The organism is Pseudoduganella sp. LjRoot289 (genome assembly GCF_964252925.1).
In the GTDB taxonomy this organism is placed as follows: Bacteria; Pseudomonadota; Gammaproteobacteria; order Burkholderiales; family Burkholderiaceae_D; genus Rugamonas.
This window is the reverse complement of sequence record NZ_CAXUPN020000002.1, coordinates 171431-229101: the sequence shown is the minus strand read 5'-3', so window position 1 is coordinate 229101 and position 57671 is coordinate 171431. Positions and strand designations below refer to the sequence as shown.

The window sequence follows — 57671 nt, the reverse complement described above, 5'->3', positions numbered from 1 at the left end:
AGGCCGTTCGAAGTGCCGGCCCACAGGCGGCCGCGCTTGTCCTGGAAGATCGCCGCCACGCGGTCGTGCGGCAGGCTGCGCGGGTCGTTGCGGCGGTGCGCATACTTGACCGCCTGGTAGCCGTCGTAGCGGTACAGGCCGTTGCTATAGGTGCCGATCCAGACGAAGCCCTGGCGGTCCTGCAGCAGCGACAGCATCGACGGTTCGTCGTTGTCCAGCGGCCCCAGCTTCTTGAAGCGCAGCGAGGGCGGGGCGGCCTGGGCCAGGCTGGCGGCCAGCAACAGCGTTGCCAACACCCACAGACAGCCGGTGCGCAACAGGGCGGGGAGGCGGGAAAGAGAGGAAAGTGGGCTTGACATCATTGCCATTATACATTTCATTGCTGTAATAGAATTGGCCGATGTACCTTGTTTCCGTGTACAGTAGCGGAAATTTAGGGTATCGTGTAGGCCGCTGAATTTGTATCCATATCCGCGCGGGCGACCCCCGCCCTGCTGTCCTCCCGCCTCCCCTCGTGCCTGTCAGACATCGCCTCGGAGCGTAGAGTGCCTGAAGCAGCTAACATGCCGGATGGGTTTGCCCACGCCGCCGTTTGCGGAAATCTTTGCTGTAGTGCTGTTTACTGAAAAACTTATGTCCGACATCGAGAACACTCCCCTGCCAGAAGCCGAACCGGCGCCAGCCGTTGCTCCAGAGGCCGAGCAAGTCCGCTTTGCCGACTTCGGGCTGTCGCCCGACATTTTGCGCGCCTTGACCGCGCAAGGCTACGTCCACCCGACGCCTATCCAGGCCCAGGCCATCCCCGTGGTGCTGCAAGGGCGCGACGTGATGGGCGCGGCCCAGACCGGCACCGGCAAGACCGCCGGTTTTTCGCTGCCCATCATCCAGCTGCTGCTGGCGCACGCCAACAGCTCCATGTCGCCGGCGCGCCACCCGGTGCGCGCGCTGATCCTGACGCCGACCCGCGAACTGGCGGTGCAGGTGGCCGAGAACGTGGCCGCCTACTGCAAATTCACCCCGCTGCGCTCCTGCGTGGTGTTCGGCGGCATGGACATGAAGGGCCAGACCGTGGCCCTGAAGGCCGGCGTCGAGATCGTCATCGCCACCCCGGGCCGCCTGCTGGACCACATCGAGCAGAAGAACATTTCGCTCGGCCAGGTGCAGATGCTGGTCATGGACGAGGCCGACCGCATGCTCGACATGGGCTTCCTGCCCGACCTGCAGCGCATCATCAACCTGCTGCCCAAGCAGCGCCAGAACCTGATGTTCTCGGCCACCTTCTCGGGCGAGATCAAGAAGCTGGCCAACAGCTTCCTGAAGGACCCGCAGCTGATCGAAGTGGCGCGCAGCAACGCCACCGCCGAGCGCGTCACGCAGGTGGTGTACAAGGTCAGCGAAGAGCACAAGCGCGACGTGGTCGCCCACATCCTGCGCCAGCGCGAGCTCAAGCAGGTGATCGTGTTCTCCAACACCAAGATCGGCGCCTCGCGCCTGTCGCGCAGCCTGGAACAGGAAGGCATGAAAGCGACCGCCATCCACGGCGACAAGACGCAGCAGGAACGCATGGCCGCGCTCGAATCGTTCAAGAAGGGCGAGATCGACGTGCTGGTGGCAACCGACGTGGCCGCGCGCGGCCTCGACATTTCGGACCTGCCCTGCGTCATCAACTACGACCTGCCGTACAACGCGGAAGACTATGTGCACCGCATCGGCCGCACCGGCCGCGCCGGCGCCTCGGGCGACGCCATCTCGATCTACACCGAGAAGGATGAGCGCCTGCTGGTCGACATCGAAAAGCTGATCAAGCAGACCATCAAGCGCGGCGAGCTGGAAGGCTTCGCGCCCTCCGCCGCGCGCGGCGAACGCGACGACCGGCACGGCGAACGCCGTCACGGCAGCCGCCGTCCGGAAGGCGAGGCGCGCAGCGCCGGCGCCGACTCCAGCCGCAGCAGCGCCGACACCGTCCGCAGCAGCACCGGTCCCGGCACCGGCTACGCCGGCGCCCGTCCCGAGCGCAGCCGTTCCGGTTCCGGCCCGCTGCCGCGCCGCGAGAAGGTCGACCCCTGGTTCCTCAAGCCCTACGAACCCGCCAAGAGCACGGCGCCGGCCCCTGCGCCGCTGCCTTCGTCCAGCAAGCCGAAACAGAAAGTGGCAGCCTTGCTGGGTGGTTTGCGCAAGCTGTGAGCGCCTTGACGGCCGGCATACTGCAGCACCAGCGCATCGCCATCCTGCTGCCTTGCTATAACGAGGCGCTGACGGTGGCGGCCATCGTGCGCGACTTCAACACCTGCCTGCCGGGCGCGCCGGTGTACGTGTTCGACAACAACTCGAGCGACGACACCGTGGCCATCGCCAGGGCCGCCGGCGCCGTCGTGCGCAGCGTGGCCCAGCAAGGCAAGGGCAACGTGATCCGCCGCATGTTCGCCGACATCGAAGCCGACATCTACATCATGGTTGACGGCGACGACACCTACGACGCCAGCGTGGCGCCGCAGCTGGCCGCGCGCCTGGTGGCCGAGGGGCTGGACATGCTGGTCGGCACCCGCGTCACCGAGGAGCGGGAAGCCTACCGCTTCGGCCACCGTTTCGGCAACAAGCTGCTGACCGGCTGCGTGGCCGCCGTGTTCGGCAACGCCTTCACCGACATGCTGTCCGGCTACCGCGTGTTCTCGCGCCGTTACGCCAAGTCCTTCGCCGCGCACGCGGCCGGCTTCGAAACCGAGACCGAGCTGACCGTGCACGCGCTGGAACTGCGCATGCCGGTGGCCGAGGTGGAGACCGTCTATAAATCCCGTCCCGAAGGCTCGGTCAGCAAGCTGAGCACCTACCGCGACGGCACCCGCATCCTGTGGATGATCGTCAAGCTGTTCAAGAACGAAAAGCCGCTGCAGTTCTTCGGCGCCGCCGCCTTCGCCAGCGCGCTGCTGTCGGTGGTGCTGGCGCTGCCGCTGTTCGAGACCTATATGCGCACCGGCCTGGTGCCGCGCCTGCCGACGGCCGTGCTGTGCGTGGGATTGGGCTTGCTGGGCGTGCTGCTGCTGTCCTGCGGCCTGGTGCTCGACACGGTCACCAAGGGCCGCATCGAGCAGAAGCGCTTCGCCTACCTTCAGGTGCCGGCGCCGGCGCCGCGCAGCGCGCCGTAACCGGCCGGCGGCGTCATGCGCGCCGCCAGCCGCACCGAGCGGCGGTCCACCTGGCGCTGGAACACGGCGGCGGCAGCGAAGGTCGCCGCCCCGCCCAGCAGCAGCGCCGCGGCGCAAGCGAGGCCGTAGGAGACCGGCGCCAGCCCCGCGAACACCAGGCAGCCCACCGTCAGCAGCAGCGGGAAGTGCAGCAGATAGACGCTGAACGAGACCTTGCCCAGCCATAAGGCCAGCCCCCCTTCGAAGCCGCGCCGCAGCGGTGCGCACATCAGCACCCCGACAAAGATCAGCGCCGCGCCGAGCTGGCTCTGCCAGTGGAAGTCGCTGGCCGCCTGCATCAGCGTGAGCGGGCGCAGCGCGGCCAGCAGCAGGCTGGCGGCCTTGACGTCCTTGGCCACGCAGATGGCCAGGCCCAGCGCGGCCAGCGCGCCGCCCAGCCAGGCCAGGGTCCGGCCCCGGCCTTGGCCCTGGACCGCCGGCGCCAGCAGCGGCGCGCGCAGCTGGTACAGCAGGAAGCCCAGCATGAACAGCTGGTAGTGGCTGGTGCCGGCCGCCAGCGCCAGGGCGCCGAAGGGCAGCCAGAAGGCGCGGCCCGGCAGGCTGCGGCGCAGCAGCGCCAGGCCCAGCACCAGCAGCGAACCCCAGAACTCCACGTGCAGCGTCCACATCGGCGCGTTCAGCGCCTGGTCTATGGCCGCCGGCGCCAGCAGCGCCGGCCAGCCGGACCAGCCCTCGAACAGCGAGGAACCCACATAGCCGGTCAGCATGGAATTGAGCAGCACGTCGCGCGCGACGGCGGCCGCGCCCAGCGGATTGTGGCCCAGCGCCGCCAGCCAGCCGGACTGGGCCGTACCCTGCGCGGCCTGGTGTGCGTCCGGCAGCAACAGCAGCAGCGCCACGGCCAGCAGGCCGGCGGCCGCCACCGGCAGGAACAGGCGCAAGGTGCGCTTGGCCAGCAGGCGGGCCGCGCCGGCGGACGCGTACTGGAACGAGGGCGCCAGCACGAAGCCGCTCATGACGAAGAACAGGTAGACCGAGGAATAGCCGTCGAACAGCGCGAACAGCGGCGAGCGGCTCAGCGCGGCCTCGGCCTCGAAATGCGCGCTGCCGGGCACGCGCGCGAGCACGGGCAGGAAGGCGGCGCAATAGTGCAGCAGCAGCACCTGGCAGGCCGCGACGCCGCGCAAGCCCTCGATGAAGGGGAAGCGCTGCGCGGAGGCAGGGGCGAGTGTCGATTGCATGGGCGTCTCAGGGTTCGATGGAAAGATGCTGCAGGCCGATGCCGATCAGGCGCTCGTCGTTGCCGCCGCCCTGCGAGCGCGGCGTCACCGGTTGCGGCGGCGCCAGCTCGATCAGCCCGAGCGGCGTGCCGGCCGGGTCGATGCGCAGGCGGTAGGTCTGCGCGCCCGGCTGCAGCGGCACGCTGAGCTGCTGCGCGCCGGCGCGCACGGCCAGCGGCTGGCCGGCGTTGGGGCCGTAGGGCGCCACCGTCAGCACCAGCGTGAAAGGCTGGCGCAGCGGCTCGGCCAGTTCGATCTGCACCGCGGGGTGCAGCCTGGCGTCGGACCAGCGGCCCCACGGCTCGGGGCCGGACACGCCGCGCACGTCGGCCACGAAGTCCGGCCACGCGGCCTGCGCAAAGTGGATGCCTGCTGCCAGAACCTCGGGGGTGTTGAGCGTGCCGGCGGCGTTGCCGTAGGCTGTCTGCAGCAGCTGCCGCGCGCTCATGCCGGCCAGCTTGGCCGGCGCGTTGGCCGGCGGCGGCAGCCGGAAGAACACGATGCGGCCGTCGGCCCGGCTCAGCGCGGGCGGCGCGCCGGTCGCGGCGGAAAGGCTGGCCACGATGGCCGCGCCGTTGTCGGCATAGCCGCCGCGGTCGACGTAGACGCCGCTGTAGCCGAGCCGGCCGAGCACGGGCAGCTGGCGTTCGATGGGCAGCCTGGACAGGGTGCGGAACAGGGTGTCGCCCTCGCGCCCGCGCATGCCGGCGTAGCTCCAGCGCAGCGCGCGCGAGTGCAGGAAGCCCTTCACCTGGTCGTAAGCCGACATCTTCAACAGCGGCTCGGCCTCGGGGAAGCGCATATAGGGCAGCTGGTAGACGGCGGCGCCGGCTGGCAGCGCCGCTTCGATGGCGCCGATGAAGGCCCGGTCCTGGCTCACTTCCTGCGCCAGCGCGGCGCGGAAGGGCCGCGAGGTGTAGCCGCTCTGGTCCCACAAGCCGAACACGATGAGCGCGCCGCACAGGGCGCCGGCAGGCGGCAGCCAGCGCCGGCCGGCGCGCCCCTGCATCCAGCCCTGCAGCATCAGCATCAGGCCCAGCAGGGAAGCGAAGGCGATGTAGACGCTGATGCGGTTCCAGCCCCGGACCCAGTCCGAGACCAGGATGGTGAACAGGGAGCCGAAGCCGCCGATGATGCCGAACAGGAACAGCACCGTCGTGATCAGCGCGAGCAGCTTGAGGCGGGCCTCGTGGCGCCGTCCCGCCATCGCCGACAGGGTCACGCCCATCAGGGCCAGGAAGCCGGCGGCGCCCACGGCGCCCAGCGAGGCCGTGTTGTTCTCGTTGACCAGGGGCATGCTGTCGCGGTAGCGCTCGTGCATGGCGCGCAGGGTGGTGCTGCGGTGGCCGTCGCGCGGCAGCAGCAGTTGTATGGGCTTGAAGCCGAAGATTTCACCGTTGGCGATGGGACGGCTGCTTACCTCGGGATTGGGTGCATGGTCCAGCTTGTAGGCCAGGTTGGGCGCCACATTGAGCAGCACGCCCAGCGCCACGCAGCCGGACGCGAGCGCGGCCGCCCCGGCGGGGCGCCAGTCGCCGCGCAGGGCGCCGGCCAGGGCCACCGTGCCGAACAGCAGCACGCCGAACAGGGCGAAATAGACGCCGAAGCTGCTGATCGCGACCAGGCCGGCGCCGGCCAGCAGCCTGGCGCGCGGCTGGCTGAACAGCTTGCCTTCGAACAGGCGGCCGTCCGCCATGCGCAGCGCGCAGTGGAAGAACAGCGGCACCACGAAGTACCAGGTGTAGAACAGGTGCGCGATGCGCTCGAAATGGAAGGGCAGGAAGGCGAACAGCACGGCGCCGGCCAGCGCGTAGGGGCGCTCCAGGCTGGCCGCGCGCAGCACCACGAAGGCGCTGGCGAAGCTCGCGCCGAAGCCGGCCAGGAAGTACAGATTGTAGATGGCTTGCCAGTCGCCGTTGAACAGGCCGATCAGCTTGAACACCAGCAGGTTGCCGGCGTCCGAACCGGGGTAGTCGTGGAAGTCGGAGCCGAAGGGGAAGCCGCTGCGGCCGTTGCTCAGCACCCAGCCCTCGGTCACGCGCTTGATCTGCCAGGCGTGGCCCAGGCCGTCGCCGGTGTACCAGTAGGGCGTGCCCAGGTCGGGGATCAGGCCGTGCGGCCAGCCGCTGGTGAGCACGCTGGCCAGCAGGACGCAGAACAGCGCGCCCGGCAGCCACCAGCGCCACTCGCGGCGCGCCACGGCGCCCAGTGGAAGCTGGCCTTGCGATTGGCCTTGAAGCTGGCCTTGCAGCCGGTCTTGCGGCAGGTCTGCAAGCCCGCCTTTATTTTGCTGCGCTGTCATTGTTGGCATTGCTGTCCTGCAGTTCGATGGCGAATTTGACCAGGCCTATGCCCAGCTTGCGTTCGTCGGCGCCCGCGTTGAGTTCGCGCGGCGACACCGGCTGCGGCGGCACCAGCACGATGCTGCGCGCGCTGTCCTGGCCCAGGTCGACCGGCAGGCGGTAGCTTTGCGCGCCCGGCAGCAAGGTCACGCTGTGCTGCTGCTTGCCTATCCTGACGATCATGGCTTTGCCGGTGTTCGGGCCGAAGGGCTGCACGGTCAGCACCAGCGTGAAGCGCTTGGTGAGCGGTTCGATGAAGTCCAGTTCCACCCAAGGGTGCTGGCCCGCGTCCGACCAGCGGCCCCACGGTTCCACGCCCGACAGGCCGCGCACGCCGGCCACGAAGGGCGGCAGGATCTCGTGCGAGAACTCGGCGCCCGCGGCCAGCGAGCGCGCGTCCAGCTGGCCGCCGTACGCCGCGCGCACGATGTCGCGCGCGCTCTTGCCTTCCAGCGCCAGCGGCGCCGGGCCCGGCGGCAGCTTGAAGAACACCACTTGGCCGTCGGCCCGGGTCGCCACCGGCGCGCCGGCCAGCGCGGTCAGGCCGGCCACCAGGGCGTTGCCGTTGTCGGCGTAGCCGCCGCGGTCCAGGTACACGCCGCTAAAGCCCAGCTTGCGGATGATGTCCACCTGGCGCTCCACCGGCTGCGTCGCCAGGCTGCGGAAGAACAGGTCGCCTTCGCGTCCCTTCATGCCCGCATAGCTCCACTTCAAGTCCTTCGAATGCAGATAGCCTTTCATCAGGTCGTAGATGTCGACCTTGTGCTGCGGCGCCGTTTCCGGGAAGGCCATGTAGGGCAGCTGGTAGACCGCCGCGCCGCGCGGCAGCGCCGCTTCGATGGCGCCGACGAAGGCTTTCTCCTGCTTGATCTGCTCGGTGATCTGCGTCTGGCATGGCAGGCAGGCGCCGTTACCGCCCTGGTCCCACAGGCCGAACGCGCCCAGTAGCGCGCCGCCGGCCAGCGTGGCCGCCGCGTAGCGCGCACGCGCCACGCGCGCCAGCCCGCCCTGCAGCAGCAGCACCAGGCCCATCAGCGCACCGAAGCCGATGAACACGCTGATCCGGTTCCAGCCCCGGATCGAGGTCGAGATGGTCAGCGAGAACAGCGTGCCCAGGCCGCCTATCGTGCCGAACAGGAACAGCACCAGCACCGCCATGGCCACCAGCTGCAGGGTGCGCGCGTGGCGCCGTCCGGCCAGCGCCGACAGCGCGACGGCCAGCATGCCGAGGAAGCCGGCGCCGCCGGCCAGGCCCAGCGCGGCCGTGAAGTTCTCGTTCACCAGCGGCATCTTGGTGTGGTATTCCTCGGCCAGATGGTTCAGCTTGGCGTTGCGGTGGCCGTAGCGCGGCATCAGCATCTGGGTCAGCTTCAGGCCGAAGGTTTCGCTGTCGGCGGCCGGGCGCACCGCGACCTCGGGGTTGGGGCCGTGCAGCTGCTTGTAGACCAGGTGCGGGGCGACGTTGAGCAGCACGCCCAGCACCACCACGCAGCACGCGGCTGCGGCCGATTTGAAGGCGCGGCCGTCGCCCAGGCATGCGCCGGCGAAGGCCACGGTGCCCAGCACCAGCACGCCGAAGGCGGCGTAGTAGACGCCGAAGCTGGCCATGGCGACCAGGCCGGCGGCGGTCAGCAGCTTGGCCGGCAGCTTGCCGGTCCACAGCTGGCCGTCTGCGCTGCGCAGCGCGCAGTGGAAGAACAGCGGCGCCACGAAGTACCAGGTGTAGAACAGGTGGCCCATGCGGAACATGTGGAAGGGCAGGTAGGCGAACAGCACGGCGGCGGCGGCCGCCAGCGGGCGCTCAACGCGCGCCGCGCGCAGCACCAGGAAGGCGCTGACGAAGCTGGCCGCGTAACCGCCCAGGAAGTACAGGTTGAAGATGGCCTGCCACTCGCTGTTGAAGAAGCTGATCAGCTTGAACACCAGCAGGCTGCCGACGTCGGCGCCCGGGTAGTCGTGGAAGTCCGAGCCGAAGGGGAAGCCGCTGTGCGGGTTGGTCAGCACCCAGCCTTCGGCCACGCGCTTGATCAGCCAGGAGTGGCTCAGCACGTCGCCGGAGTAGCCGTAGGGGGCGGACAGCTGGGGGATCAGGCCCTGCGGCCAGCCGCTGACGAACAGGCTGGCCAGTAGGAAGCAGAACAGCGCGCCCGGTACCCACCAGCGCCATTCGGCGCGGGCGACCGCGCCCAGCGATTGCGGCGCCAGGGCTGGCGCGCCGGCGAATTCATGGTCGATTTTCATTTCATTTCCGTAGTTGTAATATTGGCCGGGCCGGGCGCGGCGCGCCGCGCCGCCCAGGCCAGCACCAGTTTGCTGATCGCGTAGCTGAGCGGCACCATGCACACGGCCACCGCCAGCGGCGCCAGCTTGTGCGGCACGCGCAGCCATTCGACCAGCAGGCCGAGCAGGGCGGCCGAGATAAGGTATTGCACCGCGTACACCACCGGGAAGGCCAGGAAGCCGGCCCAGGACAGCGGCACGCGGAATACCACCACCGCGTTGAACCAGTAGGAGAACACCACGCCGGCCGCGTAGGCCAGCAGATAGGCCAGCTGGTAGGGCAGGGCCAGCGCCAGCAGCAGGTAAAGCCCGTAGCTGAAGCCGGTGTTGATGGCGCCGCCGGCGCCAAAGCGCGCCCAGCGCGCCAGGACTGCCCGCCGGCCCACTCAGGCGCCCTGTTTCGGCTTGGCGCCCACCACGGCCGAGAACTGGTCGTAGTCGCGGATGTAGTCGGCCGCTTCGTAGTAGTCGGAGGTGAACACCAGCAGCACGGCGTCGTGCGAGTACTTGTACTGGATGCCCCAGGTCAGCGGCGGCAGGTAGATGCCCTGGTCGGGCGATTCGAGCAGCACTTCGCAGCGCGACTCGTTGTCGTCGACCACCACCGCGCAGCTGCCCTTGACGCAGATCAGGAACTGGTGGCATTTGTGGTGGGCGTGCTCGCCGCGCGTCTTCTCGGTGGGCACGTTGTAGACCAGGAAATAGCGCTTGGGCTCGAACGGGATTTCGCGCACGAATTCGCCCACCGACAGGTCGCCGCGCGGATCCTTGACGGCCTTGAAACGGTGCAGGGTCACGCCGCCCACACCCAGCGGCACGGTGGCCTGGACGGCCGGGAAGTCGGCTTGGCGGTGCCAGTGCGCGCGCTCGGCCTGGGCCAGGTGCTCGACGTAGCCGGTGATGCGGGCCGGCGAGCCGGACACGATAGCGTAGGGCGGCACGTCGTGGTTCACCACGGTGCCCGCCTCGACCACTGCGCCCAGGCCGACCTTGACGCCGGCGCAGATGGTGGCGCCGGCGCCGACCTTGCTCTGGCTGCCGAACACGGTATGGCCGCTGGCGTCGTCGGGCTGCTCCAGCGTCACGCCGGCGGCCAGGCGCGCGCCCGCCTCCAGGCGCACGCCCGACCAGACCTGGGTGAAGCCGGCCACGGCGCTGCCGGCGGCCAGTTCGGCGCCGGCGTACACCACCACGTAGTCGCCCAGCACGGCGCCGGCGTCGACCTGGGCGCCGTCGTGCACCACGGCGGAGGGGGAGGAGGAGGGAGAGCGCTGCATGTTAACCTCGGCTATAGGTGGAGAAGATGTGGCTGCTGCGCCCGACCCGGTAGCCGTGGTGGGCCCAGACCTTGAGCACGGCGCGGTTGGTGGCCTGCGTGGTCATGAAGGCAGTGCCGACGCCGGCCGCCTGGAAGCGGGCGCTCAGCGCGCCGATCAGCTTGACGTACCAGCCGCGGCGCGCCGGCGTCACCGCCGACAGCACCATGCGGCCCAGCTTCTGTCCGCCCAGCGCGGCCGGCGCGTTCACGTAGTTGCCGGTCAGGAAGGCGTCGGCCGGACCGTCGGCCGGCACGATCACCTCGTCGGCGTAGCCCTTCACGGAATTCTCGACGAAGACCGACAGGAAGTCGTCGGCCTGCTCGGCGCTGAAGAAGTCGTCGGCGTGGAAGCGGTCGTAATGGTTGACGGCCTGGGCGGCGGCCACGCGCAGCTCGGGGATGTCGTCCTGGGTGGCGCTGCGCACGGCGGCCGTGCCGCTGGCGTCGAAGCGCTGCAGGTCGTCGCGGAAGCAGGTCAGCCGAGTTTCGATCAGGCGGTAGCCGGCGCCGCTCATGCCGGCGATGGCGGCCGTGTCTTCGGACGGCACTTCGGCGAACAGGTAGAAGGCCGGCGCCAAGGTGGCCAGGTGGGCGCGCAGGCCGGCGAAGGCCGATTGCAGCGCCGCGAACGGCGTGCCGGCCGGCGCCGCCGTGTAGTCGATGCGGAAGGTGGCGGTGCCGAAGAAGTCGGTATCCCACGGCAGCGCGCGGTAGACGATCTGCACGCCGCCCTCGCCCTCGTAGGCCTGCGCCTTGCCTGCGGCGACGTCGGCCGCCAGCTCAGCTAGCCATTCCGGCGCCAGCAGTTCGGGCGTGCGGCTCAGGAAGCTGACCGGGGAATAGAAGCCGGTCTTGTCGGTGATGCTCAGGGTCATGGTCGGGCTCAAGCTGGTGCTCCGGATACGTGGGCCGGCCGCGCCGGGGCGGCTTGCGGCAGGCGGTGGTCGGGGATGTGGGTCAGGTGGGCGGCCACCACGGCCAGCGGGCGCTGCTTGCTGTTCTCGTAGCCGCGCCAGGCGTAAGTGCCCACCAGGCCCAGGCCGAGCAGGTTCAGGGTGCCGAACAGCAGCACCACCAGCATGGTGGCGGCGTAGCCGGGCACGGCGATGGCGCCGCTCAGGCGCGCGGCGGCCACCAGCAGGCCCAGGCCGATCGACAGCAGCGTGCCCACCGTGCCCATGCGGATCAGCATGCGGATCGGATAGTCGGTGAAGGCGAAGATGCTGTCCATCATGTAGTCGAGCTTCTTGCTGAAGGTCCAGGCCGACTTGCCCTCCTGGCGCACTTGGCGGTCGTAGGCGACCAGCTTGCGGCGGTAGCCCAGCCAGAAGATCAGCGCGATCAGCGAGGAGCGCGACTCTTCCAGCTGCAGCAGCTGGTCGCGGAACTGGCGGTTGCAGCCGAACACGTCCACGCCGCCCTCCGGCATGTCGTGCACCACCAGGCGGCGGTACAAGCCCCAGAACAGGCCCGAAGCCAGGCGCGAGCGCAGCGGGTCCTGGCGCGTGGTGCGGGTGCCGATGGCCACGTCGCACTCGTCGCGCTCGAGCGCGTTGAAAAACTCCACCACCAGCTCGGGCGGCTCCTGCAGGTCGGCCGCCATGACGGCGAAATACTCGCCGCGCGCCGCCTGCAGGCCGCTGCGGATGGCCGGGAAGGAGCCGAAGTTGCGCGAGTGCGCCAGCAGCTGGGCCGCGAAGGGCTGCGCCGGCAGCGCGTCGCGCAGCATGGCGTAGGACTGGTCGGGGCTGCCGTCGACGACGAACACCGCCTCCAGGCGGCCGTCCAGCGCCAGGTTCATGCCTTGCACGGCCGCCAGCAGGCGCGGAATCGATTCCTCGTTCTTGTAGACCGGAATGACGACCGAAAACTTCATGCCTGCCATCCGTTCACCGCGGCGATCACGGTGTCCACTTCGGCGTCCGTCATTTCCGGGTAGCACGGCAGCGTCAGGATTTCACGCGCCAGCGTCTCGGTGTTGGCCAGGCGCACGTCGGCGTAGCGCGCCGCCAGCACCGGCTGCGCGTAGTCGGGGATAGGGTAGTGCACGTCGGAGCCGATGGCGTTGGCCTTCAGGTGTTCGCGCAGCGCGTCGCGGTTCGGGCTGCGCACCACGTACAGGTGGGCCACCGAGGCGGCGCCGGCGTCGGCCGGGGTGCTGACCTGGGCGTGCGTGATGCCGGCGCGGTAGCGCGCGGCGATCTCGCGGCGGCGCGCATTGGCCGCGTCCAGCAGCGGCAGGAATTCGCTCAGGATGGCCGCCTGCAGCTCGTCCAGGCGGCTGTTGCGCGCGGCCGGCAGCTCCACCTTGTATTTCGCGGTCCAGCCGTACTGGCGCAGCATGCCCACAGTGGCCGCCACGTCGGCGCGCTTGGTGGCGACGGCGCCGCCGTCGCCCAGCGCGCCCAGGTTCTTGGTCGGGTAGAAGCTGAAGGTGGACGCATCGCCGAAGGTGCCGACGCGCTGGCCGTCCACCATGGCGCCGTGCGCCTGGGCGCAGTCTTCCAGCAGGGGCACGCCGCGCGCCGCGCACAGCGCCGCGATGGCCTTGATTTCCGGCAGCGCCAGGCCGTACAGGTGGGTCACCACCACCGCCTTGACGCCCGCGTCCAGCGCGCGCGTCACTTCGGCCAGGGTGGCGCAGCGGGTGTCGAGGTCGACGTCCATGAAGAAGGGCTCGGCGCCGGCCGCCAGCATGGCCAGCGTGGTGTACATGCCGGCGTTGGCCACGGTGGCCACGCGCTCGCCCGGCTGCACGCCCAGGGCCTTGAGCGCCAGTTCGAGCGCGTCGGTGCCGTTGGCCAGGCTGACGCAGTGCGCCGTGCCCAGCCAGGCCGCGAAGGCTTGCTCGAACTGCTTCACTTCCGGACCCAGCACCAGCCAGCCGCTGGCGATGACGCGGTCCACGGCCGCCTTGATCTGGGTCTGGTGCTGGGTCAAACGGGTCGAAAGGTTGTTGATCTGTAACATATTGGGTATCCGATTCATGTCTGGTTGCGTGCGGAAAGGCGCCGGCGCTGCGGCGGCCATCTTAACATTCCGTTTGTTCTATTGCTAATATTGGGCTGGCCTGCAGGGCGGCCGGGGCTGCCTCGGGCGCGGCCAGCGCGCTATACCAGCGCTGGCCGATGACGGCGTCGAGCAGCTGCTGCGCGCTCTGCTCCCAGTTCAGCCAGGGCATGCCGGCCGAGGCCGGCGCCGTGCCGGCGCGCAGCAGTTCCAGCCATTGCCGCAGGGCGGTGGCCAGCTGGGCCGGCTTGTCCGCCTCGAAGTAATGCGCGTGCGTGCCGCACACCTCGCGGAACACCGGGATCTCGCGCGCCAGGATGGGAATGCCGTGCTGGGCCGCCTCGATCAGCGGCAGGCCGAAGCCCTCGCCCTCGGACGCGGCCAGCAGGCCGCTGCAGCTCTGGTACAGCTTGAGCAGCATCTCGTCGGACACGCCGGCCAGCCAGAACAGGCGCTGCTCGCGTTCCGGGTGGGCGCGCAGGCGCTTGGCCACCTTCTCCACCATCCAGCCCTCCTTGCCGACGATGACGAGGTTGGCGTCCACGCCCTGTTCCCACAGGCGGTCGAAGGCCTCGAGCGCCTGGCCATGGCCCTTGCGCGGCTCCACCGTGCCCACCATCAGCACGCTGGGGCGGGCCGCCACGGCGGCGAACACGGTCTCGGCGTTGTCCGGCAGGCCGAAGCTCGGCTTGCTGGCGTCGATGTCGGCGCCGAGGTGGAAATAGCCCATCTTGAGCGGCGACTGGCGCAGGTTCTCGCGGCCGTTCTTCCACTCCGTCAGCTCGTCGGCCACGGCGCGCGAAATGCACACCACGCCGTCCGAGGAGTGGGTGATGGCCTCCAGGTACTCGCCGAAGTATTCCTTCGTGCCGAAGGGGAACCAGTGCGGATGCTGCATCGGCAGCACGTCGTAGATGACGAAATAGACTTGCGTGCCGCGCTCGCGCATCTGCTGCAGCAGGTCGCGGTTTTGCGCCGTGCCGTTGGTAAACAGGTCCAGGCCGAGGAAGATGTCGCCGTGGCGCGCCTCGATGGGAGCGTCCTCCAGCTGCAGGTGCTCGCCCGCGCCCACCATGTCCAGCGTGTAGCGGCGCGCGTAGCGGTAGGGGCGGTTGCCGCCGCAGCCGTACACCGGCTCGACGCGGTAGCCCGGCGGCGGGTTGACGATGAGCGCGTGCAGGATGCTGCGCACCACGCGCTGGATGCCGGTGCGCAGATCGCTGTCGACCAGGGCCGAGATGTCGACGAACAACTGGCGCGGCGACGACGGCGGCTGGTTGAAGGCGATCGCGTGCGCGGCCTGCAGCAGGTCGTCCTTGCCCGGCAGCACGTCGGTGGCGATGGCGCCCAGCGCGCCCGGCAGCTTGCGGTAGTGGTTGCGCGGATGGTGCTGCGCGAAATGTTCGATGGCCGCGCGGTACAGCGGGCCGGCGTGGCGCGGCGTGTGGTGGGCGCGGGTGTGGGCGGCGGCCGCGCGGCCCAGGCTGGCGCGCAGGCCGGCGTCGCCGTACAAGCGCGCCAGCGCCTCGCCCAGTTCGGCCACGGTGAACTGGTCCGGCAGCTTGAGCAGCACCTCGTCCGGCAGGTCGACCGCCGCGCCGTGCGCGTTGATGACGGTGGGCGCGCCGTACAGCAGGCAGTCCAGGATGGCGGCCGAGGTTTCGCCGCGCGTCATGTTGCGCAGCTGCACCGCGATGTCGGCCGCCGCCGCGTAGCTGGCGTACAGCTCGGGCGTGACGAAGCCGGTGATGGTGATGCGCTCGGCCAGGCCGCTGGCGGCGATCTTGGCGTCCACCGCCTTGCCGTATTCAAAGGTGTTGTTCTCGCCCACGAAGACCAGGCGGCAGCGCGGGTCGCGCGCCAGCGGCGAGGCCAGGAAGGCATCGATCAGTTCGTCGTTGAGCTTGGTCGCGCCCATCATGCCGAAGGTGCAGACGATGAAGTCCTCGTCGGCCAGGTCCAGGCGCGCGCGGGCGGCGGCGCGGCTGTATTCGGTGGCGGTGTCGCCGGCCGGCACGCGCGGCAGCGGCAGCACGCGCCAGCCGTCGGCGGCGCCCGGCCCGTACCAGCGCTCGGCCAGCGCGCCAGCGTACGGCGAGTGCACGATGACACCGGCGGCGTGGTCCAGCACGGCCTTGCTGGCCGGGAAGGCCCAGATGGTGTCGTTGCGGTTGCTCTGTTCCTGCTGCAGCAGCGCGCCGTAGCCGTGCGACTGGTACAGCGCCTGGTAGAACGCGCCCGCGCGGTAGCCGCCGCGCTCGATCTGGTCCACCACGCCGGACAGGAAGAAGTCGTGCAGCACCACCACGCCCGGATGGCGCTGCAGCAGCTCGAACATGTAGCGGTGCATGTGGTTGTTGCCGAAGTGGTAGACGATGCGGTCGAACTCGTGCGCGTGGCGCTCGAACCAGGCCACGTCGCGCAGCGGGAACTCGCCCTGCAGCAAGCCCGGTTCGATGGCGGTCTGCTCGGCCACGATGTCGATCTCGTACCACTGGGCCAGCTCGTTGACCACGCTCACGCTGTAGTCGGCGATGCCGGATTTCTCCGGCGGCAGCGGCGACAGGTAAGCCAGGCGTGGGCGGGCCGCGCCGGCGGCCGGGGCGGTGCTCGCAGCCGCTTTCAGGTCCGTGTTCAGGTCCGCTTCCAGCGTGGCCGGCAGTGCGGCTTCGAATCGGCGCCACAGCGCGCGGGCAGCCGCCTCGGGGGCTTGCAGCGCGTCGGCCGGCAGCGCGCCGCCGATGGCCGGCGGGGTGGCGTCGTCGTCGGCTTCGGTGCCGGGTGCGTACACCAGCTCGGCGCCCAGCGCCTGCAGGAAATTGGTACGGATCAGCGCGGCGGCGGCGGTCTGCCAGCCTTTGCGCGGGCTGGCGTCGTCCACGGCCGGCAGGCTGTAGCTGCGGATGCGCTCCGGCGGCACGCTGCCGCCCAGTGCGTGGCGCAGCTTTTCCTGGCCGGGGGCCTGGGCGTGCAGCGCCAGCCAGAGTTCATGCGGGCCGGCGCTGGCGGCCAGCGCCTTGACCAAGGCGATGGTGGCGGCGCAATTGCCGCGGCTGCCATGCTGGCAGGCTTGGAGATCGATGACGATGCGCATGGGTTCAGTCGTTGGAGTGGCGGATGGCCTGGCCGAGATCGGCCAGCACGGCGCGTACCGAGAGCGGCAGCCCGGCCAGTTCGGCCGACATGGCGGCCGTTGCAGGCTCGGCCGGTGCGGCCGGCACGGCCGCGTGCGGATCGGCGCCCGGCATGGGCTGCATAGGCGGCATGGCCGGGGCCGGCGGCGCCGGTGGCGGCGCGGGCGGGCGCAGGGTGACCAGCACGCGCTCGGCCAGGCGCGGGAAGCGCCACACCAGCGGCAGCAGCAGGCGGCGCATGCGTTCGCTTTGCTTCATGCGGTCGACCAGGCTGCGCAGCGCCGGACGCACCGCGCGTTTCAGGCGTCCGCCCTGCACCTGCAGCACGCCAGCCGGCATGCCCAGGCGCCAGCGCCAGCTGCGCTCCATGGCCTGCGCGTGCAATTGCAACTGGTGCAGTTGCGCGTTCAGCTGGAGCGCCACGGCATACTGCGCCGCGTACTGCTGCGCCGCCTGTTCGGCGGCCTGCTCCAGCAGACCGCGCAGGCGCAGGATTTCCTGGCCGGCGTGGTGCGAGGCGGTTTCAAAATGGTCGGCGCGCGCGCTGGCGTCGGCGCCCGCTTGCTGGGCGGCTTGCAGGCGCTGGTCCATCGCCTGCAGCGCCGCCGCGTGGCTGCGGCTTGCTTCGGCAGCCGCTTCGAGCGCCTGCACCGAGGCGGCGATGGCGGCTTCCGCGCGCTGGTTGGCCTGGTCGCGCTGCGCCGCGTTGTCGCTGGCGCGCAGCATGGCTGCTTCGGCCGCGTTGCTGGCGGCGGCGGCGGCGGCACTGGCCTGGGCGGCCGCGTTGTTGGCGACGGCCACCGACTCCATCGCCGCGTTGACGCTGGCGATGGCGGTGTCGGCGCGCCACACAGCCTCGTCGGCGCGGGCGATCGATTGCTCGGCCTGCTGGTTGGCGCGCGCCGTCTGTTCCTGGGCGTGATGCAGCTCGGCGTGCGCGGCCGCGCTCAGCGCGTGCTGCTCGGCCGCCTCGGCCTGGGCTTGCTGGGCCATCAGGCCCAGCTCTTCCTGGCGCTTCCAGGCCTTGTCCAGGTGGTGGCTGATGAAGCCGTCGAACACATTGGCCTGGATGTTGAGCACGTCGAGCAGCTCGGCATGCTCGTCGGCGACGTAGTAGCGGTTCAGGCCGTCGAAATAGGCGTAGCGGTAGCCGGCCCCGGTCACCATGTGTTCCCAGGTTTCGTGGTTGGTCACGCGGCTGTTGGGCATGGTGGCCTCGATCGCCAGCACCCACGGGCGCCAGCGCTGGAAGTCCATGCCGCGCAGCACTTCGCCCTCAAAGCCTTCGACGTCGATCTTCAGGAAGTGGATCTCGCCGCGCACGTGTTCGGCGCAGATGTCGCTCAGCGTGCGCAGCGGCACTTTCACTTCCTGCACCGCCACGCCCTCGGCGCGGTGGGCTTCGGCCACGGTGCTGTCGGTGGAGGCCCAGCCGTTGATGTCGGGCGTGTCGAACAGCGTGATTTCGCCGGCCTCGGCGCCTACCGCCACCGCCAGGTTGATGTCGCGCGGGCGCGCGGCGGCAAACTGGGCCTGGTAGGACGGCATCGGCTCGATATTGATGCCCCACCAGCCTGCGTCGTAGAAGGCCTTGGTGACCGAATGCAGCTCGGGGTCGTTGGCGCCGGCGTCGATGTAGAAGCCGTTCTTGATGTGGCCGAGCGCGCGCCACAGCAGCACGTCCTCGAAGTTCTGGGCGTAGGTGAGAAAAGTCATGGGCGGTCGATTTCGATGTGGGGGTCCAGCCACGCGCTGCCCTCGAAGTGCGGGCGGCGCATGTTGACCACGGTAAACACGAGCGCCAGGTCGCGCCATTCGTAGTTGTTGACCAAGTGGGTGCCGGTGCTGACGATGGCGGTGGCGATCGAATAAGTGCCCGGCCCCAGGTTCATCGGGAAGCGGAAACGGTAGACCAGCTCCTCGCCGGCCTGCACGTGCTCCTGCGGGGCATCCTTCAGGTGGGTGTTGGTGCCGTACATGGTCTGGCCCAGCCTGTCCTTGATCATATAGCCGAGCACCATGCGCGGAATGGCCGCGTTGGCCTGGACCTTGATCTGCAGCATGCACTGGGCGCCGACATCGACCACCTCGGCCTGCACGCCGCTCTCGTCGAACAGCACGATCTCGCTGACGCTGGCCTCGCCGGTGCCGGAGATGGTCTGCACCTTGCCGTTGTCGAGCTGCTCGACCCGCACGCTGGCGTTTTCACGCTCGGCGATCAAGGCGTTGTAATAGTCCATGATCTCTTCGGGCGGGCCCTGGCGCGCCAGTCGGCCGCCGTCCAGCAGGATGGCGCGGTCGCACACGGACTGGATGGCCTGCTTGTCGTGCGAGACGATCAGCAGCGTGGTGCCCTGGGTGCGGAACTGGCTGATGCGGGCAAAGCTCTTGTGCTGGAAATAGGTGTCGCCGACCGACAGCGCCTCGTCGACGATGAGGATGTCGGGCCGGCGCGCGGTGGCCACGCTGAAGGCCACGCGCATCTGCATGCCGCTCGAATAGACGCGCACCGGCTGGTCCATATAGTCGCCGATCTCGGCGAAGGCTTCGATTTCCGGCATCAGCTGCGTGATGTCGTCCACGCTCATGCCCAGCAGTTGGCCGGCCATGTAGACGTTCTGGCGGCCGGTGAAATCGGGATGGAAGCCCATGCCCAACTCCAGCAGGGCGGCCACGCTGCCCTCCATGTGCACCGCGCCCGTGGTGGGCTGGGTGGTGCCGGTGATCAGTTTGAGCAGCGTGCTCTTGCCGGCGCCGTTGATGCCGATCAGGCCGACCGCTTCGCCCGGCGCGACATGGAAATTAATGTCCTGCAGTATCCATTTCAGGCCATGGCGCGGCCCCAGGAAGGGCGTCAGCCATTCGCGCAGGCGGGAAGAACGGTTCGGATACTGCTTGTAGGCCTTGCCCAGATTGCTTACGGTAATCGTGCCCATCAGAGTTCATCCACCATTTCACCCGCGCGTTTGCGGAACAGGGCCAGGCCCAGGGTACATAGGGCCAGGGCCAGCAGCGCGACCGGCAGCAGCGGCAGCCAGTCCGGCGCCTGGCCGGTGACCAGGATGGTCTGGTAGCTCTTGATCAGCGGCGCCATCGGATTCCAGTCCATCAGCGCTCGCACCTCGGGCGGCACGATGGAGGCCGGGTAGACGATGGGCGTGAGCCAGAACCAGAATTGGATGAAGATGCTGAAAAACTGGCCGACGTCGCGGAAGAACACGTTCAGCACGCCCAGCACCATGCCCAGCCCGATCGCCAGCAGCACCTGCACCAGCAGCAGCGGCAGCAGCAGGAAGAAGGCGGGGCCCGGGAAACGGCCCGACAGCAGCAGGAAAGCGGTGAACAGGCCGAAGATGATGGCGAAATTGACCAGGGCGCTGAGCACCACGATCACCGGCAGGCACATGCGCGGGAAACTGATCTTCTTGAGCAGGTTGGCATGCTCGAGGAACACGCCCTGGGCGCGCATGACGATTTCCGAGAACAAGCCCCAGGTGAGGATGCCGGCGCACAGGTAGATGCTGTAGCCGTATTCGCTGACGTCGCCCGGCAGCTTGCTCTTCATTACCTGCGAGAAGATCAGCGTGTAGACGAGGATCAGCGCCAGCGGCTGCAGCACGCTCCAGGCGGCGCCCAGCAGGGTGTTGCGGTATTTGGACTGGAATTCGCGCCGGACGCTACCCAGGATGAAGCCCCGGTACGTCCACAGGCCGCGCAGCATGGCGGACGAAATCATAGGGCGTCCGCGCGCGGCGGCGAAACGGAAAACAGGCTAGGTACGCTCATAGGGGACGGACGGCGGAGTGGTGCTCGGCGGGAAATTTTAAAGGGGGAGATTATACCGCATGGTATTGACGACCTAGTAACGTGTTACAGCTTGTCACCAAAGGGCAGGATCCTGTCAGTCCCGTGAAAGCGGGAATTCATACGTCGCGAACTGCTCTCCGGAAGCATGGATTCCCGCGTGCGCGGGAATGACAGGGCGGGGCTGGTCCGAAGCGCCGCCGGATTCGCAGGGTATTGCCGACTTGGTAAGATGTTGCGGCTTATCAAACACCTATCACTTGTCATTCCCGCGCAGGCGGGACTGACGTGACGCGGGCTGTTCCGAAGCGCCGCCGGATTCGCAGGGTATTGCCGACTTGGTAAGGTGTTGCGGCTTATCAAACACCTATCACTTGTCATTCCCGCGCAGGCGGGAATCCATAGGGCGCGAACTGCTCACCGGGCGTATGGATTCCCGCCTGCGCGGGAATGACAGTCCGCCACAGTGCGTTGGCGTATTGATCCCCGCCTGCGCGGGAATGACAGTCCGCCACAGTGCGTTGGCGTATTGATCCCCGCCTGCGCGGGAATGACAGTCCGCCACAGTGCGTTGGCATATTGATCCCCGCCTGCGCGGGAATGACAGTCCGTCGGCGGCGCATGGGTTCCCGCCAGCGCGGGAATTGCACACTCAGCTGCCCTGTGTCAGCTTCTGCAGCGCTTCCGGATTCAGAATCACTAGCCGGTGCGCGTCCTTTTGCACGATGCCCTGCTGGCTCAGGCTGAGCAGGGCGCGCGTGACGGTTTCGCGGCTGGTGTTGATCATGTTGGCAATGTCCTGGTGGGTCGGCATGTTTTCCACCACCGTGCCGTCCGCCGCCGTCTTCTGGTTCAGCACCAGGTAGGTATAGATGCGCCGCGCCGTGTTGTTGATCGACAGCAAGGCCCGGAATTCCGAGTCGCGCTGGATCTTCTGCGCCAGGTATTGCAGCATCTGGCGCGCCACCGGCGGCGAGTGCGAGAACAAGTGCATGGCGGTGGGCGCCGGCAGGAAGGCCACCAGCACTTCGCTCATGGCGACCACCGAGGCCGAGCGCGTGGAATTGTTGATCAGCGCGATCTCGCCGAAGAAGTCGCCCGGCGCCAGCATGCGCAGGCCGACGGCGCGGCCGTCCTCGGTCACGTCCATCACCTGCAGTTGGCCTGACAGCAGGAACAGCAGCCCGTCGCCGATGCCGCCCTTGTGCAGCACCACCTCGCGCTTGGCGTACTGGCGGATGCGCAGGTCGGCCTTGACCCGCTCCATCTCCTCGGGCGACAGCTCGGCCAGCAGTGGAATCTTGCGCAGGTGGATCTGGACGTTGCGGCGCTGGTTCGCGCCTTCCACCGCGGTGGGTGGAATTGCGTCGTCCGGCACGGCGGGCGGGGGCAGGGGTTCGCGTTCACTCATGGGTGACATTGTACCGTCACGCGGCTGCCCGCGGAGCCGGATTAACGCTCGGATGCAGACTCAGATGAGCGTCCAGGCCAGCGTGGCCAGCGCGGCGCTGGCGATGCCGGCAGCGTTGGCGGCCATGTCGCGCCAGGAAAAGCCGCGGTCCGGCACCAGTTGCTGCAGGCACTCGATGAGCCAGCCGGCCAGCAGCAGGCCAGCCAGCCACAGCAGCGCCTCGGCGCGGCCGTTCGCCACGCGCAGCGCCAGCCCGGTGAGCACCGCGAAGGCGGCGAAATGCATCAGTTTATCGTTCGGCAACGCCGCCGGCAGCCAGCGGTTCGGCACCAGGCAGCCGCCCGCCAGCGCGGCGCCCGCCGCTATCAGTAATCCCAGTTCCCACGCCATGCTGTGTTTCGCTTTATAAACCCTGCCACTGCCAACTCAGTTGCAACTGGCGGTTATTGTACTGAAAGATCGAGATGTTTTCCCGATTGCGCACCTGGCGCAGTTCCAGCTGCAGGCTTTGGGTCTTGCTGAGCGGATAAGTAAACGCGGCCCGCAGCACATGCGTGGCCTGCTGGCGCACTTCCTCGATCAGATCGGGCGAGAAGGCGCTGGAGCCGTGCCAGGTCTGGTAGGTGTAGCCGACTTCGCCCGTCACGCCGCCGGCCAGGCGGCGCCGCCACTGCACGCTGGCCAGCTCGCCGTGCCGGTTGCCGCCCGGGCGCGGACCGAGCGCTTCGTCGTTCAGACGGCCGTAGCTGAGGCTGGCGTAGTCCTGCTCGCTGCGGTAGGTGAACAGGCCGCGCAGCTCCACCATATTGGCGTTGAAATTGCTCAGCGTTAAATACGACAGGTGGGTGACGCCGCCCATCACGCTGAACTGGAATTTGTTGGGCAGCGGCAAGGGCGGGCCTATGCGCAGCTGCAGCTGGCCCTGGCGCTGGTAGAACTGGCTGCCCAGCGTGACGAAGCCGGCCATGACGGTGCCGCGCGCGGTCCAGCGGCCGAAGCGCCACGGGGTTTCGGTGCCGACGAACAGCGAGGAACTGTCGTACTGGTGCAAGGTGTCGTTGCGGCGCACCTGCAGCTGGGCGAAGCCGGCGGTGCCGTTCGGCGTCAGGTCGCGCACGTAGTCGCCCGACAGCGCGGTGTACTGGTCGTGCTTGGGCAGGAAGTCCGAGGTCAGGGGAATGGCCTGGCCGCCGTCGTAGAACAGGCTGTTGAGGGCGCCCTGGTTCACGTTCTGGTCTATGCCGCGCGCGAACGCCAGGTTGAGCGTGCTCACCGTCTGCCAGTTGTTGCAGCCGCCTGCGCGCGCCTCCGCGATCAGTTCCAGAATGCCCTGCGGCGGGTTGAAGCGCTGCTCGATGGCGGCGAACAGGCGCTCGGCCTCGGCCGCGCGGCCCAGGCCGCACTGCACCAGGGCCAGCTCCATCCAGGCCCCGGCGTGCAGCGGTTCCATGTCGATCAGGCGCACCAGGGTGTCGCTGGCGTCGGAGCGGCGGCCCTCGGCGATGGATTGCAGCGCGTCGCGGTACATGCGCTGGGCGAGTTCGTCGCGCGCGCGCTGGGCCTCGTCCGGCGCGTAGATCGGGGCGGACTCGGCCGCGCGGGCCGACTGCCCGGATTCGGCCGCACGGGCAGTTTGGTCGGACTCCGCCGCACGGGCCGAGGCGCCGGCCTCGGCGCCGCTGTCGGCTGCGGCGCCGGCCGTCTGCGCGCGCGCGCCAGGCGCGCAGGCAAGCGCGCACAGCGTGGCCAGCACGGCCAGCGGCCGCAGCATGGTCAACACGGCCAGCGGCTGTAGCAGGGCCAGCGGCCGCAGCACAGCCGGCGCGGTCAATGGCCGCCGCACGGCTAACATTGCCAGCGGCCGCAGCACAGCCAGCGCGGCCAGCGGCCGCCGCACGGCAAGCGCGGCGAGCGGCCGCAGCGCCGGGAACGGTCGCCTCATGCGGTGCGCTCCGGCAGGGCGGCGGGGCGGGGGGCTGGTATAGGGTCGGGCACTGCGTCCATAGTAGCGTCGTAAGTATACAAAATAACAGGCTTTTCCTTGCCGCGCAGCTTGCGTTCGCCCAGCAGCAGGAAATGGTGGCGGCGCGCGCGCTCCACCGTGCCCGCGCCGACGATCACGTCGTGCGGATAATCGCGCGCTGCCTGCTCCAGGCGCGCGGCGGTGTTCACGCTGTCGCCCACCGCCGTGTAGATGCTGCGGAAGGAGGTGCCGAAGTCGCCCGCCATGGCAGGGCCGCTCTCGACGCCGATGCGCACCCTTAGCGGGGGGAAGCCGGCAGCCACGCGCTGCGCGCTGAACTCGCGCACGCGGCGCACAATAGCACGCGCCGCGTCCATTGCCAAATCGGCATGGTCGGCGTTCGGCAGGGGCGCGCCCCAGAACGCCACCAGGCCGTCACCGGTGTACTTGTCCAGCGTGCCGTGGTGGGCGATGACCGGGCCGGTCAGGCAGTCGAGGAAGTCGCGCGTCAGCGTGGCGGCGTCGGCTACGCCCAGCGCCTCGACCTGGGTGGTGTAGCCCTCCATGTCGGCGATGAGGGTGGTGACGTCGCCCAGGCGCGGCGCCAGCGGGTCGGCCAGGTCGCTGCGCAGCAGTTCGGCCACCACGGCCGGCGCCACGTACTGGCGCAAGGTGTCGAGCAGGTGGCGCGAGCGGCGCTGGGTCAGCTGCCACTGGTAGGGCACGGCGAACGCCAGCAGGAACAGGATGCTGGCCAGCGGGCCGGTGGTGACCATCTGCGGATCATGCGCGCTGGCGAAAAAGGCCAGCGCCAGCCACAGCGCCGTGCTTGCGCCCAGCAAGGTGACGCTGGTGGCGGCCGACAGGCGCGGCAGCGCGTAGCTCAGCAGCAGCACCGTCAGCAAGGCGTACACGAAGGCGATGGCGCGGCCGGGCCAGGGCGCCGGCTGCAACCCGGCCTGGCGGTCCAGCAGGGTGGACAGCATGGCCGCCTGCACGCCCAAGCCCGGGCGCGAGGCCGCCAGCGGCGTGGTGACGCGGTCGGCCATGCCCAGCGACGAGGAGCCGACCAGCACCAGGCGCTCCTTGGCGCTGTCCTGGTCGATGCCCAGGTTGAGGATGTCGGCGGCCGACACCACCGTGTAGGCCGACCAGTCGCGCCGGAAGGACACGCGCTGCTGCGCCGTGCCGTCCAGTTCCAGGCGCGGCGCGCCGGCGCAGCAGTCGAGCAGGGCCAGCGCCAGCGCCGGGTACTGGCGGCCGGCGTAGCTGGTCACCAGGGGCAGGCGGCGCAAGGTGCCGTCCGCGTCCGGCACGAAGCCGATGTTGCCGACCTTGGCCTCCTGCGTCAGCGCCGCGTGGTTGGCGATGTAGCCGGTGGCCGGCAGCGCCGGCACGCCGCGCGCGGCGACGGCGCCGCCCAGCGTGCCTTCGCGCAGCAGTTCGGGGCGGGTGGCGCTGTAGTCGAAGGCCTGGGCCAGCACCAGCGGGCCGTGGCGGGACAGCAGGTTCAGGCGCAGGTCGCCGTCGGCGTCGGACGGCGAAGCCTCCGGCAGCACGATGTCGAGCGCCACGCCGCGCGCGCTGTACTGGGTAAGCAGCTTTTCCACCAGGTCGGCCAGGCGCGCGTGCGGCCAGGGCCAGGGACCCAGCGCGGACAGGCTGGCCTCGTCGATATCGACTACTAATATGCGAGGCTCGGCCGCGTCGGTGGTTTGCAGGCGCAAATAGCTGTCGCGCAGCCACTCGTCGGCCAGGAAGGAGCCGGCCGCCGCGCCCGGCCACTGCGACCACAGCGTCAGCAGGATGGCGGCGCAGGCGAACACGGCGCGCATGAAAGCGGGCGGAAGGATGAGGGCAGCGCGCAGGGCCGAAAATGTGGTCATGTTGGTGGCTGGGGCGGCCTGGGCGCTGGCAGGGAAAGTTGCATTAAGGATGCAATGATAGCCGAGAAGGCGGGCGATTCCCAGTGTTGCGCGAGGGGGGCGGCAAGTCTGAGCATCCACGTTATCAAGGAGGCGGCCACTGTCTGGCGGCATGCAGCACACGCAGCATGCGCACCACGTTGCCGACCGTGTCATAGATTAGGACGTAATTCCGGTGTACAACCAGCTCGCGAGTGCCGGCAACGCGGCCAGTCTTGCCGAGGCCGGGATGATCGACCAGGCGGCCGGCTTTCTTCGCAAGCAGCTCATCGAGGGCAAGCGCGGCGGTCGGGTTGTCGGCTTCGATATAGTTATAGATGTCTTCGCGGTCTAGAATCGCCTCGGGTGTCCAGAACAATTCCATTATTCTGCGGAGGCTTCAAGCCTGCGGCGCGTAGCCTCTCGCTTGGCGGCGAACTTGGCTTCAACCTCAGTTGCAGGGATCAGCTTGCCAGCATTTGCCGAGTCCAGGCCAGCCTGCACCTGACGACGGAACCATGCGTCATGTTCGGTCGCTTCTTGCTGCTGCCGTACGTAGTCACGCATGAAGTCTCGCAGCAGTTGGGCACCGGTGCGGTCGCGGCCCTTGGCTGCCGTGGTGAATTGTTCCTTGAGACCTTCATCGACCCGAAAGGTAAAGGTTGCTTCGTTCATGGTGTTACTCCACGTGTTACATCGTAACTACATAGTAGCACGCCAAGCGACACCAATTGCCAGCGACAAGTATCGCTAATCCCGATGCTGCCGGCTGTGGGATGCTCCTTTGCTACAAAGTGTAACGCTGGATGCCGCGCCACATCGTTCCAGTAGAATGTTCCCATCAACAAATGTGACAGTCATCACGGAAAATTCTTGCACCAGCGGGATAATGTCCGGAAAAGGGGAATATCATGCTGCGTCCAATCTTAGCCACACTCAGCCTCGCCCTGGCCGCCACAAGCGCCCAGGCTGCGGAGGCCGGCAAAATCATTTTCGTCGCAGGCGAGGCGCAGGTGGCCGGCGCCCCGGCGCAGCTGAACGCAGCAGTGCAGGAAGGCGACCTGCTCACCACCGGCGCGCTGGGCTACGTCTACATCAAGACCGTGGACAAGGGCTTGTTCATCCTGCGCCCGAACACCAAGGCCCGCATCGCCACCTACCACGTGGACCAGCAGAACCCCGCCAACACCCGCATCAAGCTCGAACTGCTGAGTGGCGTGGCGCGCAGCCAGTCCGGCGAAGCCGTCAAGCTGGCGCGCCAGAACTTCCGCTTTAACACGCCTGTCGCCGCCATCGGCGTGCGCGGCACCGACTTCACCGTCTTCACCGACCAGGACACCTCGCGCGTGGCCGTCATTTCCGGCGGCGTGACCGTCAGCGGCTTCGGCGGCGCTTGTCGCCCCGAGGGCAGCGGCCCGTGCGAAGGCGTTACCGCGCGCGAGCTGTCGGCCACGCAGAAGGGGCAGTTGCTGCAAATCCAGCGCGGCCAGAGCGCACCGCAACTGCTGCCTAGCAACAACACCGCGCCCGACATGGTGGCCCCGCCGCGCGCCGACGAGCCGCTGGTAAAAGTGGGCGCCACCGGCGCCGGCGCTCCCTCGCCCAGCCTGGGCAACGCGGACCCCAACCTGGATCCCAAGAAGAGTGCCAACCTGAACCAGTTCGTCAGTGCCGCCACGCAGCCGCCGCCGACCGTGCTGCCGCCGCCGACCGTGGAGAAAGAACCCACTCCGCTGCCGGTGGTGGAGCAGCCCGTCGTCACGCCGCCTGTGGTGACGCAGCCGCCGCCGGTGGTGGTGACCCCGCCGGTCGTCACCCCGCCGGTGGTGGTGGAACCGCCGCCAGTAGTCACGCCACCGGTGGTGGTGGAGCCGCCCCCACCGCCGCCGGCGCCACGCGAGATAAGCTGGGGCCGCTGGCAGGCAATAGCGGACCAGTCCGCCACTAGCGGGCTGAGCAAGGCCGGCGCCGAGCGCCTGGCGCAGAACGATTATTTCGTCCTGTTCCGCAGCAAGGAAGGCGCGGCTTATACGGTTCCCGAGAAAGGCAGCATCGGCTTCCAGTTGGCAGGTAGCGAAGCCTATGTGCGTAATCAGACCACGCAAGCGGTCAGCGCCGCCACTTTGGAAAATGCCCAGTTGCTGGTGGATTTTGGCGCGGCGACATTTAATACCAGTATGGACGTGCTCAATGGCGGCGACCGGGTGAAACTGAAATCGAATGGCGTGGTCGCCAAGGACGGGCAGATGTTCGGCAATTCGCTGGGTACCGGCGTCAATATGACAGTGCGCGGCATACTTGGGCCGAACAGTGACGCCACCTATCTGTTCCAGGGGCGCATGGACAGCCAGCGTGTTGTCTCGGGTATAACAACTTGGGGCAAGTAGCAGATAGTTTTTGTACTGTATTAAATTTACAACGGCCGCGTGCGCATGCTCGCGGCCGTTTTGCTATGATGGCGGTTCTTCAAACTATTGCCATGGCGTGCTCGGCAATGTTCTTTGCGTCCCCTGCATTTGCTGTTCCGTCGGGAATTCGGTGATGCGTCCTTAATCCCCTCAGAATGTGCGTGCCAATTGGTTTTGCACCGTTGCTCAGCAGTGTAAACCCATTGATTTCCCAATAAGCTTCTCGTATATTGAGCCGCGTGGTAATTTTTGTCGTTATTCGGCCTAAATTTTAGGGATTTTTATGGGTTTTTGTGATGGCTGTCACAGGAAGACATAAACACCTCTGCCATGATTCGTTACGCGTCCTTGCATTCCTGTAGGTAAGAGTGCCGCGAACCTTAAATTTAAGTTTGACTTCCTAGGAGTTTTTTAATGTCTACTACTCAATACACCCAGTCGATTCAGCAGCTGTACGTGGCGTACTTCGGCCGTCCTGCCGATACGCTGGGTCTGCAATTCTGGGAATCCACGATGGCCGGCAATGGCGGCAACCTGGCCGTGATCAGCTCCGACTTCTCCAAGTCGCCTGAGTACACCGCTGTTCTGGAAGGCAAGGATGCATTCACCGTCGTAGACACCATCTACATGAACCTGTTCGGCCGCCACGCTGAATACGACGGTCTGGTTTACTGGGCTGGCCACTACGCTGCTGGCCGTCTGACCATCTCCAACATCATCGAAGCCGTGTCGACCGCCGCTGTCGGTTCGGACCTGGTTGCTTACAACAACAAAGCAACTGCTGCTACCGCCTTCACCGAAGCGCTGGACACCGCTGCTGAACTGATCGCTTACAACGCCGCTTCGCTGCCGACCGTTAAAGCCTTCATCGCTGGCGTTACCGACGACGCAACCCTGGCTGCTGCGATTGATCCAGCAGCAATGGACACCCTGACCGCAACTGTAGTTCAAGTTGGCACCCCAGTTCCACCGTTCAGCACCTTCACGCTGACCACCAGCGCTGATTCCGGTTCCGCCGTCGCAGGCACAACCGGCGGCGACATGTACATTGCCACCATCTCCAACTTGGCTGCTGGTACGACTTTGGGCGCAGGCGACGTGCTGAGCGGCGCAACCGGCAACGATACCCTGAGCATTTCGGTTTCCGGCAGCAACGCCGGCGCCGACACCAACACTACGGCCGTCACCCTGAGCAGCATCGAAACCATCTCGGTATCGAACTTCCAGACCGACGACACTGCTAACACCAACATCGATCTGTCGCAAGCCACCGGCGTGACCACTCTGGCTGTGAACGCCAGCTCGGCCAGCGGCGACACTTTCTTCACGGCAGTGCGCAACATCGTTGCTGCTGAAATGGGCAACGGTTCCGGCGACCTGGGCGTGACCTATGCTGACTCCGTAGTGACCGGCACTGCTGACGCGCAATCCCTGACCCTGAAAGGCCAGACCGGCGGCACCTTCAAAGTTGGTGCAAGCACGGGCGGTGTAGAAACCCTGAACGTCGTTTCCAGCAGCTCGGCTAACACCGTGATGCTGAGCGACACCAACGCCACTATCAAGACCATCAACATCAGCGGCGACCAAGCTCTGACCCTGACCGAAGGCGCGTCCATCGCCAGCAATGTTACCGTGATCGACGCTAACACCGCTACCGGCGCTGTGAAAGTGACCACCTCCGCTGCTCAAGACCTGTCCATCACCGGCGGTTCGGCAAACGACACCATCACCTTCTCGGCTGACAACTTCACCGCTGCCGACACCATCAACGGCGGTGCAGGTACCGACACCCTGTCGGTAGCTGGCGCTTCCTACACTGCGGCTACCTTCGCCAAAGTGACCAACGTTGAAACCGTCGCCCTGACCGCCGCAGCTACCATCACCCTGGCTTCGAACATCTCGGCTACCACCATCGACCTGTCCAACGCTGCTGCGCAAACCCTGGTTATGGCTGCTGGCTACACCGCCGCTACCACCGCGAAAATCAGCACTCTGGACACCATCACCAACTCCGTGGCCAACGTGGCACTGACCGTTGAAGGTACCGACGCTGCGTTCCAAGGCTCGACCGTTACCGGCGGCACTGGCGCTGACACCCTGAAGATCACTGCAGCTACCCAAGGCGGCACCGCAGTAACCTTCACCGCTGGCGGCCATGTCACCGGCGTTGAGACCGTGACCATCGTTGACGGCGGCGACGCTTCGGCAACCAAAGGCCGCGACATCTCGCTGACCCTGGGTAACTACGGCACCGCACTGAGCATCGACGGCTCCGCTCTGGACGCAGGCACCGGCGTTGACGACGAAACCCTGACCGTGGACGGCACCTCGTTCACCAAAGTGCTGACCCTGACCGGCGGCGCAGGTAACGACACCGTCACCGGCGGTACCGCTGCCGACATCATCAACACTGGCGCTGGTGACGACTCGATCAACGGCGCGCAAGGTGGCAACGACAGCATCAACGCTGGCGCAGGCAACGACACCATCAACATGAATGGTTCGCTGACCTCGGGCGACACCATTGACGGCGGCGCCGGCAACGACACCCTGCTGGTTTCGGGTATCTCCGCTTCGGCCCTGACCAACGTCACCAACGTCGAAACCCTGGCACTGTCCGGCGGCGGCTCGGCAACCCTGACCTCCAACCTGAGCTTCACCACGGTTGACCTGAGCTCGGGCGCTACCGCTGAAACGCTGACCCTGTCGACCGGCTACACCGCAGCGACTACCGTAACGGTTGACGCAGGCGACAAAGTAGTCAACGACGCCAACGTAGCATTGACCGTCAAGGCCAACGCTTCCGAACTGGCTGCTACGACCATCACCGGCGGCACCGGCACCGACAGCCTGACCGTCACCATCGACGCAGCTGCACCGACCGTGACCTTCGATAGCCTGATCACCGGCGTTGAGGCAATCACCATCGTTGACCGCGGCGACGCTACCGCCACCGCTGGCAGCGACATCACTCTGAACCTGGGTTCCTACGCTACCGCCGTATCGATCGACGGTTCCGCTCTGGACGTAGCTGATTCGCTGGCTACCGACACCACCGCTGAAATCCTGACCGTGAACGGCGGCTCGGCTACCAAAGCCATCACCATCACCACCGGCGCAGGCGGCAGCGTGCTGACCACCGGTTCGGGCAACGACGTTCTGGTTGGCGGTTCGGGCGTAGACTCGATCACCTCCGGCACCGGCAACGACAGCCTGAACGGCGGCTCGGGTAACGACGTCTTCGTACTGGGCGCGAACCTGACCTACCAGGACACCATCATCGGCGGTTCGGGTGCCGATACCCTGTCGATCAGCAGCGCTTCCGCAACCGTCAATGACGTGGACTTCATGCAAGTGAGCGGCGTGGAAACGGTCACCATTTCAGCCTACACCAACGCGATCACCCTGGGTTCCTACGCTAGCGCAGCTGGCGTGACCACCGTATCCGACGAAACTGGTGGTGGCGTAAGCGTAACCGCATCGGGCATGGCTACCGGCATCACCATCAACGCAGTTGGCGGTAACGACACCCTGACCGGCGGTATCGGCAACGACACCTTCGTGTTCTTCGGCTCCAACCTGGACGCAAGCGACGTGCTGAACGGTACGTCGGGCGTAGACACCATCAGCCTCCGTAACACGACCACGGCGACCAACGATGTTGGTGGCGCAACGTCCGCAACCATCGGTGACATCGCCAACATCGACCAGATCGTTGTTAACGACGCTGCTACCTCCGGTACTGGCACTGTGTCCGTTACCCTGGCAGCTGGCTACGGTTCGACCGCAGGCAACGGCCAGCAGGATCTGACCCTGGCGATCGATGGCTCGGCACTGGACTCTGGCGAGACCTTCACTGTCAACGCATCGGCTAACGTCGCTGCAGAGAAAGTTTCGATCACTGGCGGCGCTGCCGCTGACACCCTGACCGGTGGTGCTGGCAACGACATCATCGTTGGCGGTGCTGGTGCCGACTCGATCACCGGCGGCGTTGGCGCTGACGTGCTGACCGGCGGCGACGGTGCTGACACCTTCAACTACGCTCTGGCTAGCTCGCAAAGCACCAACGCGCTGACCGACACCATCAGCGACTTCGTCAGCGGTACCGACGCGATCGTGATCAACTACACGACTTCGACCTCGACCAACACCACCGACTTCACCAACAAGGGCACGGCAGCAAGCTCGGCTGAAGGTCTGTCTCTGCTGTCGGGTACCTCCGTTGCGACCCGCATCGGTCAGTACTTCTACAACTCGGGCACGAAGCAACTGGTAGTGGACGCGGACGGTAACGGCCTGATCCAATCGACCGACATGTTTGTCACGTTGACCGGTTCGACCACGCTGGCTGATGTGAACTTCAACATCACCGCTGGCGGCACCCAGGTTTCGACCATCACCACCGGTGGCGGTAACGACACCATCACCGCTTCGACCGCTGCTGACGTCATCGCTTCCGGCGCTGGCAACGACACGGTTGACATCCTGGCCGCTGCTAACCACACCGTGGACCTGGGCGCTGGTAACGACACGATCCTGGCAACCCAGGCCAATCTGGATGCTTCCGATTCGCTGACCGGCGGCTCGGGCACCGATACCCTGTCGATCGCTGGCACCGGCACGAGCACGCTGACCACCGACGCCAACCTGGTTGGCATCGAAAACATCACGTTCTCGACCGATTCGCACGCCCTGGTTCTGACCAATCAGACCGAAGCGTTCAACATCACCTTCGCTAACGGCACCAACAGTGTAACGATGGCTGCTGGCGCTCTGGCGCATACCGTGACTGGCGGTACCGGCGCGGATACCGTAACCTACGCAACCCAAGCCGACTTCACGGCCCATGGCTCGTTGGTTGGTGCTGCTGGCGCCGATATCCTGGCTGTGGCTGCTGCTTCGACCGCCTTCGTCGATGCTGACTTCGCTCGCATGTCCGGTTTCGAAACCCTGCAACTGGGTGGCGCTGCTAACACCGTGGTATTGGGTTCCAACGCAACCACCGCTGGTATCTCGACCATCATCGCTGGCACCGGCGCAACCAGCATCACCAGCACTGAAACGGCTAACACTGTGACGGCTACTTCCGTTGCTGGCACGCTGACCCTGGCTGGTTCGTCGAACTACACCGTAACGACCGGCACGGCGACTGACGTGACTGCAACCGGCCATACCGGTACCCTGGCTGTCACTCTGGGCAATGACGCTGGCAACGCTGTGGCGTTTGTTGCTGGTAACGGCAACACGACCGTAACCGGCGTGGATGCGGCCGACGTAGTTACTGTGACCGGCCTGGCAACTGAAGGCCAGACCTTCACTGGTTCGGTTTCGAAGTTCGCTATCACCGCTGGTGCCAACGCTCAGACCATCGTGACCGGCGCAGCTTCGGACACCATCGACGGCGCTGCTGGCAATGACACCATCACCGCTGGCGCAGGCGCCGACAGCATCACGGGTGGCGCGAACTCCGACACCATCATCTGGACTGCTACCACGACCGCCGCAATGGCGACCGAGGCAGGTGTTGCTGCTGGTGACAACGACTTTGGCGCCGGTACCGCTGGTGACACGGTTGTTGGCTTTACCACCGCTGCTGACGTGCTGAAGTTCTCGGCGCTGTTGACCGTGAACGCAACCGGCGTTGAAACCGACACTCTGCTGAGCATCGCTACGGGTGGCACTGTAACCAACACGGCTCGCTTCGTGGAAGTGACCACCGCCCTGGCGGATGGCACGACTGGTACCGCGATCACCGCGTTGGACGGTCTGGTTACCTCGGCAGTTGCGATTGGTGACAGCTTCATCGCCTTCGTGAATGATGGCGTTGACGGTTACCTGTACTTGGTTACCCAAGTATCGACTTCGAACACGATCGCTGCCCAAGATGTACAGCTGATCGGTCAACTGACCGGTGTTACCGACATCGCTTCCGGCGACCTGGTATCGTTCTAATCACTGCCCTGTAAAGAAGCGGAAGCCAGCGTACCGGCTACCGCTTCTGCCCCGGAATATCGGGGGCAAACAGTAAAACCCCACTGCTCGCAAGACCAGTGGGGTTTTTTTATGGAATGTCTTATACTGTGGCGCCGCCAAACCTTCCCATCCCTGACTTTCCATTTCGCATGAGCGCATCGCAATCCGACACCCAGCTGCTAGCCTCGGGCCACGCCGCCCGCGAAGCTGGACTATGGCAACAAGCCCTCGGGCACTACCTGCCGCTTGCTGCGCGCCGCGCGGAGGCCATCGACGCTTGGGTCGGTATGGCGCTCTGCCACGAACAGTTGGGCGACATCGGCGCCGCGCGCGCCGCGCTGGAAACCGCGCTGGCAAAACGCCCCGGCACCGCTTTCGTCCACCACCGCCTTGGCTGGCTGAGCTTGCAGGCGGATCAGTTCGAACAGGCTTTGCCCCACTTTGTGCGCGCTGTCGAATGCGCCCCTAATTGGTACGAACCGCAGTACGCCGCTGCCGTGTGCCACCAGAAGCTGCGACGTTATAGCCAGGCAATCGCCTGCTACGAACGGGCGCTGACACTCAAGAAGGATTACGCGCCGATCTGGTACCACGCGGCCAAAGCACTCAAAGACAGCGGTCAGCTTGAGGCGGCCCGTCCGTGCTACGCCAAGGCCTTAGAACTCGACCCTGGCTACGCGGATGCGCGCTACAGCCTGGGACTGCTCGACCTGCTGTGCGGCGACTGGCTCTCCGGCTGGGCGGGCTACGAGCTGCGTTCGGCGGGCTCGGACCGGGCGGGCCGCGAGCACGCCACTCATACCGGGCTGGCGTTCTGGCGCGGCGAAGCCGTCCCCGCCGGCAGTGCCGTCGTAGTCTATGCCGAGCAAGGCATGGGCGACGCCATCATGTGTTTCCGCTTCGCCGCAAAACTGCGCGAAGTCTTTGCCCGCGTTAAATTTGTTGAGACCGCGCCCTTGACGGGCCTGTTCCAGCGCAGCGCGCCTGCCGGCGTCGAAGTCGCCGTGCGCACCAGCGAAGCCATAGATGAGGCCGGTTATACCCATTATCTGTACAACATGAGTTTACCCGCCGTGTTCAAAGCCTCGCCCGCCACGGTGGCTGCCGCTCCCTACCTGCAGCCCGACCCCGAGCGCGTACGCGCATGGCGCCAGCGGCTGGCCGGCGATGCGCGTCTGAAGGTGGGCCTGGTGTGGAGCGGTGGTCAAGTGAGTCACGCTCCCGGCCGCAACATGCCGTTCGCCAAACTGGCGCCTTTGTTGGCCTTGCCGGGAGTGCACTGGGTTTCGCTGCAAAAGGACGAGGCAGCGCCCGCCGGCGCGCCGGTCTCGGATTGGATGGCCGAGTGCGCCGACATGGGCGACACCGCCGCGCTGGTGGCCGCGCTCGATCTGGTGATCGCCGTCGATACTTCGGTTGCTCACTTGGCCGGCGCTATGGGCAAGCCGATATGGCTGCTCAGTCGTTTTGAAAGCGAATGGCGCTGGATGTATCGTCAGTCGAACACGCCATGGTATCCGTCGATGCATGTGTTCCAGCAGAACACACCGGACGACTGGGCCGGTTTGATCGCACAAGTGCAGGCTCGCATCCTCTATAATTTCGCACCTGAACCGTCACCTTGCCAGACCTCCGCAATGAAAACCTTTCTCCATGTAGGATGCGGTCCCAAGCATAACGATCGTACGACCCGCGGTTTCAATACGCCCGAGTGGAAGGAGCTGCGCTTCGATATCGACCAGAAGGTCAAGCCTGATATTGTCGGCACCATGACCGACATGGCTGCGGTGGAGGATGGCATGGTGGACGCCATCTTTTCCAGCCACAACATTGAGTGCCTGTACCCGCACGAAGTGCCGGTTGCGCTCAAGGAGTTCCTGCGCGTGCTGAAGGATGATGGTTTCCTGGTCGTTACTTGTCCGGACTTGCAATCGGTTTGCGAACTGGTCGCGGAGGGCAAGCTGGTGGAGCCAGTATACGAATCCGGCGCGGGCCCCATCTCGCCGTTAGACATTCTCTATGGCCATCGTCCCGCTATGGCGTGCGGCAATCTGTACATGGCGCATCGTTGCGGCTTCACCGAGAAGGTGCTGTCTTCTACGCTGCATGAATGCGGCTTCAAGGTGGTCATCACCATGCGCCGCAAACACCCTTGCTACGACCTGTACGCAGTCGCCAGCAAGGGTCCGTTCACTGAAGAGGCCATCCGCGTGCTGGCCCAAGCCCATTTCCCATCGTAGGATTTCCATGACAAGTGCAGTTCCCTTTTCCATTTACTTTGCGGGTGACGCCTATTCCACCGCGAACAAGATCATGGGCCGCCAGAGCGCCGGCCGCGCCTTCATGCGCGGCGTTGCGCGCACTTGGCCCGATGAGATGGTGCACGGCACGGGCCAGGGCCGTCCGGCAGGCGAAGCCATGCTGCGCCAGTTGCAGGGCGACGGGTTCAAAGGCCAGTTGCGCTGGTCCGAACTTGGGGACTGGTCCAGCTTGGCCGAAGTGGGCTGCATGTACTACCCGTCGCCGGCGTCCAAGGATCTGGCCGCTTCGCGCAACAGCTATGACCCGGCCGCCTTCAGCATGATGGGCGTGACCTTCACGCTGTCGTCGAACGGCGCCACGGACCAGGTGGCCGATCTGATCCTGCCGCCATTCAAGCCATGGGACGCGATGATCTGCATTTCGAAGGCGGCGCTTGATTTCTCGACCGGCCTGCACGACGAAATGAAAGCCTGGTGGACGGCGCAGACCGGCGCCACCCGCTACAACACACCGCAGTTGCCGGTGATCCCGCTGGGCATAGACTGCCCGTCGTTCACGCCGCAGCCCGGCCAGCGCGCCAAGGCGCGCGCGGCGCTTGGCCTGGACGGCGACGCGGTCGCCTATCTGTTTGCTGGCCGCCTTTCCTTCCACGCCAAGGGCAATCCTGCGCCGATGTACCAGGCGCTGGAAAAAGTGGCGCAGCAAAAACCGGTGGTTTGCATTGAGGCTGGCGTGTTTCCCAATGACGAGATCCGCAAGGGCTTCATGGCCGCGCACCAGGCTCTGGCGCCGTCGGTGCGCTTCATCTGGGTCGATGGCAATGACGAGCAGGCTTACCGCCAGGCCTGGCAAGGCGCCGACGTGTTCGTGTCGCTGTCGGACAATATCCAGGAGACGTTCGGCCTGACGCCAGTCGAGGCGATGGCTGCGGGCCTGCCGGTGGTGGTGTCGGACTGGAACGGCTACAAGGAAACCGTGCGCGACGGTATCGACGGCTTCCGCGTGCCGACCATTTTGCCGCCGGCGGGCATGGGCGGCGATCTGGCCGCGCGCCACGCGCTGGGCATCGACAGCTACGACTATTACATCGGCCGCGCCAGCATGGCGACCGTGACCGACCCGGTCGCCCTGGCCGCCGCGCTGGGCAAGCTGGCCCGTGACCCGGCCTTACGCACTTCCATGGGCGCTGCGGCGCAGGCCCACGCCCATGCCGAATTCGATTGGCCGGTGATCCTGCGCCGCTACGCGCAGCTTTCCCTGGAACTTGGAGGATTGCGCGCTGCCGCCGGGCCGCAGGCCGCCGAACCGTGGGTGCAGCGGGCCGACCCGTTCAGCCGTTTCCGTCACTTCCCGAGCGCCACCATCCAGGGCAACTGGCTGGTGGTGGCGGCCCACGACGCGCCCGCACGCCTGAACGATATGGCCGGCCTGGCCATGGCCAACTACGCGTTCGACGCTGCCATGCTGCCACGCGCCACCATCGAGGCGGTGCTGGCAACGTCGGTCAAGCTTGGCGAGCAAAACGTCAACGCCTTGCTAGCTGCTGCGGGCACCGCCACGCCGGTCGGGGTGCGCGCGCTGATGTGGCTGTGGAAATTCGATTTGCTGCGCGCCCGCCCCGCCTGACCGGGCTGCCGCTATTTAGACGCTGTTTGATTACTGTATAAGAGACACCCCGATGCGCGTGCTGTTCATTCATCAAAATTTCCCTGGCCAGTTCAAGCACTTGGCGCCGTTGCTGGCCGCCGATCCGGCCAACGAAGTACTGGCATTCTCGCTGATGACCAACGCGCCCGACAGCTATCAGGGCGTACGCATCATTCGCTACGGTGTGGCGCGCGGTTCGACGACCGGAGTTCACCCTTGGGTACAGGATTTCGAGACCAAGGCGATCCGCGCCGAGGCGGCGTTTCGCGCCGCATTGGCGCTGCGCGAGACCGGCTTCGTACCTGACGTCATCATCGCCCACCCGGGCTGGGGCGAAAGCCTGTTCCTCAAGGAAGTGTGGCCAAAGGCAAAACTGGGCATCTACTGCGAGTTCTTCTATCATACGGAAGGCGCCGATCTGGGTTTCGATCCGGAGTTCCTGTCCACCGACCCGGGTGACCCGTGCCGTTTGCGCTTGAAGAACCTGAACAACCTGTTGCACTTCGAGACAGCTAGTGCCGGCATCTCGCCTACCGAATGGCAGGCCAGCACCTTCCCCGAACCTTTCCGCAGCAAGATCACGGTAGTGCACGACGGCATCGACACCGACGCCATTGCGCCGGACCCGAGCGTAAGGTTGACTTTTTCCGACGGCAGTGCGCTGACGCGCGCAGACGAGGTGATCACCTTCGTCAACCGCAACCTGGAACCCTACCGCGGCTATCACGTATTCATGCGCGCCTTGCCGGAATTGCTCAAGCGGCGCCCGAACGTGCATATCCTGATGGTGGGCGGGGACGACGTCAGCTACGGTGCGCGGCCGCCGAACGGCGGCAACTGGAAAGAGATCTTTGCCCGTGAAGTAAGGGACCTGATCGGCGATGCGGATTGGAAGCGCATTCATTTCATGGGTACGATTCCTTACCAGCATTTCATTCCGTTGCTGCAGGTTTCAACGGTCCATGTTTACCTGACCTATCCCTTCGTGCTCAGCTGGAGCTTGCTGGAAGCGATGAGTGCTGGCTGCGCCATTGTCGCCAGCGATACGGAACCGCTGCGTGAGGCCATCCAGCATGACATCACTGGCCGCATGGTGCCGTTCTTCGACGGCAAGGCGCTGGTGGATGAAGTCTGCTCACTGCTAGACGATCCGGCAGCGCGGGCGCGGCTGGGCAAGTCGGCGCGCGAATTTGCCCGCGCCAAGTATGACTTGCGCACCGTGGTCGTGCCGCGCCAGTTGCAGTGGGTGCGCGATCTCGCGCAGGCGGAGTAGGGCATGGAGCTGCAGCGCATCACCACGGAATACCTGCTGGCCGAAGACCGCGTGCGTCTGTCCGGCGTCGATGAGGCCGGCCAACCGGTGCTGATCTGGCTGACCCTGCGCATGTTGCAGCGCATGGTGCCTGCGCTGCTGCGGCGGCTGGAAGTGCCGGGTGCGCAGCAGCCCCACGCTGAAGTGATACAGGGCTTCGCCCAGCAGGCGGCGCGCGCGGCGCAGCAGCCTCAGCAGCGCGTGCAGCCGGGGCTGGACAGCCCTGCATGGGTGGCGGTCTCAGTGGATGTGGCCTTTACGCCGCAGGCTGCTAAACTAACCCTGCGCGGCCCGCAGCAGGAGTGCGCCAGTGTTATTTTGGAAATGCAGCCGCTGCGCCAGTGGCTCAATATACTGTACCAGGCCTACGGCACTGCCGAATGGCCGCTGGCAGTTTGGCCGGCCTGGCTGCGCGAAGATGGGCAGCCGGTTATGGCGCCCGGCGCGGTATTGCACTGACCGGGTGGGATATTGGCAGCCATGCCAGTGTTTGTCAGGTTTTTGCTTACTTGATCGGCTTTAAGGCCGCGCTTTGTAAAATTTGTGATGTGCATCACATTTTTTTGGATTTTTAGGCGATAATGTCACGTCTCGCGAAGATTCGTGTCGCTATCGGCTGTCTATACTGTTCGGTGCCGTACCGGCTCCAACATTTCCCGCCGTCTTTCCATGTGTTCCTTACTTGCCAGGTGCATGCTCCAAAATGAACAAGAAATTCCTCAATCCTAAAAACGAAATCGAGCAAGTCCTCGCTTCGTTCAAGAGCACCTTCTTCACCATCGGCGTGTTTAGCGCCATCAGCAATTTGCTGATGCTGGTGCCGTCGCTGTACATGATGCAGGTGTACGACCGCGTGCTGGCCAGCCGCAATGAGTTGACGCTGCTGATGCTGACCATAATGATGCTGGGCGCTTTCGCTTTCATGGCGGGCCTCGAGTTAATCCGTACCTTCGTGCTGATACGCGTCGGCGCCCGTTTCGACATGAAGATGAACAAGCGCGTCTACTCGGCGGCGTTCGAGCAGAACCTCAAGCGCCAGGGCGGCAATGCAGGCCAGTCGCTGAGCGACCTGACCACCATCCGCCAGTTCTTGACCGGCAACGCACTGTTCGCCTTCTTCGACGCGCCGTGGTTCCCTATTTATCTGATCATCATCTTCGTGTTCGAACCATATTTGGGCCTGTTCGCGCTGAGCGGCACGATCATCCTGGTGATCCTTGCCTACCTGAACGAGCGCGTGACGCACAAGCAGTTGTCGGAAGCGAATACCCTGGCTGTGGCCTCGAACGCTATGGCTGGCAATAATCTGCGCAATGCGGAAGTGATCGAATCGATGGGCATGTTGCCAAATCTGATGGGCCGTTGGTTCAAGCTGCATGGCCGCTTCCTGCATGTGCAGGCGGATGTGAGCGAGAAAGCAGGTAAGATCTCCGCCGTGACCAAGTTCGTGCAAGTGTCGCTGCAGTCCCTGATCCTGGGTTTTGGCGCACTGCTGGCCATCGAGGGAAAAATCAGCCCGGGCATGATGATTGCGTCTTCCATCCTTGTCGGCCGTGCGCTTGCTCCGGTGCAGCAGGTGATCGCAGTCTGGAAATCCTGGGCGACTACCCGCAGCGCCTATGAGCGTTTGACCCTGTTGCTAGAAGCCAATCCCGAACGCACCGCCGGCATGGAATTGCCGAAACCGACAGGCGCATTGGTTGTGGAAGGCGTGACCGCCGCGCCGCCGGGCTCGCAAGTAGCCGTGTTGAAGGGCCTGAGCTTCGCCATCAATGCAGGCGATGTGCTGGGCGTGGTTGGCCCTAGCGGTTCTGGCAAGTCGACGTTGGCGCGTCTGCTTGTTGGCGTGTGGCCGGCCGCCGGCGGCAAGGTACGCCTGGACGGAGCCGATATATACCAGTGGAACAAGGCGGAGTTGGGTCCGCACCTTGGCTATCTGCCGCAAGACATCGAACTGTTCGCCGGCACGGTGAGCGAGAACATCGCCCGCTTCGGTGAAATTGACCCGGAAAAGGTCGTGCTGGCCGCCAAGCGTGCTGGTGTGCACGACATGATTTTGCACCTTCCCAAAGGCTACGATACCCTGCTAGGCGACGCCGGTGGGGGGCTGTCTGGAGGCCAGAAGCAGCGCCTGGGCTTGGCGCGGGCCATGTATGGCGATCCGTCCGTGATCGTGCTCGACGAACCGAATTCCAACTTGGACGATGCAGGCGAACTGGCCCTGATCCAGGCGATTAATGATTTGCGCCAGCGCGGCAAGACCATCGTGCTGATCACGCACCGCACGAACGCCATTAGCGCCACCACCAAGCTGCTGCTGATTAACGACGGCAAACTCAGTATGTTCGGCCCAACTCAGCAGGTGCTGGCCAAGCTGCAGGAATCGAATCAACAAGCTCAACAGGCAGCCCAGGCACAACTGCAGGCGCAGCAACAGGCAGCCGCAGCCACTGCAGCCCCTGCCACCAGCGTATAGGAATCAGCATGAAAGCAATTGAAAATAAGGCGGCCGTAACTGAAGTCATCGCGCACGACGTCGAACCGTTGACCGTGCATACCGAATCGAAGAGCTATAGCAGGCTGGGCTGGCTTATCGTCCTGGTGGGCGTGCTCGGCTTCCTGCTGTGGGCTACGCTGGCGCCGCTCGACAAGGGTGTTCCGCTGAGCGGCACCGTGGCCAAGGAAAGCAATCGCAAGGCTGTGCAGCACCTGACCGGCGGCACCATCGAGCAGATCCTGGTCAAGGATGGCGACCAGGTCAAGGCCGGCCAGGTGCTAGTGCGCATGAACGCGGTGAGCGCCCGTGCCGGCGCGGAAATGACGCGTAGCCAGCTGATCAGCTTCCGCTCCACGGAAGCGCGTCTGGAAGCCGAGCGCGACAGTAAGAGCGGCGTGGGAATGCCAGCCGATCTGACCGCGTACAAGGATGATCCGCGCGTGATTGAAAACATGAGCTTGCAGAAGCAGTTGTTCAGCTCGCGCCGTTCGGCGCTGCAGAGCGAATTGGGTGCGATGGATGAGAGCGTTGCGGGCTTGAAGCTGCAAGTGAAGGGCCTGCAGGAGTCGCGCGACAGCAAGAAAATCCAGCTGGGCCTGCTCAAGGAGCAGCTCGACAATATGCGTGACTTGGCCAAGGAAGGCTATATCCCACGCAGCCGCTTGCTGGACCTGGAGCGTACCTATGCGCAGGTCAGCGGCCAGATTTCCGAAGATATCGGCAATATCGGGCGGGCCCAAGGCCAAGTGCTGGAGTTGAGCTTGCGCCGTATCCAGCGCACCCAGGAATACCAGCGCGAAGTGCGGACACAGCTGTCCGATGTGCAGAAGGAGGCTGAAAGCCTGACCAATCGAATGAAGGCACAGGACTTCGAGCTTGGCAATACGGAAGTGAAAGCGCCGGTCAGCGGCATCGTGGTCGGTCTGAATGTCTTTACCCAGGGTGGTGTGGTCGCGCCAGGGTTCAAGATGATGGACATTGTGCCGGTCGATGACGCTCTGGTTGTGGAGGGGCAACTGGCAATCAATCTTATCGACAAAGTACACACCGGTTTGCCAGTTGAGTTTATTTTCTCCGCGTTCAATACCAACAAGACCCCGCACATTCCGGGCGAGCTGATTCAGGTTTCGGCTGATCGCGCGGTCGACGAACACACCGGCCAGCCGTATTACAAGGTTCGTGCCCGCGTCACCCCGGCCGGCGCCAAGCTGATCGCCAGTCATAAGCTGAATATTCAGCCAGGTATGCCAGTCGACATGTTCGTTAAAACCGGCGAGCGCACCATGATGAACTACCTGCTGAAACCAGTCTTCGACCGTTCGAAGAGCTCGATGGCGGAGGACTAATCAAGATGGTCAAGCACCTTATCCCGCGCCGCCTCGCGTGCGCATTGTCGGCGGCCCTGATGCTGGGCAGCGGCGGCGCGCATGCGTTGGGCTTGCTGCAGGCATACGACCTGGCGCTGCAAAACGACCCTACCTACCGCGAAGCTTTCTACGACAGCGAAGCCGGCAAAGAGTATAAGACCCTGGGCCGTTCGGGCTTGCTGCCCAGCGTGCAAGGCAGCTACAGCGCCAGCAAGATCCACTCCGATCGGGATATCCTGCTGAGCAATGGCAAAAACCAGTTCGACCAGCCGCAGTATTTCAGCCGCTCGTCGGTGCTTCAAGTGCGCCAGCCGCTGTTCAACCTGGACGCGCTTGCGCGCTACAAGCAGGGCAAGGCGCAAAGTGAGTTCAGCGCCTACCGCTTCAACGCCAGCAGCCAGGAGCTGGTGCAGCGCGTGACGAGCGCCTACGTCGATGTGCTGTACGCGCAGGAGCAGCTGGCGCTGACCACGGTCCAGCGCGATACCTTCGCCGAGCAGCAAAAGGTCAATAAACGCCTGTTCGAAAAAGGCGAGGGCACGAAGACCGACATGCTGGAAACCCAGGCGCGCCTGGATCTGGCCGAAGCGCAGTTGATCGAAGCGGCAGATGGCTTGGCGACCAACAAGAACACCTTGGCCGCCATCATCGGCACCGAAGTGACGTCACTGGATCCGCTGGGGCCGAACTTCCGCATCATGCCTTTGCAGCCGTCCAGCTTCGAGGAATGGAAAGCGCTCGCGCTGAAAAATAACCCCGACCTGTTGTCGCAGCAGGCCGCCATCGAAGCGTCCCGCCAGGAGGTCAACAAGGCCAGGGCGGGCCACGCTCCGCGCCTCGATTTCGTCGGCAGCTACAGCAAGAGCACGTCGGAGACCTTGAACACGCTGAACCAGGACATCACCTCGCGCTCTATCGGTATCCAGCTGAACATCCCTTTGTATGCCGGCGGTGCGGTAAACGCGTCGTCGCGCCAGGCGGTGGCCAACTACGAGAAGGCCAAGGTTGAGCTGCAGAACAAGACCGACAAGGCGATGGTCGAGATGCGCAAGCAGTACAACCTGGTGCTGAGCAGCGTGGCGCGCATGGACGCGCTGGTGAAGGCGGTGGAGTCGGGCAAATTGCTGATGACGGCGACCGAGCAGAGCATCAAGGGCGGGGTGCGCATCAACCTCGACCTGCTCAATGCGCAGCAGCAGCTGTTCACCAGCCAGCGCGACCTGGCGCAGGCGCGCTACAACTACCTGCTGTCGCACATCCGCCTGCGCGCGCAGGCCGGCACGCTGAGCGTGGACGACGTGCGCGAGATCGGCGCTTACTTCCGCTGAGCGGATTCGGCATTTGCATACAAAACCGGAGCTACCCAGCTCCGGTTTTTTTTAAGCGGCGCTCATAAGGTCAGGCGGCGTCGTGCAGTTGCATTTCAACGCGCAGGCCGGCAGCCGCAGCCATGTTTACCAGCGCATCGATGGCGAACAGGTTGATTTTGCCGCGCATCAGATCGGAAACGCGCGGCTGGGTGACACCAAAGACTTTGGCAGCGTCGCCCTGGCTCAGCCCGGAGCGGGTGATGTAGCTTTTCAGCTGTATCATCAATTGGGAGCGTAGCTTCATGTTCTCCGCCTCTGCCGGGGTGTCCTCAATGGCATCCCAGACGCTGGCAAAACGTTGCGTGGTCATTTTCCCAACTCCTTTTTTAAATCTCGGTAGCGGTGCTCAGCCAAATCGATATCGTGTTTGCTGGTCTGTTTGGTTTTCTTCTGAAAGCAATGCAGCACATAGATGGCATCGGCAAATTTCGCCACATAAATGACTCGGAACGCGCCAGTCTCATCCCGAAGTCGTATTTCCTTAATCCCTGCACCGACGGCACCCATGGGTTTCCAGTCATCTGGATCTTCGCCGTTTTGCACGAGGTCAATTTGGTGCCCCGCTTCGCGTCTGGCAGACGCCGGAAAGGCGCGTAAATCCTCGAGGGAGCTACCTCGGAACTCTACTGGCTTCGGATGGTGGATCATGTAACAACTATACAAAATTTTGTATTGGCTAGCAAGTGGCGGCTTGCTCCGGGGAGCCTGGCAATGTATTGGTGGCGCTGTTCCCGTGCACGCGTTCGGGCCTTGCCCGGCAGTTGATGCCGGCCTTGGCGTACATGACGGTTGGCTGCAGACGCAAGGTAGCGAGGCGCTGCTGCGCGCCGTCACGCGCTGGGTAGTTGGCCATTTGCGGCCTGATCCACGTTGAGCACCCCGGCTAGCGTTTTTTGTGACATGCCGCGTGCACGGCGCAACTCCGCAAGGGGAAGTTCCGCTAATAGCTGCCGGTAGAGCGCGCATATGCCGTCAAGGGCATTAAATACGTGGCCCGGTTGTGATTCGCCGCAAGATCGTCGACGCGCCGCTGCAATGCTCTAAGCGGCCTGCTCGGGCAAGTCGGTGTAGCGTTGCATTTTCGCTAGAGTGTGCCGCAGGCCGGCGCGAGCCGCTTCCAGATCGTACTGGGCCTGCAGGCGCAGGAAAAATCCATCGGTCAGATTGAAGAAGTGGCAAAGCCGCAGGTCGGTATCGGCGGTGATGGCGCGCTTGCTCGCGACGATGGCGCCGATGCGCTGCGCTGGTATGTCGAGTAATTTTGCCAGACGGTACTGCGAAATCTGCAATGGGTCGAGGAATTCGCTCTTCAGAATCTGCCCCGGCGCGAGGGACGGGATGAGATTGCCGGTGGCAACGTCCGAAAAATCGATTTCATGAAGTTGGGTTCGGTTAATGGTCATCGTTGCCGCCTAGTGATAATCGCAAATTTCAATATCGGTGGCGCGGCCAGTCTGGTCGTCAAAGTTGAAGCAAACGCGCCACTGCCGATTGATGCGTATGCTCCATTGGCCTTTGCGTTTGCCAGTCAGTTTTTCCAGCATGTTACCGGGCGGAACACGAAGATCGCTTACCTTCAACGCAGCGTCAATAAGGCTCAGTTTGACACGTGCCAGCGGCTGGACTTCACGTGGGAACTTCCTGACTTCCAAGCCAGCGAAGACCGCAGCCGTCTCCTTGTTTTTGAAGGACTCAATGGGCATGGTTTGATAGTAACGCGGCGCGTTACTGCCGTCAAATTCTGAGGGATAAAGGACGCTTCGCGGCCGGAACGCTGGATGGCGCTGCGCATGCAGGTCTATGCGGGCCTGCTGTACCAGGAATTGCTCAAGCAGCGCAGTTGGGCTCGAAAAACGCTGCTGCCACCGCTATTGCCGGTGGTGATCTACAGCGGTGCTGCGGCGTGGCGCGCTGCCGGCGCCATGTCGGCGCTGCGCGGGCCGACGGCCGCTGGCTTGCGGCGATTCCAGCCGGAGCAGCGCTACCTGCTGGTGGATTTGGCGCGGCAGGCGGCGCTTTGCTCCGGGGAGCCTGGCAACGTCTTGGTGGCGCTGTTCCAGTGCACGCGTTCGGGCCTTGCCCGGCAGCTGATGCCGGCCCTGGCGTACATCGACGGTTGGCTGCTGACGCAATGCAGCGAGGCGCTGCTGCGCGCCGTCACGCGCTGGGTGGTTGGCCATTTGCGGCAACGCTTCAAGGGGATTACCATATCCACGAACAGTACGTTGGAGGAGGTACGCACCATGCATGTCAGAGAATTCGCCACGTTTACTGACCAGTTGAAATTTGAAGTGGAGCAGGAGTCGCTGAAGAAAGGTCGCAAGCTGGGCCGGCAGGAAGGCCTGCAGGAAGGCTTGCAGGCGGCTCGCCGCATTTTGATCCGTTTGCTGGAGCGCGATAGCGGGCCGCTTTCGGCAACTACCATCGAGAGGGTACGTGCAGCCGAACCCGATCAGTTGCAGGAATGGCTGGACCAGGTCATTGACGGGAAGCGCCCGGTGGCGCTTCTCGAACCGTAGGAAATTACGCGGCGGCCTGCGTGCCGTGGCAGTGCGGGCAGGACACGCCGTACACGTACTGCTCGGACAGCTGCTCGCGCGGCGTGACCACGGCGCGGCAGGCGAAGCACTGGGTGGTTTCCACCGCTTCCAGCTGCGGGTTGAGCGCGGTGCGGTAGTCGAATACGAAGCAGTCGCCCGTGTAGTGGGCGCCGCCCACTTCCTCGAAGTACTTCAAAATGCCGCCTTCGAGCTGGTACACATTGTTGTAGCCGATGTTCTGCATGTGGATCGCCGCTTTTTCGCAGCGGATGCCGCCGGTGCAGAAGGTGACCACGGTCTTGCCTTCGAAATCGTCCTTGTGGGCGGCGATCACTTCCGGGAACTCGGTGAACTTCTTGATGCGGTAGTCGACCGTGTCGGTGAAGGTGCCGACGTCCACTTCGAAGTCGTTGCGGGTGTCCACCATCACCACCGGCTTGCCGGCGTCGTCGTGGCCCTGGTCCAGCCAGCGCTTGAGCGTGTGCGCTTCGACGAAGGGCGCGCGGCCTTCCTCCGGCTTGATCAGCGGCATGCGCATGGTGATGATCTCTTTCTTGATCTTCACCAGCATGCGCTTGTGCGACTGCTCGGCCGACACGCTTTCCTTCACTTCCAGGTCGGCCAGGCGGGCGTCGCTGCGCACCCAGGCCAGGTACTGGTCGATGTCGGCGCGCAGGCCGGACAGGAACATATTGATGCCTTCCGGCGTCAGCAGGATGGTGCCTTTCAGCTTCAGTTCGGCGCACTGGGCCTGGTACTGCGGGCGCAGCTCTTCCAGGTTCTCGAGCGTGATGAATTTATAGGCAGCGATGTTGACATACGGGGTCGCCGTTGCTGCGCCGGCCGGTGCGGGCGCGCTGGAGGTGTGAGCTTGCATGGTGCGTTTTCAGGAAAAAGCGGGAACAGCCGCTATTATAAGCTGCCCGCGCCCGGTACCCCCAAATCGGCGCTATACTTCAACCACAATTGTGGTAAGGAGGTCGCCATGGCAGCAAGTACGTCAATCCGTATCAATCAGGACTTATACGACCAAGCCAAGCAAGATGCGCTGACAGAGCATCGCACCATTGCCGGGCAAATTGAATTTTGGGCCAGGGTTGGCCGGGCAGCGCTCGACAATCCTGATTTACCCGTCAGTTTCGTGGCCGAGTCCTTGGCTTCGCTGGCCGAGCCGCGCGAGCAGGCGCTGCCCTTTGTGCCTCGCAGCAAGCGCGGATAATGTGGGCGGTCCAACAGACCCGGCGCTTCGCCCGCCAGTACAAGAAGCTGCACGACAACACCGCTGCCGATGTGGATGACGCGGTGGCCAGGCTGCAGGGCGAACCGGAACTTGGCGAGCAGAAAAAAGGTGATCTGGCACAACTGCGCGTGTTGAAATTCCGCAGTGCGGGGCAGCTTTACTTGTTGGGATATACGCTGGATCAAGGCGTGAATTTGATCTATTTGGAAGCTGTCGGTCCGCACGAGAATTTTTACCGCGATCTCAAGCGGTGATTCGGCCCGGCCGCCCCGGCAAGGTAAAATAGCGCCTCATTGGAACACTGGCGAGCAGCGGCATGAATATGATGGTAATCGAACAAGCAGGTGATGTGGCGGCAGCGGCGCCCGAGCCGCAGGGCCCGGCCTTCGTCCACCTGCGGGTGCACTCGGAATATTCGATCGTGGACGGCCTGGTGCGGATCGACGACCTGATCGCTACCGCCGCCAAGGACAAGCAGGCGGCGCTGGCCGTCACCGACCTGGGCAACCTGTTCGGCATGGTCAAGTTCTACAAGGCGGCGCGCGGCAAGGGCATCAAGCCGGTCGTGGGCTGCGAAGTGTGGATCACCAACGACGATAACCGCGAAAAACCATCACGCCTGCTGCTGTTCGCGAAAAACCGCATGGGCTACCTGCAGCTGTGCGAGCTGCTGTCGACCGCCTGGCTCACCAACCAGTACAAGGGCCGCGCCGAAATCCGCACCGAGTGGCTGGCCGACCGCGCCGGCAAGACCTACCCGCTGCTGCCCGGCGAACGCACCGACGACGGCCTGATCGCGCTGTCCGGCGCGCAGTACGGCGACATCGGCGCCGCGCTGGACAACGGCAACGCGGAGCTGGCCGAGCGCCAGGCGCGCAAGTGGGCCGCCATCTTCCCGGGCCACTTCTACGTCGAGGTCCAGCGCGCCGGCCAGGCCAACCAGGAGGCGCAGGTGCGCCATTCGGTGGCGCTGGCGGCCAAGCTGGGCTTGCCGGTGGTGGCCACGCATCCGGTGCAGTTCATGTCGCAGAGCGAGTTCATCGCGCACGAGGCGCGCATCTGCATCTCGGACGGCGAGATGATCGCCAACGCCAAGCGCGTCAAGCGCTACAACGAGCAGATGCGCTTCCTGACGCAGGCCGAAATGGGCGCGCTGTTCGCCGACCTGCCGGGCGCGCTGGCCAACTCGGTCGAAATCGCCAAGCGCTGCAACCTCACGCTCACGCTGGGCAAGCCGCAGCTGCCGGACTTCCCGACGCCGGAAGGCATGACCATCGACCAGTTCCTGGTGGCCGAGTCGCAGCGGGGCCTGGAGGCGCGCCTGGTGCATCTGTATCCGGACCCGGAAAAGCGCGAGCAGGAACGCCCGCGCTACGAGGCGCGCCTGAAGTTCGAGACCGACACCATCTGCAACATGAAGTTCCCCGGCTACTTCCTGATCGTGGCCGAGTTCATCCAGTGGGCCAAGGAGAACGGCGTGCCGGTGGGGCCGGGCCGGGGTTCGGGCGCGGGCTCGCTGGTGGCTTACTGCCTTTTGATTACCGACCTGGATCCGCTGAAGTACAACCTGCTGTTCGAGCGTTTCCTGAACCCAGAACGCGTATCGATGCCCGACTTCGATATTGACTTCTGCCAGGAAGGCCGCGACCGCGTCATCCAGCACGTGAAGGACCTGTACGGCCACCACGCCGTGTCGCAGATCGCCACCTTCGGTACCATGGCGGCGAAAGGGGCCATCCGCGACGTCGGCCGCGTGATGGACTTCGGCTATATGTTCTGCGACGGCGTGTCCAAGCTGATCCCGTTCAAGCCGGGCAAGCCGGTCTCGATCGCGGAGGCGATCGAGGAGGAGCCTATGCTCAAGGAGCGTCAGCAGAACGAGGAGGAGGTGCGCCAGCTGCTGGACCTGGCGCAGCAGGTCGAGGGCATCACCCGCAACATCGGCATGCACGCCGGCGGCGTGCTGATCGCCCCGGGCAAGCTGACCGACTTCTGCCCGCTGTACACGCAGGGCGGCGACGGCGGCGTGGTGTCGCAGTACGACAAGGACGACGTGGAGGCCGTGGGCCTGGTCAAGTTCGACTTCCTGGGTCTGACCACGCTGACCATCCTGGACCGGGCGGTGCGCTACATCAAGGACCTCGACCCGAAAGAGGCCGATTTCGACCTGGCCAAGCTGCCGCTGAACGACCGCCCGTCCTACGAGCTGCTGACCAAGGCCAAGACCGTGGCCGTGTTCCAGCTTGAGTCGCGCGGCATGCAGGGCATGCTGAAGGACGCGCGTCCCGACCGTTTCGAGGACATCATTGCGCTGGTGGCGCTGTACCGTCCGGGCCCGATGGACCTGATCCCCGACTTCTGCAAGCGCAAGCACGGCGAACGTTTCGACTATCCCGATCCGCGCACCGAATCCATTCTGTCCGAAACCTACGGCATCATGGTGTACCAGGAGCAGGTGATGCAGATGGCGCAGATCGTCGGCGGCTACTCGCTGGGCGGCGCCGACATGCTGCGCCGCGCGATGGGTAAGAAAAAAGCCGAGGAGATGGCCGAGCACCGGGAAATCTTCCGCGCCGGCGCCGCCAAGGACGGCTTGACGGCCGAGAAGGCCGACGAGATCTTCGACTTGATGGAGAAGTTCGCGGGCTACGGCTTCAACAAGTCGCACGCGGCAGCCTACGCGCTGCTGTCCTACCACACGGCCTACCTGAAGGCGCACCATCCGGCCGCGTTCATGGCGGCCAACATGTCGCTGGCCATGGATGACACCGAGAAGGTCAAGATCCTGGTCGAGGACTCGATCGACATCTGCGGCCTGACCATCCTGCCGCCGGACATCAACCAGTCGGCCTACCGTTTCCGTCCGGACGGCGAGGCGCCGTCGGTCACCAACAAGAAGGTCACCAAGATCCGCTACGGCCTGGGCGGCGTCAAGGGCGCGGGCCAGAACGCGATCGAGGCCATCATCGCCGCGCGCGAGGCGACCGGGCCTTTCGTCAGCCTGTTCGACTTCTGCAAGCGCGTGGACAAGAAGCAGATCAACCGCCGCACCATCGAGGCCCTGATCCGCTCCGGCGCTTTCGACTGCCTGGGCGTGGACCGCGCCGTGCTGCTGGCCTCCGTCACCTTCGCCATGGAGTGCGCGGACCAGGAGGCCAAGGCGGTCAACCAGGTCAGCCTGTTCGGCGGCGACGATTCCGACCTGGTGGCGCCGCCGGAATACGTGAAAGCGGCGCCCTTCACCGACCGCCAGAAACTGGCCGAGGAAAAGGTGGCGCTGGGCTTCTACCTGTCCGGCCACATGTTCGATTCCTACGCGCCGGAAGCGCGCCGCTTCTCGCGCACCAAGCTGGCGGACCTGGAACCGTCGCGCGACCCGCGCATGATGAGTGGCGTGATTACCGGCATCCGCCCGCAGATGACGCAGCGCGGCAAGATCTACATCCTGACGCTGGACGACAAGAGTGCGGTGCTGGAAGTGACCGTGTACAGCGAGCTGTTCGACGAGAACAAGCGCATGTTCAAGGAGGACGAGTTCCTGGCCGTGGTGGGCAAGGTGTCGGAGGACCGCTTCTCGGGCGGCCTGCGCATTTCGGCCGAGAAGGTGTACGACATCACCGCCGCGCGCATCCAGTTCGGCAACCAGATGGGCTGGACCATGCCGACCACGGTGGCCGCGGCCAAGCTGCAGGAAGTGCTGACGCCGCACCGCGACCCGAACGGCCTGGCGGTGGCCATGCGCGTCAAGCCGCAGGGCATAGACTGCGTGGTGCAGCTGGGCGAGGAGTGGCGCGTGGCGCCGTCGGACGCGCTCAAGCTGGCGCTGGAGACGGTGCTGGGCGCGCGCGAAGTGGCCGTCGAATATTGAGGCGCGAAAGGCTTGCGTACCTGTCGTTCCGCATCGGCGGACCGCCGCGCAGGGTGTAGCAGGGAATTCGTGGGGCACGCCCCACGCCTGCGGAACGACTTGCGGCAGCAAGGGGAATCTATAGGGCACCTCGAATAACCGCCAACTTGTCATTCCCGCGCACGCGGGAATGACAAGTTGGCGGTTATTCGAGGTACTCATCAGTGCTTTGCAATTGACTTTGCCATGGCGGCGGGAAATACTGGGCTACCTGTCCAGCTAACCCTTTACTTTAGAAGCGCCATGGCTACTGTTACCGACGTCACCACCGCACTGCTCTCCGGCCTGAACCATATCGACGCCTTGCTCGATGACGGTCCGGGCTGGAATTACCTGGCGCCGTCCACCGCCAACACCATCACCTACACCTTCTCGACCGCCAGCGGCCTGCAGACGGGCAACACCAACATCCAGGGCGCGCCGCAGGCCTTCACTGCCGCGCAGCAGGCCGCCACGCGCGAGGCCCTGGCTTACCTGAGCACCATCACCGGCGTCGTCTTCACGGAAACCACCAGCGGCACGGCGGCCAAGGTGCACTTCGCCAACGTCGACATCGCCGGCGCGTCCACGTCCGGCCTGTGCAGCTGGTCGTCCAGCTATTCCTACAACAACGCCAACACGGTCACGGCCTACAACGCCAGCGCCTACGTCTACCTGGACAATGTGCAGTGGGGCAGCCAGAACTCGGTGCTCTCGGGCGGCGAGGGACTGGAAACGCTGCTGCACGAAATCGGCCACATGATGGGCTTGAAACATCCCTTCGAGGGCGACATCCAGCTGCCGGACGCGACCGACAATTCGGCCTACACGCTGATGTCGTACACGAGCTCGGGCGGCCCTTACCCGAGCTATAGCCAGTACGACCTGGCCGCGCTGAAATGGCTGTACGGCGGCGACGGCCTGGGCGGCGCCCTGGGCGTGGGCTCGACTGGCGGCGGCCGCTATTTCACCGGCACCAACGTGGCCGACACGCTGACCGGCACGGCCGCCAACGACGCGCTCGAGGGCGGCGCCGGCGACGACACGCTGGACGGCGGCGCCGGCACCGACACCGCGGTCTACACGGGCGTGTTCGGGGCCTACACCGTGGTGCAGGAAGACGCCATCAACTGGACCGTCAGCGGCTCGGAGGGCCTGGACCGGCTGCGCGGCGTCGAGCTGCTGCATTTCGGCGACGTGACGGTGGACCTGGCCAGCCTGGACAGGATCGCGCCGCTGGCGCCGGTGCTGGTGTTCACCAAGGACGGCAGCGCGGCCGCCAGCGGCAACCATCCGCTGTTCAGCGGCACGGCCGAGGCGGGTTCCACGGTGGAGTTGTTCAACGGCTCGGCCAGCCTGGCCACGGTGGCCGTGGACGCCACCGGCCTCTGGAGCGTGCGGCCGGTCGCGCTGGCCAACGGCAGCTACAGCGTGGCGGCCAAGGCCACCGATGCGGGCGGCAATGTGTCGCCGGCGTCGCTGGCGCAGTCGTTCACGGTGTCGAGCAGCCTCAACCAGGTGGGCACGGCGGGCGCGGACACCTTGTCCGCCACCGCCGGCATCAACCACCTGGACGGCGGGGCCGGCACCGACACCGTGCTGTACGCCGGCACGCGCGGCGGCTACACGGTGGCGAAAACCGCCTACGGCTACACCGTGGCCGACGTGTCCGGCCCGGGCGCCACGGACCTGCTGGTGAACAGCGAGCGCATCAAGTTCGCCGACAAGAGCGTGGCCATCGACATCGACGGCCTGGGCGGCCAGGCTTACCGCATCTATCAGGCCGCTTTCAACCGCGCGCCGGACCTGTCCGGCCTGGGCTACTGGATCGCCGTCATGGACGAGGGCGTGAGCCTGGGCGGCGTGGCGGGGCGCTTCATGGCCAGCGCGGAGTTCGCCGGCCTGTACGGCAGCACCACGCCGGGCAACGACGTGCTGGTCACGCAGCTCTACAGCAACGTGCTGCACCGGACGCCGGACGCGGGCGGCTACGCCTACTGGATGAATATCCTGAACACCGGCCTGGGCAGCCAGGCCACCGTGCTGGCCGAGTTCAGTGAGAGCGCGGAGAACAAGGCGCAGGTGATCGGCGCCATCCAGAACGGGTTCGAGTACACGCCCTACATCTAGCCGCCGCTACATGTCCTTCAGGCTGGTGATGGCGTAGCCTTTCACGCCGATCTGCTGGTAGGGCTGTTCGATATGGAAGTCGGGCAGGGTGTCGGCGCCGTCGTCCACCTCCAGCGCCAGCCTGGCCGCTTGCCAGTCGGTGCTGATGGCTTCCTGGGGGATAGGTTTGCCTTCTGGAACGGCCAGGTAGGAAAACAGGCCGTCGTGTTCGGGTCGTCGGTAAATGTCCAGTCGCATCGCAAATCTCCTTGTGGGGCGGGTTGTGAGCTTACTTGCTGCGATTCTACCGCTTCGGAGCGGCCTGTGCGCGCCGCGTACGCCTGTCATTGCGCATCGGCGCCGCCGCGCACGCCTGTCATCGCGCAACGGCACCCCGCCGCGCACGCCTGTCATTGCCATCGGCGCGCCGCCGCGCACGCCTGTCATTGCCATCGGCGCACCGCCGCGCACGCCTATCATTGCCATCGGCACCCCGCCGCGCACGCCTGTCATTGCGCAACGGCACCCCGCCGCGCGCGCCCGTCATTGCGCAACGGCACCGCCGCCGCGCGCGCCTGTCATTCCCGCGAAAGCGGGAATCCATAGGCCGCTTCCTTGCCGATGATGCATGGATTCCCGCGTGCGCGGGAATGACAAATATGGATCCCCCTTGCTGCCGCAAGTCGTTCCGCAGGCGTGGGGCATGCCCCACGAATTCGCTGTTCTACACTGCGCGGCGGTCCACCGATGCGGCATGACAGGCTTAGGCGGCGGCCAGCAGCAGTTCCAGGTCCGGTTTCATTCCCAGTGCCAAGTCTTGCTCAGCCGCCAACGCCTCTGCGCCGACAGTCGCGCCGCGCGGCTGGGCGATGCCGTCCACCACGGCCATTGCCACGGCGGCCAGCAGTTCGTGCCGCTTGCGCGCCTCCGAACGCTTCTTTGATGCGATCTCTTCCATCACCGGCGCGTGCAGCGGGCCGCAGGGCAGCGCGTAGTCGCCGTCGCTGCGCGGCTGGGCCCCCATCTCGCGCCAGAAGCCATTGTAGTCGGCGTGCACGCGGCCCTTGCGGATCTGCTTGAGCACGGCACGGTTGTCGTTGCCCACCAGTAGCACCTGGCTGCAGCCGTAGGCGTAGCCGAGCTGCTGGACCAGGCGCAGCAGCAAATTCTTCGGGCGCAGGCCGTGCAGCTCACGGGTCGCTTCGCGCCCCAGTTCCAGTCCGGCGCCGCATTGCGGCCCCTGCAGGCAGCCGACGCCGACGCTGGCCTGCGCGCCGTCGGCCAGGAAGGAAAACGCCACCGCATACACCAGCGCCTGGCCGCGCCGCAATTGCAGCACCAGTTCGCCTTCGCGCTCCATCGGCACGATGGCGCGCAGCTCGACGTGGTAGCGGACGCCGGATTTGCCTTCGAAGCTGGCCAGCTCGACCCCGCCGCGCGCAGCCTGCGCCACGGTGGCGGCCAGGTCGTACTGCAGCACGAAGCGGTAGTGCGCCACCAGGGCGGCCAGGCGCTGGGGCCGGTTCAGGCGCTGGCTCAGGTAGGGACGGTAGATCTTGTGCAGCAGGCGCGGCTGAATGTGCGCCAGTTCGCGCAGCGCGGCATGCGAGTTGAGCATGTCCAGCCAGCCGCGCGTGAGCAGCGGATAAGCCAGCGCCCGCAACTGCAGCTTGACGGCAGCGCAGGCCACCGAAGGAAGGGATTTCCGTTCCAGCCCGGCACGGAGGGTGATAGCCTGCATGTTGTTCGGTACTCCAAAGATCGCGGTAAGGGGACGGCTAGGGCTGGGCCGGAAGAAACACTGCGTTACAATCAGAAATATTAGCGACACCTGCACCGGCTGACAATTCGCGATCAGCTTACGGGTAACCCTTACTTTCACCATATGCGCCTCGCCTTGGCACGATTGCACGGACCATTATTTTTCTTGCTATACCTGCTGTTCGATTGGCTGACCTATATCGATCCGCTGTATGGCTTGAACATCACGCCCTGGAACCCCGACCCGGCGCTGGGCCTGGTGTACTGGCTGCGCTATGGCAGGCGCGCCGCCGTGCCCTGGTTCCTGGCGCTGCTGGGCAGTGAAATCCTGCTGCGCGGGATGGTGGCGGGGCCGCTGCACTCCATGCTGGTCGCGCTCAGCCTGACGGCCGGCTACGCGCTGATCGGCGAGGGTTTGCGCCGCAACTTCAGCACCAGCACCATGTTCGACAACCGCGAGCGGCTGATGACCTGGCTGGCGGTGGTGGCGGCCGGCACCCTGCTCAACAGCGTAGCCTATGTGGCGCTGCTGTCCTCGGCCGGGCTGATCCCGACCGGGCAGGGCGCGCTGGCCGTGTGGCGCTTCGCCATCGGCGACGTGGTGGGGGTGATGGTGTCCATGCCGCTGATCTGGATGCTGGCCAGCGAGGATGGCCGGCAGCGCCTGCGCGCCGCGCTGTGGCGCTGGGAAACCCTGGGCTACCTGGTGCTGGCCGTGTGCGTCATGTGCGCCGTGTTCGGCTACATCGCCAAGGCCAATTTCAAGCATTTCTACTTCCTGTTCCTGCCGGTGATCTGGGCCGCCACGCGGCACGGCGTGTACGGCGCCGCGCTGATCGTGTTTACGCTGCAGCTGGCCATTGTCACCTTGATGCGCTGGACCAACGCGGCCGACATCGAAGTGTCCGAGCTGCAGATGCTGGACGCGGTGCTGGCGCTGGTGGCCTTTTTCATCGGCATCGTGGTCGACGAGCGGCGCCAGGTGGCCGACGAGCTGAAGCACACGCTGCGGCTGGCGGCGGCCGGCGAGATGGCGGCCGCGCTGGCGCACGAGCTGAACCAGCCGATGACGGCGCTGTCGGCCTACGGCAAGGCGTGCGAGCACCTGCTCGAGCGCGGCGAGACGGGCGACTTGCTGAAGGGGGCGATCCAGCGCATGATCGTCGAGTCCGGGCGGGCCGCCGAGGTGGTGCGGCGCCTGCGCGACTTTTTCCGCACCGGCGCGCTGCGGCTCGAGCCGGTGCAAGCCGGGTCGCTGCTGGCGTCCATCACGCAGCAGTTCTTCGGCCAGTGCCGGGAGCAGGGCGTGGAGCTGGCGGTGGCGCAAGCGCCTCAGCTGGCGGTGCTGGCCGACCGCATCCAGGTCGAGCTGGTGCTGCGCAACCTGCTGGCCAACGCGCTCGACTCGGTGGCGGCCTGCCCGGCGGGCCAGCGCCGCATCGTGCTGTCGGCGCAGGCGGTGGAGGGGGCGCGGCTGCGCATCACCGTCGAGGACAGCGGCGCCGGCGTGTCCGAGGCGCTGGCCCAGCGCTTGTTCGAACCCTTCGTGTCGTCCAAGGCCAGCGGCCTGGGCCTGGGGCTGGTGCTCAGCCGCGCCATCGTCGAGGCGCATGGCGGCGAATTGTGGGCCGAAGTGAGCGATCACGGCATATTCCGTTTTATACTGCCGGCCCTGGAATCGGGAGAGTAGCGTGACATTGGATCTGACCGT

Annotated in this window: 45 protein-coding genes (2 of these 45 running past the window's edge); 18 read left to right on the top strand and 27 right to left on the bottom strand. The window is 65.6% G+C overall.

Features of this window, described 5'->3' with window-relative positions; genetic code table 11:
- Positions 1-296 carry the start of a diguanylate cyclase gene (locus tag ACSQ8Y_RS29245; protein ID WP_436270090.1) on the bottom strand. Its footprint begins 2776 nt before the window's first position, so the window shows 296 of its 3072 coding nt (coding positions 1-296); its start codon is at positions 294-296; its stop codon lies beyond the left edge, outside the window.
- 337 nt (positions 297-633) lie between these two features.
- On the opposite strand from ACSQ8Y_RS29245, the gene ACSQ8Y_RS29240 reads away from it, so the two are divergent.
- Both ACSQ8Y_RS29240 and ACSQ8Y_RS29235 read left to right on the top strand, forming a co-directional pair.
- Positions 634-2184 (top strand): DEAD/DEAH box helicase, encoded by a 1551-nt coding sequence (locus tag ACSQ8Y_RS29240; protein ID WP_436270089.1) that lies wholly within the window; start codon positions 634-636, stop codon positions 2182-2184.
- Complete coding sequence (locus ACSQ8Y_RS29235; RefSeq protein ID WP_436270088.1) at positions 2181-3143, top strand: glycosyltransferase family 2 protein; 963 nt, start codon at positions 2181-2183, stop codon at positions 3141-3143. Before ACSQ8Y_RS29240 ends, ACSQ8Y_RS29235 begins: the two co-directional genes overlap by 4 nt.
- Here ACSQ8Y_RS29235 and ACSQ8Y_RS29230 read toward each other — a convergent pair.
- From ACSQ8Y_RS29230 to ACSQ8Y_RS29145, 18 genes are all read right to left on the bottom strand, one after another.
- Positions 3107-4384: an acyltransferase family protein gene (locus ACSQ8Y_RS29230; RefSeq protein WP_436270087.1), complete on the bottom strand. Its 1278-nt coding sequence runs from the start codon at positions 4382-4384 to the stop codon at positions 3107-3109. The genes ACSQ8Y_RS29235 and ACSQ8Y_RS29230 overlap by 37 nt on opposite strands.
- 7 nt (positions 4385-4391) lie before the next feature.
- Positions 4392-6734, bottom strand: a complete 2343-nt coding sequence (locus ACSQ8Y_RS29225; protein WP_436270086.1) for a DUF7024 domain-containing protein — start codon at positions 6732-6734, stop codon at positions 4392-4394.
- Positions 6706-9006 carry a DUF7024 domain-containing protein gene (locus ACSQ8Y_RS29220; RefSeq protein ID WP_436270085.1) on the bottom strand — a complete coding sequence of 767 codons (2301 nt, stop codon included), beginning with the start codon at positions 9004-9006 and terminating at the stop codon, positions 6706-6708. The genes ACSQ8Y_RS29225 and ACSQ8Y_RS29220 overlap by 29 nt, the downstream gene beginning before the upstream one ends.
- Positions 9003-9431, bottom strand: a complete 429-nt coding sequence (locus ACSQ8Y_RS29215) for a GtrA family protein (protein WP_436270084.1) — start codon at positions 9429-9431, stop codon at positions 9003-9005. The genes ACSQ8Y_RS29220 and ACSQ8Y_RS29215 overlap by 4 nt, the downstream gene beginning before the upstream one ends.
- Entirely contained in the window at positions 9432-10322 is an 891-nt protein-coding gene (locus ACSQ8Y_RS29210; RefSeq protein ID WP_436270083.1) for a WxcM-like domain-containing protein, read from the bottom strand.
- Between the two features lies 1 nt (position 10323).
- Positions 10324-11250: a hypothetical protein gene (locus tag ACSQ8Y_RS29205; RefSeq protein WP_436270082.1), complete on the bottom strand. Its 927-nt coding sequence runs from the start codon at positions 11248-11250 to the stop codon at positions 10324-10326.
- Positions 11247-12239 carry a glycosyltransferase family 2 protein gene (locus tag ACSQ8Y_RS29200; protein WP_436270081.1) on the bottom strand — a complete coding sequence of 331 codons (993 nt, stop codon included), beginning with the start codon at positions 12237-12239 and terminating at the stop codon, positions 11247-11249. The genes ACSQ8Y_RS29205 and ACSQ8Y_RS29200 overlap by 4 nt, the downstream gene beginning before the upstream one ends.
- Positions 12236-13333 (bottom strand): DegT/DnrJ/EryC1/StrS family aminotransferase, encoded by a 1098-nt coding sequence (locus tag ACSQ8Y_RS29195; RefSeq protein WP_436270080.1) that lies wholly within the window; start codon positions 13331-13333, stop codon positions 12236-12238. The genes ACSQ8Y_RS29200 and ACSQ8Y_RS29195 overlap by 4 nt, the downstream gene beginning before the upstream one ends.
- Before the next feature lie 61 nt (positions 13334-13394).
- A complete protein-coding gene (locus tag ACSQ8Y_RS29190; RefSeq protein WP_436270079.1) occupies positions 13395-16466 on the bottom strand; it encodes a glycosyltransferase in 3072 nt (1023 codons plus the stop codon).
- Positions 16467-16470: 4 nt separating this feature from the next.
- Positions 16471-18222: an FkbM family methyltransferase gene (locus tag ACSQ8Y_RS29185; protein WP_436270078.1), complete on the bottom strand. Its 1752-nt coding sequence runs from the start codon at positions 18220-18222 to the stop codon at positions 16471-16473.
- On the bottom strand, positions 18219-19442 hold the full coding sequence (locus ACSQ8Y_RS29180) for an ABC transporter ATP-binding protein (RefSeq protein WP_436270077.1): 1224 nt from the start codon (positions 19440-19442) through the stop codon (positions 18219-18221). Before ACSQ8Y_RS29180 ends, ACSQ8Y_RS29185 begins: the two co-directional genes overlap by 4 nt.
- Positions 19442-20242 (bottom strand): ABC transporter permease, encoded by an 801-nt coding sequence (locus tag ACSQ8Y_RS29175; protein ID WP_436270076.1) that lies wholly within the window; start codon positions 20240-20242, stop codon positions 19442-19444. The genes ACSQ8Y_RS29180 and ACSQ8Y_RS29175 overlap by 1 nt, the downstream gene beginning before the upstream one ends.
- 720 nt (positions 20243-20962) lie before the next feature.
- Positions 20963-21721 carry a Crp/Fnr family transcriptional regulator gene (locus tag ACSQ8Y_RS29170; protein WP_436270075.1) on the bottom strand — a complete coding sequence of 253 codons (759 nt, stop codon included), beginning with the start codon at positions 21719-21721 and terminating at the stop codon, positions 20963-20965.
- A 60-nt stretch (positions 21722-21781) separates the two neighbouring features.
- Positions 21782-22111, bottom strand: a complete 330-nt coding sequence (locus ACSQ8Y_RS29165) for a VanZ family protein (RefSeq protein WP_436270074.1) — start codon at positions 22109-22111, stop codon at positions 21782-21784.
- Between the two features lie 13 nt (positions 22112-22124).
- Positions 22125-23663 carry a tetratricopeptide repeat protein gene (locus ACSQ8Y_RS29160; RefSeq protein WP_436270073.1) on the bottom strand — a complete coding sequence of 513 codons (1539 nt, stop codon included), beginning with the start codon at positions 23661-23663 and terminating at the stop codon, positions 22125-22127.
- Positions 23660-25570, bottom strand: coding sequence for a CHASE2 domain-containing protein (locus tag ACSQ8Y_RS29155; RefSeq protein ID WP_436270072.1), 1911 nt, complete (start codon positions 25568-25570; stop codon positions 23660-23662). The genes ACSQ8Y_RS29160 and ACSQ8Y_RS29155 overlap by 4 nt, the downstream gene beginning before the upstream one ends.
- A 124-nt stretch (positions 25571-25694) precedes the next feature.
- Positions 25695-25973, bottom strand: a complete 279-nt coding sequence (locus ACSQ8Y_RS29150) for a type II toxin-antitoxin system RelE/ParE family toxin (RefSeq protein ID WP_436270070.1) — start codon at positions 25971-25973, stop codon at positions 25695-25697.
- Positions 25973-26263 (bottom strand): CopG family ribbon-helix-helix protein, encoded by a 291-nt coding sequence (locus ACSQ8Y_RS29145; protein WP_436270069.1) that lies wholly within the window; start codon positions 26261-26263, stop codon positions 25973-25975. The genes ACSQ8Y_RS29150 and ACSQ8Y_RS29145 overlap by 1 nt, the downstream gene beginning before the upstream one ends.
- A gap of 236 nt (positions 26264-26499) precedes the next feature.
- Between ACSQ8Y_RS29145 and ACSQ8Y_RS29140 the strand changes: the two genes are divergently transcribed.
- The 9 genes from ACSQ8Y_RS29140 (at position 26500) to ACSQ8Y_RS29100 (ending at position 44382) form a co-directional block, all read left to right on the top strand.
- Entirely contained in the window at positions 26500-27975 is a 1476-nt protein-coding gene (locus ACSQ8Y_RS29140; protein WP_436270068.1) for a FecR family protein, read from the top strand.
- A gap of 435 nt (positions 27976-28410) precedes the next feature.
- Positions 28411-33948: a beta strand repeat-containing protein gene (locus ACSQ8Y_RS29135; protein ID WP_436270067.1), complete on the top strand. Its 5538-nt coding sequence runs from the start codon at positions 28411-28413 to the stop codon at positions 33946-33948.
- Positions 33949-34118: 170 nt separating this feature from the next.
- Positions 34119-36209, top strand: coding sequence for a tetratricopeptide repeat protein (locus tag ACSQ8Y_RS29130; RefSeq protein WP_436270066.1), 2091 nt, complete (start codon positions 34119-34121; stop codon positions 36207-36209).
- 7 nt (positions 36210-36216) lie between these two features.
- Positions 36217-37857, top strand: a complete 1641-nt coding sequence (locus ACSQ8Y_RS29125; protein ID WP_436270065.1) for a glycosyltransferase family 4 protein — start codon at positions 36217-36219, stop codon at positions 37855-37857.
- Positions 37858-37909: 52 nt separating this feature from the next.
- Positions 37910-39151 carry a glycosyltransferase gene (locus tag ACSQ8Y_RS29120; protein WP_436270064.1) on the top strand — a complete coding sequence of 414 codons (1242 nt, stop codon included), beginning with the start codon at positions 37910-37912 and terminating at the stop codon, positions 39149-39151.
- Positions 39152-39154: 3 nt separating this feature from the next.
- Positions 39155-39649, top strand: coding sequence for a hypothetical protein (locus tag ACSQ8Y_RS29115; RefSeq protein WP_436270063.1), 495 nt, complete (start codon positions 39155-39157; stop codon positions 39647-39649).
- Between the two features lie 244 nt (positions 39650-39893).
- Positions 39894-41666 carry a type I secretion system permease/ATPase gene (locus ACSQ8Y_RS29110; RefSeq protein WP_436270062.1) on the top strand — a complete coding sequence of 591 codons (1773 nt, stop codon included), beginning with the start codon at positions 39894-39896 and terminating at the stop codon, positions 41664-41666.
- Positions 41667-41674: 8 nt separating this feature from the next.
- Positions 41675-43033: an HlyD family type I secretion periplasmic adaptor subunit gene (locus tag ACSQ8Y_RS29105; RefSeq protein WP_436270061.1), complete on the top strand. Its 1359-nt coding sequence runs from the start codon at positions 41675-41677 to the stop codon at positions 43031-43033.
- Between the two features lie 5 nt (positions 43034-43038).
- Positions 43039-44382 (top strand): TolC family outer membrane protein, encoded by a 1344-nt coding sequence (locus ACSQ8Y_RS29100; RefSeq protein ID WP_436270060.1) that lies wholly within the window; start codon positions 43039-43041, stop codon positions 44380-44382.
- Between the two features lie 70 nt (positions 44383-44452).
- Here ACSQ8Y_RS29100 and ACSQ8Y_RS29095 read toward each other — a convergent pair whose 3' ends face one another.
- From ACSQ8Y_RS29095 to ACSQ8Y_RS29075, 5 genes are all read right to left on the bottom strand, one after another.
- Positions 44453-44734 (bottom strand): helix-turn-helix domain-containing protein, encoded by a 282-nt coding sequence (locus ACSQ8Y_RS29095; protein WP_436270059.1) that lies wholly within the window; start codon positions 44732-44734, stop codon positions 44453-44455.
- Entirely contained in the window at positions 44731-45072 is a 342-nt protein-coding gene (locus ACSQ8Y_RS29090) for a type II toxin-antitoxin system RelE/ParE family toxin (RefSeq protein ID WP_436270058.1), read from the bottom strand. The genes ACSQ8Y_RS29095 and ACSQ8Y_RS29090 overlap by 4 nt, the downstream gene beginning before the upstream one ends.
- Before the next feature lie 28 nt (positions 45073-45100).
- On the bottom strand, positions 45101-45277 hold the full coding sequence (locus ACSQ8Y_RS29085) for a hypothetical protein (protein ID WP_436270057.1): 177 nt from the start codon (positions 45275-45277) through the stop codon (positions 45101-45103).
- Positions 45278-45464: 187 nt separating this feature from the next.
- A complete protein-coding gene (locus ACSQ8Y_RS29080) occupies positions 45465-45827 on the bottom strand; it encodes a HigA family addiction module antitoxin (protein ID WP_436270056.1) in 363 nt (120 codons plus the stop codon).
- Between the two features lie 9 nt (positions 45828-45836).
- Positions 45837-46127: a type II toxin-antitoxin system RelE/ParE family toxin gene (locus ACSQ8Y_RS29075; RefSeq protein ID WP_436270055.1), complete on the bottom strand. Its 291-nt coding sequence runs from the start codon at positions 46125-46127 to the stop codon at positions 45837-45839.
- Positions 46128-46172: 45 nt separating this feature from the next.
- Here ACSQ8Y_RS29075 and ACSQ8Y_RS29070 point away from each other — a divergent pair, with 45 nt between their 5' ends.
- On the top strand, positions 46173-46943 hold the full coding sequence (locus tag ACSQ8Y_RS29070) for an Rpn family recombination-promoting nuclease/putative transposase (RefSeq protein WP_436270119.1): 771 nt from the start codon (positions 46173-46175) through the stop codon (positions 46941-46943).
- A 4-nt stretch (positions 46944-46947) separates the two neighbouring features.
- On the opposite strand, the gene ACSQ8Y_RS29065 is transcribed toward ACSQ8Y_RS29070, so the two are convergent.
- Positions 46948-47841: a sulfurtransferase gene (locus ACSQ8Y_RS29065; protein WP_436270054.1), complete on the bottom strand. Its 894-nt coding sequence runs from the start codon at positions 47839-47841 to the stop codon at positions 46948-46950.
- 108 nt (positions 47842-47949) lie between these two features.
- Between ACSQ8Y_RS29065 and ACSQ8Y_RS29060 the strand changes: the two genes are divergently transcribed.
- The 4 genes from ACSQ8Y_RS29060 to ACSQ8Y_RS29045 all read left to right on the top strand — a co-directional run bounded on the left by ACSQ8Y_RS29060 (position 47950) and on the right by ACSQ8Y_RS29045 (position 54220).
- A complete protein-coding gene (locus ACSQ8Y_RS29060; protein WP_436270053.1) occupies positions 47950-48183 on the top strand; it encodes a ParD-like family protein in 234 nt (77 codons plus the stop codon).
- Complete coding sequence (locus ACSQ8Y_RS29055) at positions 48183-48458, top strand: type II toxin-antitoxin system RelE/ParE family toxin (RefSeq protein WP_436270052.1); 276 nt, start codon at positions 48183-48185, stop codon at positions 48456-48458. Before ACSQ8Y_RS29060 ends, ACSQ8Y_RS29055 begins: the two co-directional genes overlap by 1 nt.
- A gap of 68 nt (positions 48459-48526) precedes the next feature.
- A complete protein-coding gene (gene dnaE, locus ACSQ8Y_RS29050) occupies positions 48527-52072 on the top strand; it encodes a DNA polymerase III subunit alpha (protein ID WP_436270118.1) in 3546 nt (1181 codons plus the stop codon).
- Positions 52073-52354: 282 nt separating this feature from the next.
- On the top strand, positions 52355-54220 hold the full coding sequence (locus tag ACSQ8Y_RS29045; RefSeq protein WP_436270051.1) for a DUF4214 domain-containing protein: 1866 nt from the start codon (positions 52355-52357) through the stop codon (positions 54218-54220).
- A gap of 6 nt (positions 54221-54226) precedes the next feature.
- Here the strand turns inward: ACSQ8Y_RS29045 and ACSQ8Y_RS29040 are convergent, their stop codons facing one another.
- Complete coding sequence (locus ACSQ8Y_RS29040) at positions 54227-54457, bottom strand: DUF6139 family protein (RefSeq protein WP_436270050.1); 231 nt, start codon at positions 54455-54457, stop codon at positions 54227-54229.
- Positions 54458-54962: 505 nt separating this feature from the next.
- A complete protein-coding gene (locus tag ACSQ8Y_RS29035) occupies positions 54963-55940 on the bottom strand; it encodes a VirK/YbjX family protein (protein ID WP_436270049.1) in 978 nt (325 codons plus the stop codon).
- 186 nt (positions 55941-56126) lie between these two features.
- Here ACSQ8Y_RS29035 and ACSQ8Y_RS29030 point away from each other — a divergent pair, with 186 nt between their 5' ends.
- On the top strand, positions 56127-57650 hold the full coding sequence (locus ACSQ8Y_RS29030; protein WP_436270048.1) for an ATP-binding protein: 1524 nt from the start codon (positions 56127-56129) through the stop codon (positions 57648-57650).
- 1 nt (position 57651) lies between these two features.
- On the top strand, positions 57652-57671 hold the beginning of the coding sequence (locus ACSQ8Y_RS29025) for a response regulator transcription factor (RefSeq protein WP_436270047.1). The gene runs 589 nt beyond the window's last position; the window shows 20 of its 609 coding nt (coding positions 1-20); its start codon is at positions 57652-57654; its stop codon lies beyond the right edge, outside the window.

Excerpts from the sequence above, each read along its gene's own strand:
- ACSQ8Y_RS29240 (WP_436270089.1), top strand. The coding sequence starts at position 634 with ATGTCCGACATCGAGAACACTCCCCTGCCAGAAGCCGAACCGGCGCCA.
- ACSQ8Y_RS29095 (WP_436270059.1), bottom strand. The coding sequence starts at position 44,734 with ATGACCACGCAACGTTTTGCCAGCGTCTGGGATGCCATTGAGGACACC.
- ACSQ8Y_RS29230 (WP_436270087.1), bottom strand. The coding sequence starts at position 4,384 with ATGCAATCGACACTCGCCCCTGCCTCCGCGCAGCGCTTCCCCTTCATC.
- ACSQ8Y_RS29040 (WP_436270050.1), bottom strand. The coding sequence starts at position 54,457 with ATGCGACTGGACATTTACCGACGACCCGAACACGACGGCCTGTTTTCC.
- ACSQ8Y_RS29135 (WP_436270067.1), top strand. The coding sequence starts at position 28,411 with ATGTCTACTACTCAATACACCCAGTCGATTCAGCAGCTGTACGTGGCG.
- ACSQ8Y_RS29105 (WP_436270061.1), top strand. The coding sequence starts at position 41,675 with ATGAAAGCAATTGAAAATAAGGCGGCCGTAACTGAAGTCATCGCGCAC.
- ACSQ8Y_RS29075 (WP_436270055.1), bottom strand. The coding sequence starts at position 46,127 with ATGCCCATTGAGTCCTTCAAAAACAAGGAGACGGCTGCGGTCTTCGCT.
- ACSQ8Y_RS29085 (WP_436270057.1), bottom strand. The coding sequence starts at position 45,277 with ATGGCCAACTACCCAGCGCGTGACGGCGCGCAGCAGCGCCTCGCTACC.
- ACSQ8Y_RS29130 (WP_436270066.1), top strand. The coding sequence starts at position 34,119 with ATGAGCGCATCGCAATCCGACACCCAGCTGCTAGCCTCGGGCCACGCC.
- ACSQ8Y_RS29110 (WP_436270062.1), top strand. The coding sequence starts at position 39,894 with ATGAACAAGAAATTCCTCAATCCTAAAAACGAAATCGAGCAAGTCCTC.
- ACSQ8Y_RS29160 (WP_436270073.1), bottom strand. The coding sequence starts at position 23,663 with ATGAGGCGACCGTTCCCGGCGCTGCGGCCGCTCGCCGCGCTTGCCGTG.
- dnaE (WP_436270118.1), top strand. The coding sequence starts at position 48,527 with ATGATGGTAATCGAACAAGCAGGTGATGTGGCGGCAGCGGCGCCCGAG.
- ACSQ8Y_RS29150 (WP_436270070.1), bottom strand. The coding sequence starts at position 25,973 with ATGGAATTGTTCTGGACACCCGAGGCGATTCTAGACCGCGAAGACATC.
- ACSQ8Y_RS29055 (WP_436270052.1), top strand. The coding sequence starts at position 48,183 with ATGTGGGCGGTCCAACAGACCCGGCGCTTCGCCCGCCAGTACAAGAAG.
- ACSQ8Y_RS29190 (WP_436270079.1), bottom strand. The coding sequence starts at position 16,466 with ATGCGCATCGTCATCGATCTCCAAGCCTGCCAGCATGGCAGCCGCGGC.
- ACSQ8Y_RS29210 (WP_436270083.1), bottom strand. The coding sequence starts at position 10,322 with ATGCAGCGCTCTCCCTCCTCCTCCCCCTCCGCCGTGGTGCACGACGGC.
- ACSQ8Y_RS29065 (WP_436270054.1), bottom strand. The coding sequence starts at position 47,841 with ATGCAAGCTCACACCTCCAGCGCGCCCGCACCGGCCGGCGCAGCAACG.
- ACSQ8Y_RS29060 (WP_436270053.1), top strand. The coding sequence starts at position 47,950 with ATGGCAGCAAGTACGTCAATCCGTATCAATCAGGACTTATACGACCAA.
- ACSQ8Y_RS29120 (WP_436270064.1), top strand. The coding sequence starts at position 37,910 with ATGCGCGTGCTGTTCATTCATCAAAATTTCCCTGGCCAGTTCAAGCAC.
- ACSQ8Y_RS29220 (WP_436270085.1), bottom strand. The coding sequence starts at position 9,006 with ATGAAAATCGACCATGAATTCGCCGGCGCGCCAGCCCTGGCGCCGCAA.
- ACSQ8Y_RS29080 (WP_436270056.1), bottom strand. The coding sequence starts at position 45,827 with ATGACCATTAACCGAACCCAACTTCATGAAATCGATTTTTCGGACGTT.
- ACSQ8Y_RS29045 (WP_436270051.1), top strand. The coding sequence starts at position 52,355 with ATGGCTACTGTTACCGACGTCACCACCGCACTGCTCTCCGGCCTGAAC.
- ACSQ8Y_RS29125 (WP_436270065.1), top strand. The coding sequence starts at position 36,217 with ATGACAAGTGCAGTTCCCTTTTCCATTTACTTTGCGGGTGACGCCTAT.
- ACSQ8Y_RS29180 (WP_436270077.1), bottom strand. The coding sequence starts at position 19,442 with ATGGGCACGATTACCGTAAGCAATCTGGGCAAGGCCTACAAGCAGTAT.
- ACSQ8Y_RS29155 (WP_436270072.1), bottom strand. The coding sequence starts at position 25,570 with ATGACCACATTTTCGGCCCTGCGCGCTGCCCTCATCCTTCCGCCCGCT.
- ACSQ8Y_RS29225 (WP_436270086.1), bottom strand. The coding sequence starts at position 6,734 with ATGCCAACAATGACAGCGCAGCAAAATAAAGGCGGGCTTGCAGACCTG.
- ACSQ8Y_RS29100 (WP_436270060.1), top strand. The coding sequence starts at position 43,039 with ATGGTCAAGCACCTTATCCCGCGCCGCCTCGCGTGCGCATTGTCGGCG.
- ACSQ8Y_RS29165 (WP_436270074.1), bottom strand. The coding sequence starts at position 22,111 with ATGGCGTGGGAACTGGGATTACTGATAGCGGCGGGCGCCGCGCTGGCG.
- ACSQ8Y_RS29145 (WP_436270069.1), bottom strand. The coding sequence starts at position 26,263 with ATGAACGAAGCAACCTTTACCTTTCGGGTCGATGAAGGTCTCAAGGAA.
- ACSQ8Y_RS29115 (WP_436270063.1), top strand. The coding sequence starts at position 39,155 with ATGGAGCTGCAGCGCATCACCACGGAATACCTGCTGGCCGAAGACCGC.
- ACSQ8Y_RS29195 (WP_436270080.1), bottom strand. The coding sequence starts at position 13,333 with ATGTTACAGATCAACAACCTTTCGACCCGTTTGACCCAGCACCAGACC.
- ACSQ8Y_RS29035 (WP_436270049.1), bottom strand. The coding sequence starts at position 55,940 with ATGCAGGCTATCACCCTCCGTGCCGGGCTGGAACGGAAATCCCTTCCT.
- ACSQ8Y_RS29175 (WP_436270076.1), bottom strand. The coding sequence starts at position 20,242 with ATGATTTCGTCCGCCATGCTGCGCGGCCTGTGGACGTACCGGGGCTTC.
- ACSQ8Y_RS29185 (WP_436270078.1), bottom strand. The coding sequence starts at position 18,222 with ATGACTTTTCTCACCTACGCCCAGAACTTCGAGGACGTGCTGCTGTGG.
- ACSQ8Y_RS29200 (WP_436270081.1), bottom strand. The coding sequence starts at position 12,239 with ATGAAGTTTTCGGTCGTCATTCCGGTCTACAAGAACGAGGAATCGATT.
- ACSQ8Y_RS29170 (WP_436270075.1), bottom strand. The coding sequence starts at position 21,721 with ATGAGTGAACGCGAACCCCTGCCCCCGCCCGCCGTGCCGGACGACGCA.
- ACSQ8Y_RS29090 (WP_436270058.1), bottom strand. The coding sequence starts at position 45,072 with ATGATCCACCATCCGAAGCCAGTAGAGTTCCGAGGTAGCTCCCTCGAG.
- ACSQ8Y_RS29140 (WP_436270068.1), top strand. The coding sequence starts at position 26,500 with ATGCTGCGTCCAATCTTAGCCACACTCAGCCTCGCCCTGGCCGCCACA.